The sequence below is a fragment of the Xenorhabdus indica genome, from assembly GCF_014467235.1.
GTDB lineage: Bacteria > Pseudomonadota > Gammaproteobacteria > Enterobacterales > Enterobacteriaceae > Xenorhabdus > Xenorhabdus indica.
This window is the reverse complement of the sequence record NZ_NKHP01000003.1, coordinates 1-57,671: the sequence shown is the minus strand read 5'-3', so window position 1 is coordinate 57,671 and position 57,671 is coordinate 1. Positions and strand designations below refer to the sequence as shown.

Here is a 57,671-nt window from a genome sequence, read left to right as displayed (position 1 = left end):
CGCCAAAGCGGCGGCAAGTTTGGCAGGTAAACACCCTGATACCAGTGTTGTTGTCCAGCTTGATGCAAATGGTGAGTATCGTGTGGTTTACGGTGATCCTGCTAAATTGTCTGGCAAATTACGCTGGCAGATTGTTGGACACGGGCGTGATGAATCAACTCAGCATCTGACTCGCATGGCGGGATACAGCGCTGACGAATTAGCACTGAAACTGAAACAATTCAGTACAAACTTCAAACAGGCAGGTATACCGGAACATATCAGCCTTGTGGGCTGTTCATTGATCCGTGATGATAAACGTGACGGTTTCGCACGACGCTTTATTTCAGCACTTGATGGGCAAGGGCTCCGCACTACCGTGTCAGCACGCAGCAGTGAAGTTGCGGTAGACAGCATTGGCCGTAAACATACCCGTGATGTTCAGGAGCAATGGGTTCATAAGCTGGTAGATAATAAAATTGTGTTGGGCTGGAATGGGAAAGGGGAAGTGGAAACTCATTCTGAACGGATCCGTCGCGGCATCTCTGAAAATGATATTATTCTGTCCCGTGTGGGGCACGGCAATGCAGAGGCCAAACCGCAAGGGGCGATTGCAGAAAACAGCGAAACATTCCATGCGCCGAAGCAGTATGAGAATGACAAGGCACTGCAAAATAATAATGCACCGAATGCAGCATCTTCTGACCAGCATCTGAGCTACTCCGGCAATATTCAGGTACAAGTAGGGGATGGAGAATTTACTGCTATCAACTGGGGAACCACGAATGTCGGGATCAAAGTGGGAACAGGTGGCTTTAAATCTCTGGCTTTCGGTGATAACAATGTGATGGTTCACATTGGTCATGGTGACAGTAAGCACAGTATAGATATTGCTGGTTATCAGGCATTTGAAGGTGCACAACTGTTTGTGGGTAACCGTAACGTCAGTTTCAACCTGGGACGTAGCAATGATTTGATTGTGATGTTGGAAAAATCCATTCCGACACCGCCATTGGTCAACCCATTTGATGGTGCGGCACGTATTTCCGGCGTATTGCAAGATATTGCCAGCTCACAAGGTTCATCGGATTGGCTGGCAAAGCAGGATCAACAATGGAGTCTGGAAGGTGCGAAGAAATATGTCAGCGATCTGTCGGGCCTCGATCTGACCAGCAGTGTCAAATATGAAACCCTGACTGAACTCAACACAGAGAATGAGCGTAGCAGTCGTGGTCTGAAAAGCGATCTCGAAAGTACCCTGAACAAAAAATACAACCAATGGTTGGGAGGAGCGGGTAATAAACCTGAACCGGGAAGCCTCAGTCGGGCAGATAAGTTCCGGCAGGCAAATGAGAAACTGGCTTTCAACTTTGCTGTTGGTGGGCAAGGCGCTGATATTCAGGTGACAACCGGCAACTGGAACTTCATGTTTGGTGACAATATTCAATCAATACTGGATACCAATCTGGGTTCACTGTTTGGTTTGATGACTCAGCAATACACCTCAACAGGTATGGCAAAAACCACCTTTACATTCAGTCCGACGGATCTGCCACGTCAGATCAAGAACAAGCTATTGGGAAATCTTGCTGGCGTCAAAGCTGATACTACATTGGCAGATATTTTTGGGGTCGATTACACACCAGATGGACGCATTGTTTCCCGTTCCGGTCAACCCGTGGATGGTGTTGCTATTCTGCGGGAAATGCTGGAGATCATCGGAGAATTCAGTGGTGATCAACTGAAAGCATTCACTGATCCGGACAAATTACTTGATGGCTTAAAAGCGGGGTTAAATACGGGTACTGATGGTATTAAATCTTTCGCAGAAAGCCACGGATTGAAAGCGAAAGCGCCTGTTGACGCAGAGGAAGGCAAAATATCCCTGAGTGAAGGTAATAAGCCGGCTGAGCAAACCGAAGCTGAACGACCAGAACGTGCATTTGGGTTTAATGCTCTGAACCTGCCAAATCTGTTTGCGACTTTGTTCAATCAGGATAAACAAGCGGAGATGAAATCTCTGGTCACTAACCTGAAAGAGAACCTGACAGCCGATTTGTTGAACATGAAGGACAAAACGTTTGACTTCCTGCGCAACAGCGGTCACCTGCAAGGTGACGGTGATATTCACATCTCCCTCGGTAACTACAATTTTAACTGGAGTGGTGATGGTAAAGATCTTGGTGCGTATCTGGGAGATAACAACAACGTCTGGGGCGGCCGTGGCGATGATGTCTTCTACTCTGTAGGAACCTCCAATATTTTCACTGGGGGTGAAGGTAATGACGTGGGCGTTCTGATGGGGCGCGAAAATATGATGTTTGGTGGTGCAGGCAATGACGTTGCTGTACTGGCCGGACGCATTAACTACGCCTACATGGGAGAGGGTAATGATCAGGTCTTTGCTTTCGGTGAAGGCGGTGTGATTCAAGGCGACAAAGGACGCGATTATATCGTGGCGTCAGGTAACTTCAACCGTATTGATGCCGGTCAAGATCAGGATTATGTCGTCACTATTGGTAATAACAATCAGGTGGATTTGGGAGAGGGTGACGACTTTGCGACCGTATTTGGTAACTATAACCAAATTGATGGCAACAGCGGCAGTAACTCTATCAAACTGATGGGATATCATGCGGTAATCAATGGTGGTACGGATAATGATCATCTGATCGCCGATGTGGTTTCCAAGTTCAGCCAATTTAGCGGTGGTGACGGCGATGATCTGCTGGTACTGGGTGGATATCAGAACCGCTTTAAGGGAGGAACAGGTGTCAATAGTTTTGTGGTCAGCGGGAATGTCATTGATAATGTGGTTGAAGATATCAAACAAAGTGACAAGATCGTTTTCAACGATATCAACTGGCAAAACTTGTGGTTCCAACGTAGTGGCTACGATTTGGTTCTGTTGACCAACCGCAATGTCCGGGATAGTTCGGTACAGGGGCAGTTTGAAACGGTAGGCTCTGTGACCTTCAATAATTACTTTAATGGTAATCGTGCGAATATTGTTACCTTGATGGGCGATAAAGATGCACAAGGTGAACGCGAATATAAAGCCCTGTCTGACAATGCTGTGGATACGTTGGTGCAGGCGATGAGCGGATTCTCCCCGAATATCGGTGCCAGCAGTTTTATTGACTCGTTTGATAGCCAGACGAAGTCAACCATCATCACTGCCTGGACTGATACGACAAACGGGAAGTCTAAACTGGCCTGATGGCGGGCTGGATTTGATTTTTCAGATTTTCTCATTAATAAAAATGGCTCACAGTAGTGGGCCATTTTAGTTTACTGAAAAAACCATGATTCAAAATTAAATGTAATATAAATTCATAATATTTATAAAATATACTGTATTTGTTGTTTTTTTATGGAATTTTATTCTGATAAATGTCTTTTTATAAATTTGAGCTGTCCTTTGGATAATATCAGTAAATTTATATATAATTGGCATCTAAATGTTCATAACTTTTAAGCAGTGGCTATATGGCACAGACTAAACATGAAATATTTTATCCTGGCAGTCATGGTGAAGTTCCAATACGAACTATAGAGCAAGATGGTAGAATATTGTTTTGCTTTCTTGACGTTATTAGAGTTTTAGTGAAGGATAACGTAAACCTTGATAAATATAATAAATCTTCCAGAACAAAAAGAAAGGGGTTTAGTGGTCTATTAAGCAAGTTATTTTCTGTTTTGAAAGAAAAAGATAGAGTTATAATAACATTAGATAAAAGAAATGAATTCGAAGCAAATTTCGACTTTTATGTCACTGAAGCAGGTCTGTACCGAATCGTTACAATTGATGAAAGTGAAGCTGCTTTACGATTTCAAGACTGGGTATTTGAAGATGTTTTGCCTTCAATCAGAAAATATGGTGTTTATCCTCCACCAAAGGAAGGTGCATCTGAACTAAGCACTTTGGTGTCTTTACTTCAACAAAATGTAAATTTACTGGCGAGCTGTATTTGAAATTAAAGAACTACCATCATAATGAGAGGGAATTTGCTTTGAATACCGTGGAAAAAGGAAACAAATTTGAAAATGAAGTTTTCTTGTTGATTCAAGAATATGTGAACAGTGGGAATACTTGGTTAAATCCTGATTTATGCACATTCCATCAGAAGAAGCCTTATTCTTCTAAAGAACGAGAAAGTAATATAATTGTAGATATTTCGATTGAATGCTTTATAAAAGGTAAAGAAAAATATTCGCAATTAGTTATCATTGAATGTAAAAATTATTCTGGCTCAATACCTGTTGACGATATAGAAGAGTTCAATTCAAAAATGAGACAAATTGCGGGCTCTAATGTTAAAGGAATGTTTTTCAGTAATTCACAATATCAGAAAAGTGCCTTTACTGTAGCAAAAAATACAGGTATTGCACTTGCACGTATCCTACCAGGTTCAAAAATAGAATGGATTTTAGAACGTAAACCGATTTCTGTAAACAAAATCGTACGTGAAAAAGAAGATTCTTCTATATCTATAGAAGCTCTGCTCAATCCAAATTTTATAGCTAATTCACAAAATATCTTTAGTTATTATGATGGTCTTTTTACATCTTCCTTTATAGATTTATTTAATAAATTTATTTTTAATGGAACAAGAATTGAAAAATATATTAACCATGGAAAAGTAAAGATTGCAAAAAACAAAACACACAATAATTTAATTTATCTCGGTTATAATGAATTAGATAAAATCACTTCATCTTTATTGAATAAATCATCTTGTCATAATTCTGTGTCTCCCATAGATCTTACGAAATTGATGTCTTACATGAAAGAAATATATAGTGTAAACTTTATCTTTACAGAAGATTTAGGTAAGCATGACATTAAAGGACTAGTGCTAGGTTGCATGGATTTGAAGAACAGACTCCATTTCGTTAACTTCGCAGATAAGACGAATTTCCATGTTATCCAAAGGGGAAGTTGTTACACATCGTAGGCAGAGTTTTTAAAGTGCGAACAACAGAATTAATGTTGATATGTAATGTATCCCGAATACCTGTATTATTCATGGTGAGACCAATGACCTGTTCTTTAATTCCGGCCTGGCAGGCACGATAGGAATGGTCAAGTTAATACATACCCACAATTGGGAATGCCAAACTGGTCTGACGGTTTTATTAACTAAATATGATTAACGAAAATGGCTCACATCAGTGAGCCGTCATTCTTTTACCCTCAATTTAAAAATAACACCGTCATTATTATCTGATGATTGATTAGAGATGAGCGATGTATTTTTTATAAGTAATATAATTAAAAATATTATCAGATGTTTTTATGTCATTTGAGTGGGAGTATTGGGACTAAGTATGGTGGTTAAACAGACTTTGTAATTTAACTATATTGATTTTAAAAGTAAAAATGGGGTACTTTCCAATGAATGATTTCTGTCTGCTGGCTAGCTTATTTTTATGTATCAATCTAATAAATTGACCAGATTAAGTATCATAGATTTCAATTTATTCTTGAAACATTCATTTTTAAAATCTATTTAAATACTGAAGCCCGGTTGCGTTTTGTAACTGGGTTTTTTTATCTTCAATTTTTGCATTTATTCCGGGATTTATTTATGGGAAAACCATTTTGGAGAAGTGTTGAATACTTTTTTACAGGAAATTATTCCGCAGATGATGGTGATAATAATATTGTTGCCATCGGATTTGGGGGCCAAATACATGCTTATGGCGGTAATGATCATATTACATTAGGCTCTATTGGTGCTTCGGTTTATACCGGTTCAGGTAATGATACCGTCGTTGGCGGCTCTGCCTATCTGAAAGTTAGTGATACTACTGGCAATCTGAACGTCAAAGGTGCGGCGGGATATGCGGAAATCAATAAAGAAGGGGAAGGAACAATTACTTTCTCTGGTGGGGCTGGCGGGGTAGTTATTCAACATGATGGGCATTCTGGTAATGTGCACTATTCAGGGATAGCAGCCTATAACAATTTATATCGTCGGGGAAACAGCGGGGATATTAAATTTGCAGGGGGTGGCGGTTATAACCATCTCTACTCAGATGTCACTTTCGGCAATATTCATTTTATCGGAGGGGGAGCTTATAACCAAATTACCCGTAAGGGACAGGCTGATTGTTTGAGCGGTGAAGGCATTGCTTACGCAAAAGCAGAAGAAATTGTACTCACCACCGCCACGATGGGAGGAAGCTGGATTGAAGAATCACAGAAAGTCATTGGCATTAAATCCACGCGAGACATAAATACCTACCTGTTTGCATTTGCTGATGAGGAATATACAAAAGTTAATAAAATTCATCTGCATAATGATCCTAAAACCGGCAGGCTGAAATATTACACCACGTCTTGGTATAAAAAGGGAAATTATCTCAAAAATCTGGCATCTCAAGATGTTTCTGACTACGGTGGTTATCAAGTGGTCGATATTGATGGTGCCTATACTTTGTCAAATCTGATGGTTGAACAACACCAGTCATTTACGGTACATGCGCTGGAAAGTGAGCTACCGGAAAATGAGTGGGTAACGTATGCCGGTGGTGTCCAGATCGCAGCAGAAAATATTACTTTGTCGGATGCTCAAATGGGCGGTTATGCGGTTTCAACGGATGGTTCAACCGTTGCTGTCAAGCCGGTGAAATCCAACCTGATGAAAAATACCTATCTGTACGCCAAGGTCTTGGAAGGATACACCAAAGTTGTGGTCGTGCAACTCACTAACGATCCTAAAACCGGTGAGCTGAAATACATTGCCACACCTTGGTACAAAGCTGGTGATCAAACAGCAGATATAGCAAATCAATTTGTTGATATTCGTTCTGGCTACAAAGTCCTCGGTAAAGGCAGTTATACACTCAGCCAAGTCCATTACAGTGTAAATACTGTCCGCGTGACTTCTGAGCGGATTGCCAATATACATGAATTCAGTGAACAGGAATTGTTATCCCAAAAACAGGATGACAGTCACGGTGATGTCCGGTTTGAAGGTGCAGGCGGTGGCAATGTTATTAAATCCAACGTAGCCCGTGGCAATGTTTACTTTAAGGGCGCAGGGTTGGCCAATGTTATTCTGCATAATTCAGAAATCGGTGACACTGAATTTGATGGCGCTGGGGCTGCCAATGTTATTTTCAAGAAAGGCAGAAAGGGGCAACTGCGTTTCAATGGGGGCGGTTTTGCTAATGTTATCACCCATATCAACCTATCTCCTGCAGTTTCATTACAGGCACCTCATGACAGCCAGACTAAAGTTGTCGCTCTGGGTGGGGCCAATATTCTGACCCGAAAAGGGGAGGGTAAGGTTTTTGCCGTTATGGGCGGTGGGGCCAACGTATTGACCCATATCGGGCAAGGAGAAACCACTGGTGTGATGATAGGCGGGGCCAATATCCTGACCAAAGTGGGGGACGGAGAGACTACTGGCGTGATGTTCGGTGTCGGCAATGTGCTGACTCATGTCGGTAACGGCAGAACACTGGGGGCGATGGGGGCAGCAGGCAACGTCTTTACTAAAGTAGGGGATGGTGAAACTATTGCTGCCATGCTGGCCGTCGGCAATATCTTTACCCATGTCGGCCAGGGGGATGCATACGTCATGATGGCCGGCGGGGGCAATATCTTTACCAAAGTGGGGAACGGTCAGGCTCTGGCATTGATGGTGGCATTGGGTAATGTCTTTACCCATGTGGGGGATGGCCTGAGTGTCGCGCTGATGGTGGCCAAAGGCAATATAGCAACGAAAGTGGGGAACGGTGAAACCCTTGCTGCCATGATAGGAACGGGTAATAGCATGACCCACATTGGTGATGGTAGTACCTTTGCTGCGATGTTGGGTGAGGCGAATATTTTGACCAAAGTCGGTCATGATCTGACGGCGGCGCTGATGATAGGCCAGCTCAATATTTATACCCATGTGGGTAACGGCACCAGTATTGGTCTGTTTGCCGGTAAGGCCAATATCATGACAAAAGTCGGAGATGGCACAACGCTGGCGGCGATGTTTGGTCAGGCCAATATCATGACCCATGCCGGTCAGGGCATGACGGGGGTATTGGCCCTGGGTGAAGCCAATGTGGTGACGAAAGTCGGGCATGATTTTCTCGGTGTGGTGGCGGCAGCCAAAGCCAACGTAATAACCCATGTCGGGCAGGGCATGACAGCCGGTTTATTATTAGGCAAAGGCAATATTCTGACGAAAGTGGGCGCGGGGACGACAGCCGGCCTGCTGGTTTCTCAATTTGGCAATATCATGACCCATGTGGGTGACGGCAATACGGTGGGATTTGCCAAAGGTCATCTGAATATCCTGACCAAAGTGGGAGAGGGGCTGGCTGTCAATGCCGCGTGGGGGGATGCCAATAGCATGACCCACGTGGGGAGAGGCGATCACTATAACTTTGCTAAAGGGAAAGCCAATATCGTCACCAAAATCGGTGATGGGCAGACGGTTAGTATTATGCAGGGTACAGCCAATATCCTCACCCATGTAGGCAAGGGGAATGATTATACTGGTACCTGGGGTAAAGCGAATGTTATTACGAAAGTCGGCCAGGGGCGTCAGGTTACGCTGGCGAAAGGTGATGCCAATATCGTGACACAGGTGGGGCAGGGTGACAGCTTCAGCGCCTTGTGGAGTCAAAGTAATATCGTCACCAAAGTCGGCGATGGGATGCAAGTTATCGCTGCGAAAGGTAAAAGTAATATCACTACCAGCGTGGGTAATGGCTTAAGTGTTGTGGCAACCCACGGTGATTTGAATGTGAATACCAAAATCGGTGACGGTGTTTCCGTGAGTGTGGCGTGGGGTAAATACAATATCAACACCAAAGTGGGTGACGGTTTGACTGTTTCGGTGATGAAAGGGACAGGTAATGCCAATATCCACGTGGGCGACGGGATGAACATCCATGCCTCCTATGCCCGCAATAACGTTGCTGTTCAAATCGGTAATGGTGATTTCTACAACCTTGCGCTGGCTTCCGGTCACACCGAGAAACATAAATTGGCCACGATGTTCAGTGAATTAAAACAAACATTATTGGGGGTGATGGGCAGTCAGGGCATTAATTTTCTGGTGTATGGTGATGAGGCAAACTCATCCGGCAGCTACCGGGGGCGTGGTGCCATTAATCTGCCGGAAGTCAATGCGCTGAACGGTTTCAAACTGACTGAAATGGCGGAAGTCAGATCAGACTTAGCCACGGATTTGCACGCTTCGGTGAATCAGCTCGATACGCCGGATGTCAGCAAACTGAAAAACATCATGAATGCCGATGAACAGCCGCTAAAAACACAAAAGCCAAATCTGATTGTCAATGGTGATTTTGAAGCGAGAGAGTCAGGTTGGGCATCTACCGAGGGCATGGAAGCTCAGTATTCCGCCGATGCTTATGGCTTGAGTAACTATGGACACGGTAAATATGTCACTGAGCTGGATGCGAATACGAATACCACTATTTATCAGCAGCTCCGGCAGCTTGAAGCAGGTGAAATCATCACCCTTGATTTTGATTTTGCCAGGCGTGTAGCCAGTAGCATTGATAATGGCCTGGAAGTCCTCTGGAATGAGCAGGTGGTTTTCTCATCGTCCAATGATGAAATCACCTGGCAACACAAGCAATTGATGCTGGTTGCGCGGGCAGGCAGCAACCGACTGGCGTTCAAAGGCATCGGTAACAGTGACGGCAGCGGTTATATTCTGGACAATGTCATTGCAACCTCAAATCGTTCTGACAGTACACAAGTGAAACGTCCGTCACAAATGTTGGTGGCGGGTGATGTGCTGCATGATAAGGCAAACGCAGAAGCAGACCGTCAACATCTGATGCAGGAAAAAGAGAAGCAACTGGCGGCGATTGCAGAGACACAATCTCAGTTGGAGACGACTGATCTTTATGCCTTGAACACTAACGGACTATCACAGCTTAGTGCTATCAAGGTTGAAGAGCAGGCTGTGACGGATGAATTGTTGGCAAAAACCATAGCACTTGACAGTCTGAATAACCAAACATACGCAAGCCATCAAGGAAAATCAGGGGCACAGTGGCGTCAGGATTTTGCCGGCGGATTTTTGGACAACCTCCAGACACGACTGGATAGTGTAAAAGAAACGGCAGGCCAGCAATTGGGTAATGCACTTTCCACTATTTCAAAACAACAAGATCAGATAGAAATCGCGCTGGATAAGTCGGAAGTCAATGTTGCTAAATCTAAACAGGATCAACTGAATGCCCAGAAAGATGTTGCGGATGCTCAGGCTAAGGCAGAATACCGGAAAGAAGAGGCACTGACACAACAGAAACAAGCTGAAAAAGCCGCACAGAATAGTTATCAGACTCTTCAGGAGATTGAAGCTGAGGTAGAAGCTACAGCGAAGGACAATGCGCATAAACCGAATTTTACCAATGCTGGCAGTGGCCGGTCAGGTAAAGCCTATGAAGCAGAAGGTGCCGGTAATACAGCCAGCCATATTGGCTCTGGTTCCTTAATGCAGGGAATTGGTACTTTCAGCCAGAAGTTGCAAGAGTCAGATAAGGATTTGTCTGCACTTGCAGATGCTAAACAAGCTGTCGAACGTCTACAGATCAATGCAGGTCTTCGTGCCGGACATGCGAACACCATACATGTGCCACGGTCATTACACACATCGCAGTCGTCAGATCAATCAAATTCAGATCAATCAAATAATAGTTATGCTTCGTCTGTTGGCGCACTTGAATCGATAACAAATGTATCAGGATCGGAAAACCGAAAAGAACAACCTGTTTCCGGCCTGGATTTGAGTGGGCTGAAAGCGTTGGGAAGGACAGATCCCCGTTCAGACAACACTTCTCAAGTTCCACAACCACAAAGCAGTCAGAGTTCCCTGCAAAATGGAGCGACATATCCTTTTATTGCTGCAAGGGCTGCAAAAGTCGCGGATATCTACCGTTGGTTGAGCAAAAATAATGACCGGAGCGGAGGGCTTTCACAAGATAACTATATCCCTGTACCGGGTGGTGAACGTGTTGATATTGAGATAAATGACAACATCAGGTATGAGCTGACTCACTTTATTGAAAATTTTTTTAGTGTCATCCGACATACCATCCCTAAAGACCAAATTGCACCGCTGGCGAAGTTATTTGTCGATTCCACCATTGATTTTGACTGGGATAAGCGCGTTCAATTTATGACTAAATTGGAACGTTTTGGTTATAGCTTTAAACCCCCTCATGGTGAGAAAAGTATTGTTTCATTCTGGTCAGGCCGGGAGTTCAGTGCCTACCGTCATGTACTGGATGCAGCGCAGAAAGATGGCAAAAAAGTCGTTTATGATATTGATGTGAAAGGGAATGTACTTGCCCTTGAACTCAATAAGAAATTGATGGATTGGAACAACATGTCCCTTGATCCCGATGATATTAAGCAAGAAAACCTACATTCAGCCATCGGCGAAGCGGTGCGAAGTAATATCGGATTCTGGAGTTCCGTTTATGCAACCGGTGCGCGTGATGATGTTTATGTTATTGCACCGGAAGGTCTGCGTTTAGGGAATTTCTTCTGGAACGTTGAGTTGCCAGTATTGCGTCAATTGCAACGTGAAGGTCTGGTCAATGAAATTCGCTTGCTGGATAAACCAGTATATCACTACCGCGACAAGCCATTAGAATCCATTGGTCACAGACTGACCGATGCCGGCGTCAGAGTAAAAATACGTTTTGATTCACTGAGCACGGCTGAGCAGAAAAGTTATCTTGAACAAGATCCTGACGGTTACCACGCCAATTCACTGATAGATCTGGATATCAAGTTGAGTGCTATTGATAGCATGTTAAATCAAGCGATTCCATTCTATCGTTTACGGACTGAACGTAATATTTTGATACGTGAAGGCTTACATAACAGCTTTGAAGTTCTTCCCTGGGCTGAACCCCGATCTGCTCTGTTTAAAACCATAAAAGTTGATAATCCGAAAGATCCGGCACAGATAAAAACAATCGAACATTTCATTTTTGCTAATTACCAAAACTATGAACAACTCCCTGCTGAGTTGCGGCTGGTGGAAAATCATATTATTTCCCTTGAAGGGGGGCGTACCCGTATTCTCGCGGAAAGAGCGGATGGTGTCTGGCGTTATTTGCTGGATATCAAATTGATGTCAGGTGATGAGTTACAGAAAAAGGCTTATGTTAAAGGTAAGCCACTGGGGGAAAGTTACCGCAAGGTGATTGAGGCGCTGCGTGCTTATGAACAAGTCCTGCTGGAAAAGCCGGATTACTCACTGGATGCGATTGAAAAATTAACTGATTTACACCAACAGGTGGAAGGTTATCTGCTTGGGCACTCTGAATCTGGGCGGGCACCAGCGATGAAACTGCTGCTTTCCCAAATTAACATACGCCTGACGGAATCATTAGTATTGGCAGAGCCGACATTGAGAAGCTCAGGCCAAGGTCATTTCAGCGAATTATACACCAAACTGGATAACGCCAATCTCAAGGATAGCAAACATCTCTATCTGGATGCACAGGGCGATTTTGTGACACGTGGTCAGTTCAGTTTGCACATCTCCAGAAATACCGCCGATGCCGGACTGCAACAGGTTATGGCAGCCGTGACCAAAGAGTATGGTCAAGATGTCACAAATGCAGTTTTTTCCAAACTTTCGGCCCGTGATCTGGCGAAAGATGGCCGGGGCATTGATATAGCCGGATTGAAAAAAGTCCATCTGGCGATTGAACAGCACTTATCCCCTGTCAGTGCAACATTGTATGTCTGGCGGCCAAGTGAGTACAGCACTCTTGGTCATGTAGCATTGCAAATTGGTCAGGGACGTGTTCTGGTCAATGCAGATGATGCCAAGCATTTGAATGAAATAAATTATGTCAGTTGGTGGCCGGCAGGGAGTAAAACTGTCGATATACGCGAGATGTTTGATATCTCAACACAAGATCAACCGGATCTGCGGCTTCGTTGGTATGATCTTAGCCAACCTGCTTTTCAGGCCCCAACGTTAGCATTTGATGTTGAAGCAGAAGAGGATGATGATTTCGGGTTGGTTGATGGTTCTGCTGAACTGAGAGAGTTTATTGAAAAACTGAGAATAGCCAAAGGGGTGGATGCCAAATTCAAGGATGTCAGTGAAGGTTTTGCGATGGTGGCCCTCGCTAATCCTGAACTGCTTAAGTCCGCTGAAATACCGGAATATATTTACCGGCCATTTCTTGCACAATGGGCTGATCCCGGCATAGATATGCACGAAATCGGCCGGAATTTTGCCGAAACCTTACGTATGGCAGCGCAAAGGCAGACATCTAAACGTATGGAAAGTGCAATTGCCGACGTCATGCATCAATTTGCTGAAAGAGAGCTGGCAGAAATTTCCGATTTCAAAAACAGTAAAACGGAACCTGCTCGGGTATACCGCATCAATCTGGAAGGGCTTGATGTGGCAGCAATGCAGGCTGAATGGAGTAAAATCAGCAGCGATCCGAATGCCCGTTATCAGTTACTGTCTAAAAATTGTTCCAGTGTCGTTGCTCGTATTCTCAGGGCGGGAGGCGCGGAGAAAGTGCTCGGCAAGGTCTGGCGACCAACCTTTGGTATCTGGACACCAAATGATCTGTTTGACTTCGGTCGGTCATTGCAGCAAGCAGTTCATATTGAACGGGTTAAACAAAAACATCTCCGTCTCAATGGAGAGCCATTTGAAGCAATTCTGAATAATGAAACCAATGAATATGAACTGGAGAGAGTTGCTATCTCAAACGATGGATCATTGCCACGTGAGAGAGAACCGCGTAATCCATTGACTCGCCTCATGAATAATGAACTGTATGGTGCAAAAGAAGAACGTCGCCGGATCAGTCAGGAGGTACAAAACAAGCTCAATTTGGCAGTAAACCAGGGTGTTGCACAAAAAATTACCTTACAGGGTGAAATCGGGCGCTTAGAAGGTTATTACTATCAGGCGCAAAACAATCAGGCACAAAGCTCGTTACATACAAACATGACAAATAAAGTCGTGTTGTTTATCCATGGCTCTGGTGCGTCTGTTGAAGAGCAAGCGAGTAAAATTCAGCCGCATTATCAACAACAGGGTATTGATATGCTCTCGGTCAATATGCGGGGTTACGGCACCAGCGATGGCTATCCGGGGGAATCAGGGATGTATCAGGATGTACGTACTATGTTCCGTTATCTGGTTAATGATCGTGGTATTAAGCCGGAAAACATCATTATCCACGGTTATTCAATGGGTGCGCCAATTGCGGCAGATCTTGCTCGTTACGCTGACAGACAAGGCATGGCTGTTTCCGGCTTACTGTTAGACAGGCCGATGCCAAGCATGACCAAGGCGATCACTGCTCATGAAATACCGAACCCATCCGGTCTTACTGGTGTATTGGCAAAAGCCGTTAATGGTAAATTCTCGGTAGAACAGAATCTACGGGGGATCTCGAAGCAGACGCCAATTATGTTGCTGACCGACAATGAAGGTTTAGGTAATGAAGGTGAAAAACTCCGTACCAGATTAATGACAGCCGGTTATAACATTTCCGGGGAACGAACTTATCATGGTCATGAATCCAGTTATCAATTGATGAATCAGTATGCTGATAAAATTGTTTCTTACCTGTCTGGCACCAACCAGCAAGTACAAGAAAATACGGCTCTTAAAGGCATCAAGAGTGATTTGAGACGCTATATGCAGGCACTGAAACCTCAGATTGATGAAGTAGGTATAGAGCGCGATCTGCGTGCGACAAAGGCTTTCCTGTCAGGTTACAAACATAACCATGCTGAGCGTATTGTGGATGGCTTCCATTCGGATATGGACATCAAACAACTGGTGGATCTGTTGGTCAAAGGGAACTGGACGGCGGAACAAAAAGGGGCATTGGCATGGGAAATTGAAAACCGGGCACTGAAAATTACTCTTCGGCCAAAAACGGAGAAATATAGCCGACTGTTCCGTGATATTACTTCTACTGGCGCAGTAGATCCTAAGGCAAGTGAACATTTAGCGCCACAATTGCTATTGCTGAATTTATCTAATGATGGGTTTGGCGGGCGCTGTGTACCGTTATCGAAATTGGTTCTGCTGGCAAAACAGCTTGAAAATGACGGCCAGGAAAATGTTGGTCATGACTTGTTGAATAAACTTTACTCCGCCGCTTCGGTACTCAGCAATCCAGAGTTATATTCCGAAGTTGAACAAGCCAACGCCAGTAAGTTATTGGGTACATTGTCTGCACTCTATGCCAGAGATCCGATGTTAGACGGTACTTCCAAGGTATGGAAAGAGAAACTGAACGGTGAGAAAGCACTAACCGTAAAAGGTATGATTGAAAGAATCACTGCTACCAACGTGGATGGTCAACCGATTCTGCTGGAGCTGGATACATTGGGTCATGCCATGGCGGCATGGTCAAAAGGCAGTGGAGAGAACCGGATGTATGGGTTCTATGATCCTAATATTGGGATTGTGGAGTTTTCATCTGTGGAGAAATTCAGTAAATACGTTACACGTTTCTTTAGTCGTTCAGACCTGAACATGGCAGAAAGCTATAAAATGTCCAAAAATGGTCAGCGGGAAAGAATTTTCGAGCGTGTGATTGTACTGGATGGTCAAGTACTGGCATCTTATCGTCCGGTAATTGGTGACAAAACAACCATGAAAGATATTCTGGCAATGGAAATTTTTGATGGCTCACCAATGAGAAATACGCTGGAGAGACTCCGTCCGTTGAATAACCAGGATGTCAATACGTGGGAAGTTATTGATGTCTTTCCGAGATTAGAACGCAAAAAAATGCGTTTTGATGGCCAGGTCATTATTCAGCTTGAAGATGATCCTATTGTGGCCGACTCTGTCTCTTATCTGACCGGTAAGCACCCAAACGAGAGTGTCCTTGTCCAGCTTGATACCAATGGCCAGTATAAGGTGGTATACGGTGATCCAAGCTTATTGAACGGTAAAATACGCTGGCAGGTTGTTGGGCACGGTGGTGATGATATTGATGGATTTAATCACACGACGCTAAGTGATTACACTGCATCTGAGCTGGCGATGCGCTTAAAACAGTTTAAAAATAGCTTCCAATATGGAGGGGCGCTTGACCATATCAGTCTGGTAGGATGTTCTCTGCTCAGTGATGATAAGCGGGATGGCTTTGCTTATCGTTTGATTTCAGCTCTTGATGAAAATGGGATCCGTACCACGGTATCTGCCCGTCGCACTGAAGTTGCAATCGGTAAATCAGGGCGTAAGTATACGAAATCAGAACATAATACGCTGGAAAATAAGATCTTCGACAATAAAATCGTGTTGAACTGGAATGAGAATGGAGAATTGGAAGGTCATTCAGAACGTATACGCAATAATGTCTCTGAAAACGATGTTTCGCTTGCTCGTGTAGGTAGTCTGCGTACCGATAGCAGAAAAAACCGGGCACGCGGGATTATTACAGACAATACCGAAATATTCCATGCACCGAAACAATATCAGTATGAGGATTACCCTGCCGAAATGACGTCCAATAACCCGGTGAGTTATTCCGGTAATGTACAGGTACAGGCAGGAGACGGCGAATTTACAACCATTAACTGGGGAACCACCAACGTTGGTATTAAAGTCGGTACGGGTGGTTTCAAATCGCTGGCCTTTGGTGACAACAATGTCATGGTCCATCTGGGGAATGGTGACAGCAAGCACAGCGTTGATATTGCAGGTTATCAGGCATTGGAAGGTGCGCAACTGTTTATCGGAAACCGGAATATCAGTTTCAATCAAGGCCGCAGTAATGATCTGTTGGTCATGATGGATAAATCCATCCCGACACCGCCGATGCTTAATCCATTTGATAGCGTTTCCCGCATATCAGGGGTCCTGCAAAATATTGCCGGATCATTCTCTGCCCCTGACTGGTTGTCTGAGCAGGAAGCACAGTGGACGGTAGAAAGTGTGAAGAAATATCTACAGGATATGTCAGGGCTGGATATGACCAGTAACGTGGATTATATGTCGCTGACTAAGCTTGACTCCCAATATAAACGTAGTGGCCGTGGCCTGAAGAGTGATATCGAAAGCACACTGAATAAAAAATACAACCAATGGTTGAGTGGTGCGGGTAATAAACCAAAGCTGGGTAATCTCAGCCGGGCAGATAAGCTCCGGCAGGCAAATGAGAAATTATCCTTTAATTTCGCCGTTGGCGGACAAGGTGCTGATATTCAAGTAACAACCGGTAACTGGAACTTTATGTTCGGTGACAATATCCAGTCAATTCTGGATATCAACCTTGGTTCACTGTTTGGTTTGATGACACAGCAATACACCTCAACAGGAATGGCAAAAACCACCTTTACTTTTAGTCCGACGGATCTGCCTCGTCAGCTTAAAAACAAGTTGTTGAGAAACCTTGCCAGCGTGAATGCAGATACGACATTAGCCGATATCTTTAATGTGGATTACACATCGGATGGCGCTATTGTTTCCCGCTCAAATCAACCGGTGGATGGTGTCGCTATTCTGCGGGAAATGCTGGAAGTTATCGGTGAATTCAGTGGCAGCCAGTTGGAGGCATTTATTGATACGGAAACATTACGTAATGGTTTGAAGACAAATCTGTCGGCAGGAGCAGATGGATTAAATTCTTTCCTTGAAAATCACGGAATCAAAGAAAAAGCGCCAACTGAGCAGACGGAGTCAACTGAAAATGTTGGTGCTGCACCGATAGCAGAAGATGCAAACTCAGAGCGCCCATTCGGGTTTAATTTCCTGAACCTGCCAAATTTGTTTGCAACTCTGTTCAGCCAGGATAAACAGCAAGAAATGAAAGAGTTAGCTTCCAACCTGAAACAGAATCTGACTGATGATCTGCTGCATATGCAGGAAAAAACTTTCGATTTCCTGCGCAACAGTGGTCATCTGCAAGGTGATGGCGATATCCATGTCTCTCTTGGTAACTACAATTTTAACTGGGGTGGAGACGGAAAAGATCTGGGCGCTTATCTGGGAGATAATAATAACTTCTGGGGTGGTCGCGGTGACGATGTCTATTACGCTTTAGGAACCTCCAATATCTTCACCGGTGGTGAAGGTAATGATATGGGAGCTTTGATGGGGCGTGAAAACATCATGTTTGGTGGCAAGGGTAATGATGTTGCCGTAGTTGCGGGACGTATCAACTATGCCTACATGGGAGATGGAGATGATCAGGTCTTTGCCTTTGGTGAAGGTGGTGTGATCGAGACGGGCAGAGGACGTGACTATATCGTCGCCTCCGGTAACTTCAATCGCATTGAGAGCGGGGAAGAGCAGGATTACGTGATTACTATCGGTAACAACAATCAGGTTGATTTGGGTAATAATCATGATTTTTCTACAGTTTTCGGTAACTATAATCAGATTGATGCTGGAGCGGGCAATGATACTATCAAGCTGATGGGTTATCATGCTCTGATCAATGGCGGGGCGGGTGATGATCACCTGATCGCGGATGTGATTGCCAAATTCAGTCAATTTGACGGCGGCGATGGTGACGATCTGTTGGTATTGGGCGGATATCAGAACAACTTCAAAGGTGGCACAGGGGTTAACAGCTATGTAGTCAGTGGAGATGTGATTGATAATGTGGTTGAAGATATCAAACACAGTGACAAGATCATTTTCAACAACCTTAACTGGCAAGACTTGTGGTTCCAGCGTAGTGGCTACGATCTGGTTATGTTGACCAACCGTAATATTGAGGATACTTCTGAGCAAGGACAGTTTGAAGCAATCGGCTCGGTGACGTTTACTGACTACTTCAATGGCAATCGTGCGGACATTATCACGCAAATGGGCAGTAAAGACACTCGTGGCGAGCGTGAATATACCGCACTCTCTGCCAATGCACTAGATTCATTGGTTCAGGCAATGAGCGGTTTTGCGCCAGCGATTGGCGATAGTGGTTTTATTGATTCACTGGATAAACAAACTCAATCTTCCATTATGATGGCCTGGTCGGATACCAAAACCGGGAAATTCAAACTGGCTTGATGGTTTTCTTAGCTGAACTTGATTAATCGAAATGGCTCACCAATGTGAGTCATTTTTTATTTAACTTCAAATGGTTAATTTAATATGCTTATGTTTTTTTAACGGGACATTATGATGGCTTTAACAATAGAATTGCTTCGTCGGGATGAGATTAATTAAACCTTGAGGAGTTATAAACAGATGTTAGAGATTGCCCTTGAAGCGGTAAATACAATCAGAAAACGAACTCAAGATGCTTTTGACGGTGCGGGACAATTTGATTACAAGTCTGATCATTCTGTTGTCACCCAGACAGATTTAATGCTGGAAACCGAAATTCGCAACATATTAGAAAAACGTAGTCCCGGAGTCCCCATTTTGGGCGAAGAATTTGGGCTAAATGGTGTCGAGAAATTTGAATCCGGCTGGGTTATTGATCCTATAGATGGGACAAGAGCATTTTTGTATGGCGTACCGTTGTTCAGTACGTTGCTGGCTTTTGTTGAGAATGGTGAATCGTTAGTTGGTGTGATTAGTTTTCCGGCCATCTCAACCATTGTTTATGCTTCTCAGGGAGAAGGGTGTTGGATGAGTGTGGAAGGCAAGCCATTACGCCAACTCAAAATTGTTGGGAATTCACCAGAATTTATTGAAAATGCAGTGATTGCTGCTTCTGGAATACACAGTTCCAGCTATAACCTTGTAGACGGTTCGGTTCCTTATAATTTAGATACGTTAGTGAACACTTCCCGTGATTTTATTTTTGTCAATGATTGTTATCAACATGCTATGGTTGCTGCCGGAAGGTTACATTGTGCTATTGATACAATAATGAAACCGTGGGATAGCGCTGCAATTTTGCCCTGTATTAAAGAAGCGGGTGGTGATTTTTGTACACTGAATGGTCGCCGGGAAAAGGTGATGTTTGGTGGTAGCCTGGTATCGGCATGTAATTCAGAATTACTTAATCGGGTAGTGGAGAGAATGAATTCTTCTGTTACTGGTTAAGTAATTCAGAATTTTCTTATTAATTAAATAGCCTATATTCTTAGGCTATTTATTTTTTCCAATTTAATATCCTCTTCATCTTTCAAATTATTATTTTATTGGTTCATTTTGAAAGATGAAGAGATAAATTATTTGATGGTGTTAAAACTGACAAACAAATGCTATATCGTGACAGTTATTTTGGAAATCATCCCAAAAACCTGGTGGGTAACTATCAATATCGCTTTGTAACAGTGTGGGTTTATGCCATGTTAATTGTGTCAATCCTGCTTTATTGCACACTTCTTTATGTTGTTCACGACTCCATTGATACATGGTAAAAGGACTGGGTGGGGTGGTAAGAAATTCTGCCTTGACGAGAGCGCCTTCTTTCCAGGGTTCTTGACTAAGAATATTGACGCGATAATTTATACAGTTTCCTTTTGCTAACCGATAGTCAGGATCAATGGTATAAGCAATCAGTTTACCATTAGGTGCCAGATTCTTTGCGACTGAACGAAACATCATTTCAAGGTCTTCAAGCGATAGCGCATTACAGAATAGCCAAGCTGCAACTATCAGATCAAATTTTCCGAATGATTCCATATTGCAGGCATCTCTTACATGAAATTCGATATTATCACCGTATTGTTGCGATTTGCTTTTGGCAATCTCAATCATGTTATGTGATATATCGACCCCCACAACTCTTGAAGCACCGTGATTTCTGAACAATCGGCTAAAAAGACCATATCCACAGGCTAAATCTAACACGGATTTTCCTTGTATATCCCCTGCCAGATTGAGGATAGTCCGAATTTCGATGTTTATTTGGGCGGCAGAGTCTGAAAAACTCTCATATAGATCTGCGATAGGATTATATACGTTTTTAGGATCCATGGTTTTTATCCTTTAATTAATATCAATTGAAGGGGATATTTTTTACTTGGTAAGAATGAAATTTATTATTGGTGTAGTTTTTCCTGATATTTATTTCGTCACAGAACATTAGTGTATAAATAATAATTTAGATATAATTATTTTTGTATTAGTTATATAGTTTAATAAGTATGGAAATAAGGATTTAATAACTAGAATATTAAAAAATAACTTATTAGCGATAGTGTTGAATATATCTCTTGTTGCTACTAACAGGCGTTCAACCCACGTTTACAGGTGGGTTGATATGATGATTATTCTGTTTCTAAAAATCGATGAATTGCCCTGAGTACGGCTTCGGGTTTTTCTGCATGGACCCAGTGTCCGGCACCGGCTATTACCCATGCGTTAGCTTTTGGGAATTGTCTGATAATATCCTGTCGATATTCCTCGGTAATGTAATCTGAATTTCCACCACGGATGAACAGGGCTGGTTTATGCCATGCCGGGATCGTTTCCCAACCGATGATCTTTTCATATTCTTTTTGCAATACAGGCAGGTTGAACTTCCACTCTCCCTGGCGGAAGGATTTTAATAAAAACGGGATCACACCATCTTCCTGAATATTCTGTCGCATGATATCTGTTGCCGCCTGTCGGGTTTGTACCCCTGCTTCGGTAACTTTGTTCAGTGCTGCGAAAATGCCATCATGTTGCCGAACCTGATAAGCCACGGGGGCTATGTCAATAACTACAATTTTTTCAATTCGGTCCGGGGCAATTGCTGTCATGCTCATCGCAATTTTGCCACCCATAGAATGTCCTATGATGATAGCCTTCGGCACATTTAGTTCATCAAGTAGTTCATCAAGAAGTGCTAAAACGTCCTGAGCCATATCGCGATAATCCATATTTTCCGATTGCGGAGAAATACCGTGATTGCGCACGTCAATTTGAATAACCGGATAATATTGTTGTAAATCTCGGCCTAATATTCCCAAATTGCTCAAATCACCAAAAAGCCCATGAATAAGAATAATTGGTGTGGAGGACAGCGGGTTTTCCGGTTTGTGTAAATGATAATTTAATTGATTGTTTGACTTCATAATTTGCCTGAGTTTAATGCCATTCATACAATGTTTAATATTGTAGAGTTTAATATCATGACACATTAGCATGGACAAATGAAATGGGACAAAATGGCTGTAACTGATTGATTTATTTTAGAGGAAAAGCGACTTTTTTTTCAATTCTCAATTGCGGAAAGAATCACTTTAAGTTATTGAAAGTTTAATTGTTTTGTTTTGTTGCATTATATCTTATAATCCGGGGATAATTTTTTCATTAAGAACAGTACTGGATAGAAATGAAAACGATAGAAGTTGATGAAGACCTTTACCGCTTTATTGCAAGCCAAACCCTGCATATCGGTGAAAGTGCATCTGATATTTTACGGCGCATATTGAAATTGGACGCCGGGCAGCCAGTACAAACTACACAGCCTGCCAGCGAGTCTGTCCCTGTCGATAAAGTATCAAATGTGCGTTCCCGTGATACTGTTCGTGTTATGCGCGAATTATTGCTTTCCGATGAATATGCTGAAAAGAAAAAATCCGTTGAGCGTTTCATGTTAGTGTTGTCTACACTGTATAATTTGGACAGTGAAAATTTCTCCAAAGCAACAGAAGAGATGCACGGCCGTACCCGCACTTATTTTGCAGGCGATGAACATACGTTGCTGGCCAGTGGTAAGCAGACCAAACCTCGTCATATCCCCGGCACCCCTTTTTGGGTGATCACCAATACCAATACTGACCGCAAACGCAGCATGATTGAACATATTATGCAGGGGATGAGTTTTCCAGCAAATTTGATTGAAAAGGTGTGTAGCACTATCTAGTTTAGCTACCTGATTTAGCTAGTTAGTTAGCTCTTTAAACTACTCAGCTTATCTGTTCTATACTGCACTGGAGGGGAATCCAGTGCAGCCTTTCAGGAGAAATTAAAGTGGCAATTCATCCAAGGGCAGGGCAACTGGCCCAGCAGCATGATTTAATTAATGTTGCACTTCTCACTTCACAGTATTACACCATACAACCCCATCCAGAAAACCCGGCACATAACGTTAAGTTCGGTACTTCCGGTCATCGTGGCAGCGCTGGACGCAATAGTTTCAATGAAGCACATATTCTGGCAATTTCTCAGGCTATTGTGGAAGTTCGTCAGCAGCACGATATCACAGGACCATGCTATGTAGGGAAAGACACGCATGCACTTTCTGAAGCTGCATTTATTTCAGTGCTGGAAGTGCTGACAGCAAATGGTGTCGATGTCGTTGTACAGGAAAATAATGGTTTTACACCAACACCTGCCATTTCTCATGCAATTCTGTCTTATAATCGCCAGCGGAAAAATTTAGCAGATGGGATTGTGATCACGCCATCCCATAATCCACCAGAAGATGGTGGGATTAAATACAATCCACCGAATGGTGGCCCCGCGGATACGGATCTGACTTCCGTTATCGAGAATCGTGCTAATGAATTGTTGGCAAATAACCTGAACGGGGTTAAACGCCAGTCTTATGAGCAGGCATTGAAAAGTGAATATCTGCATCCACAAGATTTGGTTGAACCTTATGTGACTGCATTAGGTGAAGTTGTGGATATGGCTGCCATTCAAAAGGCAGGGTTGAAAATTGGTATTGACCCGCTAGGTGGTTCAGGTATTGCTTACTGGCAGCGCATTGGGGAGTACTATGACCTCGATCTGACATTGGTGAATGACAATATTGACCAGACATTCCGTTTTATGACGCTGGATCGTGATGGTGTGATCAGAATGGATTGCTCATCACGTTGGGCGATGGCGGGTTTACTGGAACTACGTGATAAGTTTGATTTAGCTTTTGCCAATGATCCCGATTATGACCGTCACGGGATTATTACGCCAGCAGGTTTGATGAACCCTAATCATTATCTGGCGACAGCAGTGGATTATCTATTCCGCCATCGTCCACAATGGTCTGAAAAAGTTGCAGTGGGTAAGACACTGGTTTCCAGTGCCATGATTGATCGTGTTGTGACTGATCTGGGGCGTGAATTGGTGGAAGTTCCTGTTGGCTTTAAATGGTTTGTTGATGGACTATATAAAGGCGAATTGGGCTTTGGTGGAGAAGAAAGTGCAGGCGCATCTTTCCTGCGTTTTGACGGTACACCATGGTCAACAGATAAGGATGGTATTATTCTTTGTCTGCTTGCAGCAGAAATGATGGCGACTACCGGTGAAAATCCACAGCAACGCTATGATAAATTAGCTGCGCGTTTTGGTACTCCGAGTTATAGCCGCCTTCAGGCACCGGCAAGCCATCAACAGAAAGCACAATTGTCCAAATTGTCACCGGAAATGGTTAAAGCTGATACATTGGCGGGTGACCCTATTACGGCTCGTTTGACAACCGCTTCAGGCAATGGTGCTTCCATTGGTGGGTTGAAAGTGATGAGCGACAATGGCTGGTTTGCTGCTCGCCCTTCTGGCACAGAAGAAGCTTATAAAATCTATTGTGAAAGTTTCCTTGGTGCTGAACACCGTGAAAAAATTGAGCAAGAAGCTCAGGAAATTGTCAATCAAGTACTCGCTGCGAGTTAATTGACGCTTAACAATGATAAAAGGAAAGCCGTAGCTGTGACTGCGGCTTTTCCGTGGAGATTACTCCGCAATAGAACAAAGCGGTAAGGAAAAATGGAAGCTGGCTCCACCTTTTTCATTATTCGTTGCCCATATTTTCCCATTATGGATTTCAATGATGTTATAACAGATCGTCAACCCTAATCCGGCATTAGGTACAGTCGATTTTCGGTGATTATGTGAGAATTTATCAAAGATAGATTGTTCTTGCCCTACTGGAATACCTGAACCTGTATCCCAAACTTCAATATTAACTTGTTTTTTTTCAACAATGGCTTTGATGCCTAATGCTGAGTCTTGATTAGTATGCTTAATAGCATTTTCCAGTAGATTGATAAATACACGCTCTAATAAGGAAGCGTCACACTGTAGCGTTAAATTGGAGGGCAGGGAAAGTTCTACAGGATAATGGCTGAGTGCATAGCTTAATGAATGCAGGGCATTATCAACAATTTTTTCCAACGAATAACAGCCAAAATTGGGCTGAAGGCTGCCTGATTGAATACGTACTATATCCAGAACGTTATTCACCAGATGAGAGGTATTGAGGATTTGTTGGTGAATTTGCTGAAATTGCTTAGCATGATGAGAATTTTCAATGGATAAATCTAATCTCAATGCTTCTGTCTGTTCAGTGAGGATTGTTAGTGGAGTAAGTAAATCGTGGGACAGTGCAGTCAGAAATGCGTTGCGTAATTGTTTCCATTTGTTATCTAATTTGGCTGTTTCTGCACCACGGGCCAAATGTAACCGTTCTAAGGCGTTAGCAATAATTCCAGTAAAAATATGCAGTAACCGCTGTTGTTCCGGTACTAGTAATTGACGAAGGTTAGGTGATTCAATCGCAAGAACAGCAAATACTTGCGACGGAGTTGTTATGGGAATTAACTGATAAGGTACGCCCGGTAGGGTATCCGTACCGGCTCCGGCAGGTTGTTTTTTCTCAAAACACCATTTGGCAATGGCTTCATCAACCAACATTTGCCCACCATTGTAGGATTTCACCTGATATAGGCGGTTATTATTATCCGGCAGTAACAGTCCTGTTTTGGCCTGAAAGCTATTAGATAAAAAGTGGTAGCTGATCCGGGCAACATCTTCTTCATTCAAGGCCCGGCTGAGTTCACGGGTAATTTCATATAAGTGCCGTGTCCGCTGTTCACGATGGCGGGCAACTCTGGCTTGATAACGTATACCCGCGGTCAGGTTTCCCACGACAACTCCTACGATCAACATGACGATAAAGGCGAGCAGGTACTGCATATCTTTAACTGCCAGTGACCAATGTGGCTGAACGAAAAAGAGATCGAAACTGACCACATTGATAAAAGCGGCAAAGACTGAAGGCCAACGTCCATAAAACAGGGAGATGACAACAACGCCGAGTAGGTAGAGTGTTACCAGATTAGCTTTATCAAGAGGCAGTAAAACAGCACGGGAAAATATGGTGATTAAGGCGCACAGTATAATCGCCATCACGAAGCCTTGGATCTGAATGAGCCACTTTTCATTAAATGAGCGGTGATCGGTATGTTCTTTATTATGCGTATGCCAATGTCTTTTGTCTTCCAGAGCAATAATAATGATATCCAGATCGGGGCCAAGTTTGCCTAAACGTTCAACGAAATCAGAGCGCCATCTGCGGTTAAAAATTTTTGAATACAAACTATGGTAACGCCCTACAATGATTTTACCGAGGTTATGTTCTCTTGCGTAACGAAGAATAGCCCTTTCTTTATGAGGCTCAGAAAGTGTAGCGGTTTCTGCTCCCAACTCTTGTGCCAGCCTTAATGCTTTTAAAATAGTACGCCGTTTGACTTCTGGTAGTCGGTGCAGTTTAGGGGTTTCAACGTAAACAGCATGCCAGATACAATCGAGTTTTGCGGCAAGCCGGGCAGCTTTGCGGATCAGTTTTTCATTTCCTTCATTATCACCTATACACAATAGTAAGTTATCCCGTGTATGCCACACTGGCTCTTTTCCCCGTGTATCGCGGAAAGCTCGCATCTGATCATCCACACGATCTGCTGTGCGACGTAAGGCAAGTTCACGTAAGGCGATCAGGTTTCCTTTGCGGAAAAAATGTTCGATAGCTCGTTCCGCTTGACCCGATATATAGACCTTACCTTCGTGGAGTCGCTGGCGCAGATCGTCAGGTGGAAGATCGACTAAAACAACATCGTCCGCACTATCAAATATGTGATCGGGAATGGTTTCCCGCACCCGGATGCCGGTAATGCCACCGACAACATCATTCAGGCTTTCAAGATGTTGTACGTTAATGGTGGTCAGGACATCAATGCCTGCTTCCAGAAGCTCTTCCACGTCCTGCCAACGTTTAGGATGACGGCAGCCTTGAGGATTACTGAATGCTAATTCGTCCATCAAAATAATGGCCGGGCGGCGGGCGATAGCAGCATCAATATCGAATACTGCTATTCTGCGTTTAGCATAGTGGATATGTTTTGGTGGCAGTTGAGGCAAACCTTTCAATAGTGCTGCGGTTTCCTGCCGCCCATGTGTTTCAACGACACCGACAATGACATCCAAACCCTGAGCCAGTAGACGTTGGGCTTCCTGTAACATGGCATAGGTTTTACCTACTCCGGCACAAGCACCAAAAAATATTTTCAGCTTGCCACGTGGTTTCTCATTCGCCAATGTTAGCAGATTGTCTGGGTCCGGGCGTTGTGGTTCGGTCTGATCCATAAGTTATCGGCCTTGTGGTTGCAAGTTATCTAATGCCAGATTAAGTTTCAGAACATTGACTACAGGTTGACCAATATAGTTCGGCAGTGGAGAAGTTGTGTTTTCCTGAATCAGTTTATTAATTACATTTATTGGTATATGGCGGATCGTGGCGATGCGCTGTGCCTGGAATTCGGCTGCTTCAGGTGAAATATGTGGGTCAAGTCCACTACCGGATGCTGTCACTAACTCGACAGGAATTGGTTGGTTTTCCGGGTAGTTAAATAAACGGATTTTAATAATCTGTTGTTGTATTTTATGAAATAAAATCGGGTTAGTCGGTGACAGATTGCTTCCCCCGGATGATAGCGCATTATAGGGCTGTCGGGCGGTCATGGAAGGGCGCCCATGAAAATAGGTGGCTTTGGTGAATTCCTGCCCGATTAATTCAGAACCGATCAATTTTCCATTCTGTTCAATCAATGAACCGATAGCTTTATGGTGAAACAAGGCTGCTGAGATCCCGGTGATCAGCAGCGGATAAGCAATACCGGTGATCAGGGTAAGAAATATCAACAAAACAATGGAAGAACGTAACCAAATCATTTTTGTCACCTTATTACTTGATAGTCAAATTCTAGAATCTAATGATTTGAAAGCTGCATTATCTGAAATTGTTTTATTCAAAATTTGTGTTACTTAAAACCGAGTGCTGTAAGTAGCATGTCAATAAGTTTGATGCCCACAAAAGGCATAAGCAAACCACCAAGACCATATATCCATAAATTGCGCCGCAGAAGCGACAGTGCATTCATCGGACGATAACTGACACCTTTCAGAGCCAATGGCAGTAAAAAGATAATGACAATCGCATTGAAAATAACCGCCGACAGTACTGCCGATTGTGGTGAATGGAGGTGCATGATATTCAGGGTATTAAGCTGCGGATAAGTAACGGAAAATGCGGCAGGAATAATGGCAAAATATTTGGCAATGTCATTAGCAATACTAAATGTGGTCAAAGAACCTCTGGTCATCAGCATCTGTTTACCAATACGTACCACTTCAATTAATTTGGTGGGATTAGAATCCAAGTCCACCATATTGCCAGCCTCTTTGGCCGCTTGAGTACCTGAATTCATAGCAACGGCAACATCAGCCTGAGCCAGAGCGGGAGCATCGTTTGTACCATCACCGGTCATTGCAACCAGGCGCCCTTCAGATTGATATTGGCGGATCAAAGTCAGTTTTGCTTCGGGTGTCGCTTCTGCGAGAAAATCATCAACCCCTGCTTCTGCAGCGATGGCCGCAGCGGTCAGATGATTATCGCCGGTGATCATGACAGTCTTGATCCCCATCCTACGCATTTCATTGAAACGCTCCTTAATACCACCTTTAATGATATCTTTTAGGGCAACGACTCCCAGAACCCGCTGATTTTCGGCAACAACCAGTGGCGTCCCCCCTTTGCTTGCTACTTGCTGTACCAGTAGGTTAATAGCTTCAGGAAATTGACTACGGTTGGCTTCAATATGGCGGCGGATAGCATCAACTGCACCCTTGCGGATCATACGGTCGTTAATGTTGACTCCACTCATGCGGGTCATGGCAGAAAAAGGAACAAACGTAGCGTTTAAGGCACGCAGGTCACGTTCACGCATATTAAAACGTTGTTTTGCCAGGATCACGATGCTACGTCCTTCAGGTGTTTCATCGGCAAGTGAGGAAAGTTGTGCAGCATCAGCCAGTTGTTGTTCCGTCACTCCGGGAGCAGGCAAAAACTGAGATGCCTGACGGTTGCCTAATGTGATCGTGCCGGTTTTATCCAGCAACAGAACATCTACATCACCTGCGGCTTCAATGGCACGCCCACTGGTGGCAATGACATTGGCTTCCAACATGCGACTCATACCTGCAACACCGATAGCAGAAAGCAAACCACCAATGGTGGTGGGAATTAAACAAACTAACAGTGCGATCACCACTGTGACCGTAATGGGAGCACCGGTATGGTTGACTTCAACACTGAATAAGGAAAAAGGGAATAAGCTGGCGCAGGTTAGCAGGAAAATGATGGTGAGAGCGGTAAGCAGAATCGAGAGGGCAATTTCGTTCGGTGTTTTTCGCCGTTTAGCACCTTCAACCATCGAGATCATTCTGTCGAGGAAAGTTTCTCCCGGATTGACAGAACATTCTACGATTAGCCAATCTGATAACACTTGAGTCCCTCCCGTTACGGAGGCAAAATCTCCTCCTGACTCCCGGATCACCGGGGCTGATTCCCCTGTAATAGCACTTTCATTAACCGAAGCACCGCCTTCAATGACTTCCCCATCACAAGGGATAATTTCACCCGCTTCTATGAGTACAATATCGCCTTTGCGTAAACTATCTGACGTGACTTTCTCTTTTGTAGCATCGTGACTGGGCGCGGAAAGTCTGGTGGCCCAGGTTGTTTGTTTTACCCCTTTCAGGCTGGAAGCCTGAGCCTGACTACGTCCTTCTGCCAGCGCTTCCGCAAAATTAGCAAACAGTACAGTGAACCATAACCATAAAGCAATTGACCCGGTAAAGAGTGCTTCACCCTCTGCCTGACCGATTAATATACCGAGCCATAACAAGGTAGTCAGGCAGCTACCAAGATAAACGACAAACATGACCGGATTGTGCCACTGAATGGCCGGATGACATTTTTTTATTGAATCGATAATCGCCTGGCGAATGAGATCGGATTCAAATAATGCCTGTTTTTTATTTCTCATTACTTATCTCACAATGTATCTCACAACTTCACCTAACGTGATAGTTGCCAAAGTTGTAAATGTTCAGCAATAGGGCCAAGAGCTAATGCGGGGATGAAAGTGAGGGCTCCAATCAATAAGATGACCAAAATGAGTAATCCAATGAATAAGGCACTATGCGTTGGTAGCGTACCATTACTGATCGGCTGGCGTTTCTTACTGCTCATGGAACCAGCGATGGACAATACAGGCAGAATGACACCAAAGCGCCCAAGAAACATCACTACTCCTAAGAGCAGATTGTAAAATAGGTTGTTGGCTTCCAGGCCAGCGAAAGCACTACCGTTATTATTTGCCGCAGATGTGACAGCATAAAGTATTTCTGTGAAACCGTGCGCTCCGGGATTGGTTACGGCAGCTCGTCCCACATTAAACGAAACTGACAGTGCCGTTCCTAGCAAGATAAGAGAGGGAGTAAATAGAATTGCAAGAGCGACCATTTTCATTTCATGAACATCAATTTTCTTGCCCAAATATTCAGGAGCACGACCTATCATCAAACCCGCAATAAAGACGGCTAACAGAACAAATAGCAACATGCCATAGAGCCCGGCGCCTACGCCACCAAATACGACTTCGCCAATTTGCATTAACCAGAGTGGTATCATGCCCCCTAATGCCGTGAAAGAATCATGCATTGCATTGACTGCTCCACAAGAGGCTGCTGTCGTGATTATGCTGTAAAGAGAGGAAACAAGAATACCAAAGCGGCTTTCCTTTCCTTCCATATTGATATTGCTGTTGACTCCTAATTGCATGAAATGGGGATTACCGGCAGTTTCGGCGTACATCACAACAGATACAGAAACAAGGAAGATGATACTCATTGCCCAGAGTAAGGCATAGCCCTGGCGATTATCTCCGACAACCAGACCAAATGCGAAACACAAGGCGCTAGGGATCAGGAAAATTGCAAGCATTTGTACAAAGTTACTGATGGCATTTGGGTTTTCAAAAGGATGTGCTGAATTTGCTCCAAATATGCCCCCGCCATTTGTTCCCAATAATTTGATAGCTTCCTGAGAAGCAACCGGTCCCATAGGGAGCAGTTGCTGCTGTCCTTCAAGGGTATGGATTGCAACATAGGGAGAGAAATTTTGAATCACGCCCTGGCTGGCAAAGATAAGAGCAAAAATGATCGCCAGAGGTAACAGTAGATATAACGTGATACGAGTGATATCAACCCACGCGTTCCCCAGAGTTTTTACACCCTGACGGGAAAATGCTCGTATTAAGGTAAACGCAATAGCAATACCTGTAGCGGCTGACAGGAAGTTTTGCACTGTTAATCCTGCCATTTGGCTCAGATAACTGAGGGTGTTTTCGCCACTGTAGGCTTGCCAGTTAGTATTAGTTATAAAGCTAATTGCTGTATTGAGTGCCAAATCCCATTTCATACCTGCAAAATGTTGTGGATTGAGTGGCAGATATTTTTGACTTATCAGCAGGATAAATAATAACAACAAGCCTGCAACATTGAATATAATAATGGCAAATGTATATTGCCACCAGTTCATTTCTTTGAAGTTATTGCCAGGTTTTTGTAACCCACAACAACGCCATAGGATTATTTCTGTATTTGTAATCCAGCGAGGTAATTCTCCTTCGATTAGGTTAGCGATAAAATTTCCAAGAGGTTTACTTAATATAAATAGAAATAATAAGAAAGTGGCTATCAGCAGAAAAGAAGAGGCTTCCATTTAGAAATCCTCCGCATTTAATAGCGCATAAATCAAATAGAACAGTAATAGCACTACCAGGATCGCGCCAACAATAATGAGTAATTTATTCACCACTTATCTCCTTGTTTACTTCTTAATAGCTGTTTACTTCTTAATAAAAACAGACGGTTGAAAATAAAAGTGACTATATAAAGAAGATTAAAAAGAGAGCCTGCAAACGTAAAATATAAATGAATTTGATTGATTCAATGTCATAAAAAATAAGTTTAGCAAATCCCAGTAGGTTAATTTTATGTTTTTAAAATGTTTGTTTTGTTTCTGTTTAAGTGTTTTTTTGTAGTTAAATTACGTGCCGACAAAAAAAGAGTGATTTTAGGCACTAAAAAAGTGGTCTGATCAGTAGTAAAATTTCATTTCATTGAGTAAAATTTAGTATGTCTTACAGGTATTGCCCATTATGGAGGGTCTTTATGTCTACATATCGTGAATATTCTCGGCATCAGGTTCTCTTACGGCGTGTTGGCGCTGTTGCAGTAGGTGTCATTGCGCTCCCTGTTATGTTATTCAGCCGAAACCGTGCCCGTTTTTACAGCTACTTGCATAAAGTATGGGTAAAAACAAGTGATAAACCCGTATGGTTAGAACGTGCAGAAATTGCCTCTGACACGTTAATTCCCTGAATCTTCTACTCTGTGACTGGCTGTTCTTCGTTTGTTTCTGCATAATGTTTTCTGACTGATATAGCCTACTGAATATAGAATTTAATGTAGTATTCTGACACCTTGCCAGCTTAAGCTGGCAAGGTGTTTTGCTCTTATTGCTTATGACTACTGATGTTGTTACTTAATACATATATATCACTTTGGCTAAGCGAAGAATAGGTACGTCTTCTATGGTGAAAAAGCTAAATAATAAGGGGTGTGTAATGAATAATGTTGAATTAGAGCATGTACTCAATACGGAACTGAATGTTCGTGAGTTTCAGGATTATGCCCCTAATGGATTGCAGGTGGAAGGACGCCGTCATATTCAACGGGTTATAACGGGCGTGACAGCATGTCAGGCTCTGCTGGATGAAGCTGTTCGTTTGGAAGCTGATGCTGTCATTGTACATCATGGGTATTTTTGGAAGAATGAATCGCCTGTTATCCGGGGTATGAAACGCCGTCGTCTACAAACTTTACTCTGCAATGACATTAACCTGTATGGCTACCATCTCCCGTTGGATGCTCATCCTACGTTGGGCAATAATGTCCAGTTAGCACGTCAGATGGGTGTGAAAATCATAGGAACGATTGATCCATTACTTCCTCATGGTGCATTTGATCAACCGATTACTCCGGCAGAATTGTCTGAGCGCCTTGAAAAAAGACTGGAGCGCAAGGTACTGCATTGTGGCGATAACGCCAGGGAAGAGATCCGCACTATCGCATGGTGTACAGGTGGCGGACAAAGTTTTATTGAGCAAGCTGCTGAATTTGGTGTTGATGCTTTTGTTACTGGTGAAGTATCCGAAAAGACCATTCATGTTGCCCGTGAAATGGGGTTACATTTTTATTCGGCAGGGCACCATGCCACTGAGCGCTATGGCATCAAAACGCTTGGTGAATGGCTGACGAATCATCATGGGTTGGATGTCACTTTTATTGATATTCCTAATCCAGCTTGATGTGTATCACAGATTTTTCAATGAAAGAGGCTATTTAATCAATAGCCTCAGTTTCTTATTTATCAGGGTATTACTTATTACGTGATAAAAAGATAATTATGACTCCACTGTAGATCAATATCGTACCTAACGTTTGGCTCCAACCAGCAAGCGCTAAGCCAGCCCCTAACAGCAAATAGTAAAACAACCCTAACAACGCGCCTGCTGTGCCTAATCTATCTGTATAGCGATTTAATGCAGATGCCAAAATATTGGGGATTGCAAGGCCATAAGCAATCACAATACCCAACATAGGGAAAATAAACAGCCAACTATTTTCAAGCAGATAAACACCAATCCCGCTTAATAAGACGAGCCATGCCGCAAGGGATATGATTTTTTTAGTTGGCCATTTCTTTGTTAAAAATTGCTTATTAGATACTGAACCCACCCCAACACCGAGGGTGAAGAGTAGCCCTGTATAACCGAAAAGCTTTGGTGATAATCCGAATTGTGCAAAGCGGAAAGGAGCCAGTTGATAGTAGCTGAATAGGCAAACATTGAATAAAGCGATGAGAAACATACTTCGCCAAATGGCAATATCTTTTAACATCATGCTGGCGGTATCAGATAGCGCAACTGTTGTTACAGTTACTGGGCGTGTTTCTGGTAGGCGAATAACAGACCAACTGGTCAAAATAACAGCTAGAATAGTCAATCCTGCGAATACGGCCTGATAACCGCCAAAATGATTCAGTGCAGAACCGCTGATCATACCAACGGCAGGACTAGCAGCCAATGCAATGCCCATAATGGAGAAAACACGTGCCAGTTCTTCTCCCTGATAACTATCGCGCATGAGAGTTTGTGTCCCGATTGAGCTGGCTGCCGCTCCGAAAGCGGATAATATTCTGGCAACCAATAGCAGCCAGAAGTGCTCTGTTAATAGCGCCATAACACAAGCCAGACCATAGAGTAATAATCCGGCAATAATAGCAGGGCGTCTGCCAATAACATCACACATGCGACCCCATACGACGACACCAAAAGCAAAGGCAATAAAGTAAAGTGACAAGGTTTGCGAGGCGTGTTCTGCACTGACGGCAAAACTATTGGCAATATTGGTTAGGGCAGGGCTATAGATGGTTTCCACAATTTGGGGAAACATCATTAAAGCAATAGCGAGCCAAAGTGATGGTTTAACTTGCATGGTATTTTTTCGTCAATGATTGATGACCGGAAGGTTAGCATTCTGATGACTGTCTAATTATGATAAAAAAGACAATAAATTTATATAATCGGACATTAATTTAACGGAAGCTAACATGGCATGGTTGAGGCAAAATGATCATTTTGATCCTGACAGTTTGAATGTCCCTGTAGCAGGCATTGCAGCAGAGTTGGGACAGCACGATTCTGGTTTTCATCAACATAATATGGGGCAGCTACTGTTTACTCAGCGGGGTTGTATCAAGATCACTTTAGCTAATCAGATTTCTGTTTTACCTCCGACCAGAGTGGCATGGATCCCGCCAAAGACATTACATCGGGCGGAAATGCGAGGTTCTGTCGGGTATCGTTCTATCTATATTGATGTTTCTGAAATGGATTGGATACCTGACAGGAGTGAAGTATTGGAAGCTACACCATTGCTACAGGCAGTTTTGGAACGTATTGCAATATCGCCTTTTGATACTGACTGGAGTCAGGGAAAAGATGCACACTTATTGGCAGTGTTTTTTGATGAAATTTGTGAGGCGCGTCGAGAGCCAACTTTATTGCCTTTACCTCTGGATCGCCGTTTGGCCCGTTTGTCGTTTGAACAATTACCGCCACCACTACAGGAAATAGCTACTTATATCGGTGCCAGTGAAAAAACCATTACCCGCATATTTCAGCGTGAAACGGGAATGGGTTACCAACAATGGCGGCAACAATGGCGATTGATTAAGGCAATTGAATTATTGGCACAGGGTAAGACGATATCTTATGTGGCTCAGGAGTTAGGGTTTACCAATGACAGTACTTTTGTCACTTTCTTTCGCAAAATCATGGGAAAGCCGCCACGTGAATATATGGCAGGCTAAGGACTAAGGAGTAAAACCAGTTGCAGGAGACGAAGAGGAGAAAAAACAGATAGTTTCACCAGTAGAAAGCATCATAATCGTTGAAATAATAACGGGTATCATTACATAGCGGATACTGCACCCCACTGTCAGATGGCAAGCCAATTGTGGTGGATTGGCAGGTAAGGTGCAGTATATACACGCTTCAGAATATGAAGTGTGTCAGTCAGTTTGTCAGATTATTTTTGAATCTGACTCGTGAAGTCGCGCTTAGCATGGCCAGTGTAAAGCTGGCGAGGACGAGCGATCTTCAAGCCATCGTCATGCATTTCATTCCAGTGTGCAATCCAACCAATTGTACGGGCAATGGCAAAGATCACGGTAAACATGGAGGATGGAATCCCCATTGCTTTCAGAATAATACCGGAATAGAAATCGACATTCGGATACAGTTTTTTCTCAATAAAGTACGGATCGTTCAGGGCGATACGTTCCAGCTCCATGGCAACTTCCAACAAACTGTCATTCAGACCAAGTTCATCCAGTACTTCATGACAGGTTTCACGCATCACGGTTGCGCGTGGGTCATAGTTTTTATAGACGCGATGACCAAAGCCCATCAGGCGGAAGGAGTCATTTTTATCCTTGGCGCGGGCGACAAATTCAGGAATGTGATCGACAGTCTGGATCTCTTCCAGCATACGCAGACAAGCTTCATTTGCGCCACCATGTGCAGGCCCCCACAATGATGCAATCCCCGCAGCGATGCAGACGAATGGGTTCGCACCAGAAGAACCCGCGGTACGTACTGTTGAAGTTGAAGCATTCTGTTCATGATCCGCATGTAGAATAAAAATGCGATCCATTGCTTTTTCTAATACCGGATTGACCTTATATTCCTCACAAGGCGTTGAAAACATCATATACAGGAAGTTACCGGCATAAGAAAGATCATTACGAGGATAAACAAAAGGTTGACCAATGGAGTATTTGTAACACATTGCTGCCACAGTTGGCATTTTGGATAGCAGACGATATGCAGTAATTTCACGGTGTTGAGGATTATGAACATCCACTGCATCGTGGTAAAAGGCAGCAAGAGCGCCAGTCACGCCACAAAGTACAGCCATAGGGTGAGAATCACGACGGAAACCGTGGAACAGACGGGTAATCTGTTCGTGGATCATCGTATGACGTGTCACAGTTTTTTTGAATTTTTCATATTCTTCGGGTGTTGGTGGCTCCCCATACAGCAGAATATAACAAACTTCCAGATAGTTTGATTTCGTTGCGAGCTGATCGATGGGAAAACCACGGTGCAGCAAAATGCCTTCGTTGCCATCAATATAGGTGATTTTCGACTCGCAGGAGGCAGTGGAAGTGAAACCGGGATCGTAGGTATAGAAGCCTTTTGAGCCGAGGGTACGAACGTCAATCACTTCAGAACCTAGGGTTGGCGTTAGTACGTCTAGTTCGATAGCAGCTGAACCATTTATGGTCAACGTAGCCTTTTTATCAGCCATTTACATCTCCTTAGCGCTTATTTTTTATAACCCCTAACAACCTTCAGATAGGCGCAATTTTTCACTGTGCCGACGGCATTGTGCTACCGGAGAGAATTAAAAATCAGGCTGTATACATTTAGTGCTGAAATCTCATTTACGGACGACAATCGTTTTCAGGTTGTTAAAAAGTTTCTGGATGTCATATCTAAAGTATTTTTAACATAAAATGTTACTATTTTGTGTCATAACGATACTTTTATAAAGCTCGCGTTTTTCGTGAAGTTTACTTTTTCATCGGAAAACGACGGTGGATAATATGCACCGCCATATATGTAAGATAAATGTTTAATCTTTGTCAAACAAGATAGTGGTTTTTATGATAAATGTTTGAAGCGTGATCTTACTCACTGTTCAAGCTAAATGTTAATAATCATATTGTGTGGGAATTGTAATAACAATGTGAAGTACTTATACTGCGTTAAGGTCTCCGGATACCTGATGTAGGAGCACCCAGCGTAATCAAATCACAACGTTTGATGTACAGTAAGGATTGTTAAATTAATGATGTTGTGTCTTTGTATCCTCTTAACGCTGTCTGATTCCCACCCAGGGCCGGAGGATGGAAAATAAAAAAAAGCTGTGTGGGCAAAATTGTGAAAAAACAAAGACCTGTCAACCTCGATTTGCGGACGATAAATCAACCCGTCTCCGCGATAGCTTCGATCTTGCACCGTATCTCAGGCGTCATCACCTTTATAGCAGTCGGCATTTTGCTGTGGTTGCTCGGTATGTCACTGTCTTCGCAAGAGGGCTTCCAGCATGCATCTGAAATTATGACTGGCTTTTTCGCCAAATTTATCCTGTGGGGGATATTAACGGCATTGGGTTACCACATTTGTGGTGGGATCCGCCATGTTTTGATGGATTTTGGCTTCTTGGAAGAGAGCCTTGCTACGGGTAAAACTTCTGCCAAAGTGGCAATCGTGATCGCAGTTATTCTGTCTATTCTGGCTGGGGTATTAATATGGTAAGCAACGCATCCGCATTGGGGCGCACGGGTATTCAGGACTGGCTGTTGTTACGTGCATCTGCAATCGTTATTGTTTTATATGTTTTTTATCTCGTTGGTTTTGTAGCAACAACGTCAGACATCACCTATGAAGTCTGGAGTGGTTTTTTTTCTTCATCTCTCACTAAAGTGTTCACCATATTGGCACTGATTTCTATTCTGGTTCACGCATGGATCGGAATGTGGCAGGTGCTGACAGATTATGTGAAGCCACTGGCACTGCGTCTTGTGTTGCAACTGGTGATTATTGTTGCGCTGCTGGCTTATTTGATTTACGGAACAATTGTTGTGTGGGGTGCATAAATGAAACTACCGGTAAGAGAGTTTGACGCTGTTGTTATTGGTGCTGGCGGTGCAGGTATGCGTGCTGCACTACAAATTTCACAAATGGGCTTGTCTTGTGCCCTGATTTCTAAGGTTTTTCCGACTCGATCCCATACAGTTTCAGCACAGGGTGGCATTACCGTTGCTCTGGGTAACTCTCATGATGATAACTGGGAATGGCATATGTATGACACGGTAAAAGGCTCCGACTATATCGGTGACCAGGATGCCATCGAATACATGTGTAAAACTGGTCCTGAAGCGATTTTGGAACTGGAACACATGGGGTTGCCATTTTCACGCTTGGATGATGGACGTATCTATCAGCGTCCATTTGGTGGGCAATCCAGAAATTTTGGCGGTGAGCAAGCTGCCCGCACAGCTGCTGCTGCTGACCGTACTGGTCACGCATTACTTCATACCCTTTATCAGCAAAACCTGAAAAACCATACGACCATTTTTTCTGAATGGTATTCTCTGGATCTGGTCAAAAACCAAGATGGTGCTATCGTTGGCTGTACAGCCATCTGTATTGAAACAGGTGAAGTTATCTATTTCAAAGCCAAGGCAACAATTCTCGCAACAGGCGGTGCAGGCCGTATTTTCCAATCTACGACTAATGCTCACATCAATACTGGTGATGGTGTTGGTATGGCATTGCGTGCTGGTGTTCCTGTCCAGGATATGGAAATGTGGCAATTCCATCCGACAGGAATTGCGGGTGCTGGTGTATTGGTGACAGAAGGTTGCCGTGGTGAAGGTGGTTATCTGCTGAATAAAGATGGTGAACGCTTTATGGAGCGTTATGCACCCAATGCTAAAGATCTGGCTGGTCGTGATGTGGTTGCACGCTCTATGATGATCGAAATCCGTGAAGGTCGCGGTTGTGAAGGCCCATGGGGACCTCACGTGAAATTGAAGCTGGATCATTTGGGTAAAGAGGTTCTGGAATCGCGTCTGCCGGGTATTCTTGAACTGTCCCGTACTTTTGCCCATGTAGATCCTGTAAAAGAACCGATTCCGGTGATCCCAACCTGTCATTACATGATGGGGGGAATTCCAACTAAGATTACGGGTCAGGCACTGACTATTAATGAGAAAGGCGAAGATGTTATCATTCCGGGCTTATTTGCTGTGGGTGAAATCGCTTGCGTATCTGTTCATGGTGCGAACCGTTTAGGGGGTAATTCATTGCTGGATTTGGTGGTTTTTGGTCGTTCTGCTGGTTTGCACTTGAAAGAGTGCCTGATGGAACAGGGAACCAGCCGTGATGCCAGCGAGTCTGATGTTGAAGCAGCACTGCAACGTCTGAACCGTTGGAACAATACCCGTTCAGGCGAAGATCCAGTTGAAATCCGTAAAGCATTGCAGGCTTGTATGCAGCACAACTTCTCTGTATTCCGTGAAGGTGATGCGATGGCGAGAGGATTAGATGAATTGAAAGTCATCCGTGAGCGCCTGCAAAATGCCCGTTTAGATGATACATCATCAGAATTCAATACCCAGCGCATCGAATGTCTGGAATTGGATAACCTGATGGAAACCGCTTATTCGACTGCTGTAGCCGCAAATTTCCGTACAGAAAGTCGTGGAGCACATAGCCGTTTCGATTATCCAGAGCGTGATGATGCAAATTGGCTGTGCCATAGCTTGTATTTACCGCAGACTGAGAGCATGACCCGTCGTGAAGTGAACATGCAGCCAAAATTGCGTGAAGCCTTCCCGCCAAAAGTGCGTTCTTACTAATTGCGTTGTTGATGTTCCAGTTGCGGAGAAATAGATTATGAAACTTGAATTCTCAATTTATCGTTATAATCCGGATGTAGACAACGTACCCCGTATGCAGGATTACACGCTGGAAGCTGAAGAAGGGCGTGACATGATGCTGCTGGATGCACTTATCCAGTTGAAGGAACAAGATCCAACGTTGTCATTCCGCCGTTCGTGCCGTGAAGGTGTATGTGGTTCTGACGGTCTGAATATGAATGGAAAAAACGGGCTGGCTTGTATTACTCCTGTCTCAGCACTACACCGTGGTAACAAGAAGATGGTTATTCGTCCGCTGCCTGGTTTGCCAGTTATTCGTGACCTGGTTGTTGATATGGGGCAGTTTTACGCGCAATATGAAAAAATCCGTCCTTATTTGCTCAATGACGGTAAAAATCCACCTGCACGTGAACATCTGCAATCACCAGAACAGCGTGCAAAATTGGATGGTCTTTATGAATGTATCTTGTGTGCCTGCTGTTCGACGTCATGCCCGTCATTTTGGTGGAATCCGGATAAATTTATTGGGCCTGCAGGTCTTTTAGCTGCATATCGTTTTCTGATTGATAGTCGTGATACTGAAACCTCATCCCGATTGGATGGGCTGAATGATGCTTTCAGTGTCTTCCGCTGTCATGGGATCATGAACTGCGTTAATGTGTGTCCTAAAGGCCTTAACCCAACAAAAGCGATTGGGCATATTAAGTCGATGTTGTTAAGACATAGTGCTTAATTAAAATATGACTTAATTAAATATACTGACAATGTATAGATAGTGCATAAATAACACATAAACTGTGTGTAAATAATGCATATAAGGTTGCCCTCCACAATTTTGAAATAAATATCAAACCAGTGGAGGGCATAAAGAATGAAAAATGATAAATTGCCTGCTGCTAATGACGGCGCATGTTATTGGAATAAGGAACCTTTAAAAACTGCCTCTCAGTTTTTAAAGGTTCCTTGAAGGGTAGGATAACCCAAATAAAGAACATGCATTAAGCACGTCCAAATGAACCTTTTATCAACACCGCTTATTAATAAAGCGGTATTTGTTAACCACGGCGAAAACTAAAGCTTTTAAAGCTTAAGGGATCACAATGCAGAACGGTGCAATGAAGGACTGGCTGGACTCAAGCTTTCTGGCTGGTGCAAACCAGTCTTACATAGAGCAAATCTATGAAGACTATATAACCGATCCTAATTCTGTTGATGCAGGTTGGAGAGAAATTTTCCAACAATTACCGGATGCAGGACTTCACGGGGAACAACTTCACTCACAGACACGTGATTACTTCCGTCGTCTGGCAAAGGATGCCACTCGTTACCACACTTCAGTCAGCGATCCAGCAATGGATGCAAAACAAGTTAAGGTTTTGCAGCTTATCAACGCATTCCGCTTCCGCGGTCATCAACATGCGAATCTTGATCCATTGGGATTATGGAAACAGGAACCTGTATCGGATCTCGATCCTGCTTTCCATAATTTAACAAAAGCTGATTTTGAAGAAACGTTTAATGTAGGCTCATTTGCTAGCGGCAAAGAGACAATGAAATTGGCGGATTTGTATGACGCACTGAAACGCATTTACTGCGGCTCTATTGGTGCGGAATATATGCATATCACCAATACAGAAGAAAAACGCTGGATCCAGCAGCGCCTGGAATCTGTCTCTGTCAGCTCACAATTCAGCGCAGATGAAAAACGTCGCTTTCTGGCGGAGTTAACTGCGGCGGAAGGTCTGGAACGTTATCTGGGGGCTAAGTTTCCAGGAGCGAAACGTTTTTCTCTGGAGGGCGGTGATGCACTAGTTCCAATGCTGAAGGATTTGATCCGTCATGCAGGCAAGCAAGATACACGCGAAGTTGTACTTGGCATGGCTCACCGTGGTCGCCTCAATGTTCTTATTAATATCTTAGGTAAAAAACCTGCTGATCTGTTTGATGAATTTGCCGGAAAACATAAAGAACATCTCGGAACAGGTGATGTGAAGTATCATCAGGGTTTTTCCTCTGATTTCGAAACTGAAGGCGGTTTAGTACACTTAGCGTTAGCATTCAACCCATCTCACCTTGAAATTGTCAGCCCTGTAGTTATTGGGTCAGTACGTGCTCGCCGTGACCGTCTTGATGAAGGCCAGAGCAACATGGTGTTGCCGGTAACCATTCATGGTGATGCAGCGGTAACAGGGCAGGGGATTGTTCAGGAAACACTGAACATGTCTCAGGCTCGCGGCTATGAGGTTGGTGGTACTGTTCGCATTGTGGTTAACAACCAGATTGGTTTTACTACTTCTAACCCGAAAGATGCCCGTTCAACACAATATTGTACTGATGTTGTGAAAATGGTTCAGGCCCCGATTTTCCACGTAAATGCTGATGACCCGGAAGCTGTCGCTTTTGTTACCCGCCTGGCCTTGGATTTCCGTAATACCTTTAAACGTGACGTGATGATTGATTTGGTTTGTTACCGTCGTCACGGTCATAACGAAGCTGATGAGCCAAGTGCAACTCAGCCACTAATGTATCAGAAAATCAAGAAACATCCGACTCCACGTAAAATCTATGCGGACAAACTCATCGCAGAAGGTCTGCTGTCACCTAATGATGTGACTGAAATGGTCAACTTATATCGTGATGCATTGGATCATGGTGAATGTGTTGTAGATGAATGGCGTCCAATGGGGTTGCATTCGTTTACATGGGAACCTTACCTGAATCACGAATGGGATGAAGATTATCCACATAAAATGGATATGAAGCGTCTGCAAGATCTTGGCAAACGCATTAGTACCATTCCTACCGAAGTGGAAATGCACTCTCGTGTTGCGAAAATCTATGCTGACCGTGCAGAAATGGCCAACGGCAACAAGCTGTTTGACTGGGGGGGAGCGGAAACGCTGGCTTATGCAACCTTGGTTGATGAAGGTATTCCAGTTCGTCTGTCTGGTGAAGATGCTGGCCGTGGTACATTCTTCCACCGCCATGCGGTTATCCATAATCAGGCTAATGCTTCTGTTTATGTCCCTCTGGCAAATGTTCACAACAGTCAGGGGGGATTTAACGTATGGGATTCTGTCCTGTCAGAAGAAGCTGTACTGGCATTTGAATATGGTTATGCAACGACAGAGCCTCGTGCATTGACTATCTGGGAAGCCCAGTTTGGTGATTTTGCTAACGTAGCACAGGTTGTGATTGACCAGTTCATCAGTTCTGGTGAACAAAAATGGGGTCGTATGTGTGGTCTGGTCATGCTGTTGCCGCATGGCTACGAAGGACAAGGTCCTGAGCACTCATCAGCACGTCTGGAACGTTACCTGCAATTGTGTGCAGAACAGAACATGCAGGTTTGTGTGCCATCAACTCCGGCTCAAGTTTATCACATGCTGCGTCGTCAGGCACTGCGTGGTATGCGTCGTCCTCTGATAGTCATGTCACCTAAGTCGTTGCTGCGTCATCCATTGGCAGTATCCAGCCTGGATGAATTGGCTAACGGTAAATTTGAGACAGTCATTGGTGAAGTTGATGCGTTGGAGCCAAAAGGTGTGAAACGTGTTGTACTTTGCTCCGGTAAAGTTTATTACGATCTGCTGGAACAACGTCGTAAGAACGAGCAGACCGACGTCGCCATTGTGCGTATTGAACAACTGTATCCATTCCCGCGTCAGGACATGCAGACTTTACTTGAGCAGTATGCTCATGTGCATGATTTTGTCTGGTGTCAGGAAGAGCCATTGAACCAAGGGGCTTGGTATTGCAGTCAACATAATTTCCGTGAAGCGATCCCATTTGGGGCTTCTTTACGTTATGCAGGGCGTCCGGCTTCTGCTTCCCCGGCTGTGGGCTATACGTCTGTTCACCAGCAGCAACAGCAAGCTCTGGTTAATGACGCACTGAACGTTGAATAAATAAGGATAGAAAATGAGTAGCGTAGAAATTCTGGTTCCAGACCTTCCTGAATCTGTTGCGGATGCCACTGTTGCGACATGGCATAAAAAACCAGGTGATACCGTAGAGCGTGATGACATTCTGGTTGAAATCGAAACAGACAAAGTGATTTTAGAAGTACCAGCAAGTGAAGCGGGTGTTCTGGAATCTATTCTGGAAGAAGAAGGTGCCACTGTACTGTCTAAGCAATTGATTGGCCGTATTAGCCTGAGTGACAGTACGGGTATGCCGGCTGTAGTGAAAGAACAAACAGAAGCAACACCAGCCCAACGCCAGACAGCGTCTTTGGAAGAAGAAAGCAATGATGCATTGAGTCCGGCAGTTCGTCGTTTGATTGCTGAGCATGATTTAAATCCTGCTGCGATTAGAGGCAGTGGTGTAGGTGGCCGTATTGTGCGTGAAGACGTAGAAAAATATATTGCTGCGAACAAAAAAGAGAGTACTAAATCCGCTGAATCTGCTCCAGCGGCTCAACCATCTCAGTTGCCACACCGCAGTGAAAAACGTGTCCCAATGACGCGTTTACGTAAGCGTATTGCAGAACGCCTGCTCGAAGCGAAAAACAACACTGCAATGCTGACGACTTTTAACGAAGTCAATATGAAGCCAATTCAGGAATTGCGTAAACAATACGGTGATGAGTTTGAAAAACGTCATGGTGTTCGTCTGGGTTTCATGTCTTTCTATGTGAAAGCTGTTGTCGAAGCGCTGAAACGTTATCCAGAAGTTAATGCTTCTATTGATGGCACTGATGTGGTTTACCACAACTATTTTGATATTAGCATCGCAGTATCTACACCTCGTGGTCTGGTGACGCCAGTACTGCGTGATGCAGATGCATTGGGCATGGCTGATATTGAGAAAAATATCAAAGAGTTGGCTATTAAAGGCCGTGACGGCAAATTGACCGTTGAAGAACTCACTGGTGGTAATTTCACCATTACCAATGGTGGTGTTTTTGGCTCCTTGATGTCTACTCCGATCATTAACCCACCACAAAGTGCGATTCTTGGTATGCACGCTATTAAAGATCGCCCAATGGCAGTAAATGGTCAAGTTGAGATCCTTCCAATGATGTATCTGGCTCTGTCTTATGACCATCGTCTGATTGACGGGCGTGAGTCTGTGGGCTTCCTGGTGACTATCAAAGAAATGCTGGAAGATCCAACACGTTTGTTGCTGGATGTATAGCATCACCATCAGGGCGGAGGGTGTTAAATTCTGTCCAGTCTGAAATAAAACGATGTTGATGTAAAAAGTGCTGATGTAACAAATTATGCGGCCAGCCTTCGGGCTGGTCATATCCAGAGCAACAAAATAGAAGGTAATTTACCTTTCTTAGATTAAATTATGGATAGAACATCATGAATTTACACGAGTATCAGGCAAAACAACTTTTTGCACGGTATGGCTTACCAGCACCTGCTGGTTATGCCTGCACGACACCGCGCGAAGCAGAAGAAGCAGCATCCAAGATTGGTGCAGGCCCTTGGGTCGTTAAATGTCAGGTTCATGCAGGCGGTCGCGGTAAAGCCGGGGGCGTGAAAGTCGTCAATAGCAAGGAGGATATCCGTGCTTTTGCTGAACAGTGGCTGGGTAAACGACTGGTAACTTACCAGACAGATGTACAGGGGCAACCTGTCCATCAGATCCTGGTAGAAGGGGCTACCGATATTGCTATGGAGCTGTATCTCGGTGCCGTTGTTGACCGTGGTACACGTCGTGTAGTGTTCATGGCCTCTACCGAAGGTGGTGTCGAAATAGAAAAAGTGGCGGAAGAAACGCCCGAACTGATTCATAAAGCAATCATCGATCCACTGGCTGGCCCTATGCCCTACCAAGGCCGTGAACTGGCGTTCAAGCTGGGTCTGACTGGTAAACAAGTCAACCAATTCACTAAAATTTTCCTGGGATTGGCAAACCTTTTCCTTGAACGTGACCTGGCTCTGGTCGAAATTAACCCGTTGGTTATTACAACTCAAGGTGATCTTGTCTGTCTGGATGGGAAGTTGGGTGCGGACGGTAATGCTATGTTCCGTCAGGCTGAACTGCGTGAAATGCACGACCCTTCGCAGGAAGATCCACGTGAAGCTCAGGCTGCACAATGGGAACTAAATTATGTTGCGTTGGATGGCAACATTGGTTGTATGGTAAATGGTGCTGGTTTGGCGATGGGAACGATGGACATTGTCAAGCTGCACGGTGGTGCTCCGGCTAACTTCCTTGATGTAGGCGGTGGTGCGACAAAAGAGCGTGTTACTGAAGCCTTCAAAATTATCCTGTCGGATGAAAATGTGAAAGCTGTCTTGGTAAATATCTTTGGTGGGATCGTCCGTTGTGACCTGATTGCTGACGGTATTATTGGTGCGGTGGAAGAAGTAGGTGTTCACGTACCTGTAGTCGTTCGTTTGGAAGGGAATAATGCTGAACTGGGTGCGAAGAAACTGGCTGATAGTGGATTGAATATCATTGCAGCAACCAGTTTGACAGACGCAGCTAAACAGGTAGTCGCAGCAGCGGGGAACAAATAATGTCTATTTTAATTGATAAAAACACCAAAGTGATTTGTCAGGGTTTCACTGGCAGTCAGGGTACTTTCCATTCAGAACAGGCGATCGCTTACGGTACTCAAATGGTTGGCGGCGTAACGCCAGGTAAAGGTGGTACGCAACATCTTGGTCTGCCCGTCTTTAATACCGTCCGCGAAGCAGTTGAAGCAACAGGTGCGACAGCTTCTGTGATTTACGTACCAGCACCATTCTGTAAAGACTCTATTCTGGAGGCTATTGATGCAGGTATTAAACTGATCATTACCATTACTGAAGGTATCCCAACGCTGGATATGCTGACAGTTAAGGTAAAACTGGATCAGGCTGGTGTTCGTATGATCGGCCCTAACTGTCCGGGTGTTATTACTCCGGATGAATGTAAGATCGGTATCATGCCTGGTCATATTCATAAGGCAGGTAAAGTAGGTATTGTGTCCCGTTCAGGGACTTTGACTTATGAGGCCGTGAAGCAAACAACTGACGCAGGATTAGGCCAATCCACTTGTGTTGGTATCGGCGGTGACCCAATCCCAGGTTCAAACTTTATTGATATTCTGAAACTGTTCCAGGAAGATCCACAGACTGAAGCTATCGTCATGATTGGTGAAATTGGTGGTACAGCAGAAGAAGAAGCTGCTGCGTATATCAAAGAGCATGTTACTAAACCAGTTGTAGCTTACATCGCGGGTGTAACAGCACCTAAAGGCAAGCGAATGGGACATGCAGGAGCGATTATTGCAGGTGGTAAAGGTACGGCGGATGAAAAATTCGCAGCATTGGAATCTGCGGGAGTGAAGACTGTCCGCAGCCTTGCTGACATAGGCGATGCAGTTAAGGGTTTATTGACCAGTAAATAGTCACAAAATAAGCCATTTTTATAGAAAAAGGCTGCTGCTTTAAAGCAGCCTTTTTATTTTCATTTATAAGATAAACAGTAAGTTAGTCTTTTTATATGGAGAGATATTTTCAAATTTAATTGAACTTATTTTAGAAAATTCTATTTAATCGATTAATTTAATTATAAATGTTAAAAAAATATATTTTTCTCATAATGAAAATGAAAAGTTAATTTTATAATGCTTTTTACAGCAAAAAATAAATTAATCGGCATTGTGAGAAACAAATTATTAACACTAAATCAACCGTAATGAAATAATAGCTGTAATGATTAACAAGGAACAAAAAAATTGACTAAAATCAATTTATTACTGTGGAATGTGTTAGCTAAACTTGATTTAATTGTTCTAAAATAAATGGTATTACCTCATAAATTAGCGGCAATATTGGCCTATATTGAGAATTCCAACTTTAGTCATGTAAAAGCTATTTATTGTGTGCGAATATAGGCGTAATATTATTGGGGTATCTACTGAATTTTGATTTAATTAATAATTTATTGTTGTGTTTGAGGCATTTATTGCTGGTAGTTACGAGACTTTCATTTTACGAAAGTCGGGTTGCCGCAAGTCGGTGTCTTCCTGCTAGGAGCAAGGAGTCAAAATGTTTGATATTGTCGAACTGTCACGATTACAGTTTGCCTTAACTGCTATGTACCATTTCTTATTCGTACCATTAACACTCGGTATGGCGTTTTTGCTTGCGATTATGGAAACGGTATATGTTCTGTCTGGTAAACAAATCTACAAAGATATGACAAAATTCTGGGGAAAGTTATTTGGTATTAACTTTGCCTTGGGGGTTGCAACAGGTTTGACTATGGAGTTCCAGTTCGGAACAAACTGGTCATATTTCTCACATTACGTTGGTGATATTTTTGGTGCACCACTGGCCATTGAAGGTTTAATGGCTTTCTTCCTTGAATCCACATTTGTTGGTTTGTTCTTTTTCGGTTGGGATCGCCTGAGCAAGAAACAGCATCTGGTTGTAACTTGGTTGGTTGCATTAGGTTCTAACTTCTCTGCTTTATGGATTCTAATTGCGAATGGCTGGATGCAAAACCCGATTGCCTCTGATTTCAATTTTGAAACCATGCGCATGGAGATGGTGAGCTTTAGCGATCTGGTTCTGAATCCTGTTGCTCAAGTGAAATTTGTTCATACTGTAGCTGCTGGTTATGTGACAGGTGCGATTTTCGTCTTGGGGATCAGCGCTTATTACTTGCTTAAAGGGCGGGATATTCCATTTGCTAAACGTTCATTTGCCATTGCATCAAGTTTCGGTATTGCAGCAGTCCTGTCCGTCATTGTACTGGGGGATGAATCTGGATATGAAATGGGGGATGTGCAGAAAACTAAACTGGCTGCCATTGAAGCAGAGTGGGATACTCAAACTCCTCCGGCTGCATTCACGCTGATTGGTATTCCTGATCAGGATAAGATGGAAAACAAATATTCCATTCAAATTCCTTATATATTAGGTCTTATCGCTACACGTTCTACTGATACTCCGGTTGTTGGCTTGCGTGACTTGATTAGTCAGCATGAACAACGTATCCGTAACGGCCTTAAGGCATATGAATTGCTGGAAGAGCTGCGTGCAGGTAACACTGATCCGACAGTACGTAAGGCATTCAATGAAAACAAAAAAGACCTTGGTTACGGCATGCTCGTAAAACGTTACACTCCAGAGGTGGCAAACGCGACAGAAGAGCAAATTAAAGCCGCTGCGAAAGATTCTATTCCACGTGTGGCACCGCTTTATTTTGCATTTCGTATCATGGTTGCTTGTGGCTTCATCATGTTACTGGTTATCGGCTTGGCATTCTTCAGTGTTATCCGTAATCGCATTGGTCAACAAAAGTGGTTGTTACGTGCGGCGTTATTTAGTATTCCCTTACCGTGGATTGCGGTTGAAGCGGGTTGGTTTGTTGCAGAGTATGGCCGTCAGCCTTGGGCTATTGGTGAGGTATTGCCAACCGCAGTGGCAGCTTCGACACGCAGTGCTGGTGATCTCATTTTCTCAATGGCACTGATTTGTGGTCTGTATACCTTGTTCCTGATCGCCGAAATGTTTCTGATGTTCAAATTTGCTCGCCTTGGTCCAAGTAGTCTCAAGACCGGGCGTTACCATTTTGAACAGAAATTCATTTCTTCAACCAATAATTCTTCAGCGAATAATATTGAGTAAGCAGGAGTCCACTTATGCTTGATTATGACGTGTTACGATTTATATGGTGGCTGCTGATTGGTGTATTGCTAATCGGGTTTGCAGTGACCGATGGTTTTGACATGGGTGTTGGTGTCCTGCTGCGGATTATCGGCAAAAATGACACTGAACGCCGTGTCATGATTAACTCAATTGCACCTCACTGGGACGGTAACCAGGTATGGTTAATCACAGCGGGTGGTGCACTGTTTGCTGCCTGGCCAGCAGTATATGCTGCCGCTTTCTCCGGTTTCTATGTAGCGATGATTTTGGTGTTGGCTGCCTTGTTCTTCCGGCCCGTAGGGTTTGACTATCGTTCAAAACTGGAAAACAGAAAATGGCGTAACATGTGGGACTGGGGGTTGTTTGTTGGCAGTTTTGTACCTCCATTGGTCATTGGAGTTGCATTCGGTAATCTGCTGCAAGGCGTACCACTGATGATAGATGTAGATCAGAGGGTTTCCTATGAAGGATCATTCTTTGGGTTGCTGAACCCTTATGGGCTGCTGGCAGGTATCATCAGCTTGATGATGATTACGACACAAGGGGCAACTTACCTGCAAATGCGTACTACGGGTGAGTTGCATTTGCGTTCCCGTACTGCGACACACATTTGTGCATTGATAACTGCGGTAGCTTTCTTACTAGCGGGAGTGTGGCTGATTTATGGCATTGATGGTTATGTTGTGACCGGTGGCCTGGATGTGAATGGAGTATCTAATCCATTACATAAACAAGTTACTCAACAGGTTGGGGCGTGGCTGATCAATTTCAATAATCAGCCTATATTGTGGGCAATACCTGTATTGGGTGTCATTCTTCCTTTGTTGACTATGCTGGCAACTCGATTGGATAAAGGGGCCTGGGCGTTTCTATTTTCATCACTGACAGTTGCTTGCATTATTCTGACCGCAGGAATATCCATGTTCCCGTTTGTGATGCCATCAAGCCTTAATCCGAATGTCAGTTTGACTATGTGGGATGCAACATCCAGTCAGTGGACGTTGCAAATTATGTTCGTTGTTGCGCTTATCTTCGTTCCTATTATTCTGTCATACACCATTTGGTGTTACTACAAAACCTTTGGGCGTTTGGATAAGAGCTACATTGAAAACAACAAACACTCACTGTACTAGAGGAGCATAGAACATGTGGTATTTTGCTTGGATTCTGGGAACGCTCTTAGCTTGTAGTTTTGCTGTTATTGCAGCTTTGGCACTTGAGCATAGTGAATCAGAAGAAGTAACTGAGAGTGACAAAAGATAATGTTGGTTGACAAATTTTACCAACTGATGAGTAAGGGCCTGCTAAGGGCCCTTATCCTTATTATGGCTCTGGCACTTGCTGGATGTGTATTGTGGGATCCAACACGTTTTGCTGCGGGCACAAGTTTATTAGCTGTATGGCAAGGTATTTTACTGATCTGGGCGGTATGTTCCGGGGTGATTTTTGGTATTGGATTTAACCCTAAGCATTTTATCTGGCGTCTTTTTTTTCATCCATTACCTGCATTTTTGATTCTGATTTTTGGCTTATATCATTTCTTTAAGTAAACTATTTATGATTTTATAGGACGCTGGCCTATAAATTTTTTTGATTTCTTTAATAACAAGTCATTCCAAAGCGCTATTGTCTTGAGTATAGTGACAGCGTTAATTCGCCTAATTAGGATTATATGTGAGTAATATGTTGTTCCGTTGGCCTATCCGTGTTTACTACGAAGACACAGATGCTAGTGGTATAGTCTATCACGCTCAATATTTGGCTTTTTATGAAAGAGCACGTACAGAGATGCTGCGTGATAAGGGCTTCCACCAAAAGTATATGTTGGATGAACAAGTTGGTTTTGCTGTCAGCCGTATGACCGTTGACTACCGGAAACCAGCGAGGCTGGATGACCAGTTAGTTGTGGAAAGCGAGATCACGAACATCCGTGGTGCTTCACTGACATTTATTCAACGAATTATTGATTGTAATGATGTAGTTATCAGTAACGCAGAATGCCTGATCGTCTGCGTAAATTCATCTCAAATGAAGCCTATTGCGCTTCCAAAGTCTATTGTCGCGGAGTTTAAGCAGTGACTGACATGAACATCCTGGATTTATTTCTGAAGGCAGGCTTTTTAGTGCAGCTGATCATGTTAATCCTGATTGGCTTCTCTGTAGTTTCTTGGGCAATTATTATTCAAAGAACAAGAGTTCTGAATGCTGCTACTCGGGAAACAGAAGCATTTGAAGATAAATTTTGGTCTGGGGTTGAATTATCCCGTCTTTATAAAGAAAGCCAGTCACGCCGAGATTCTTTAAGTGGCACTGAACAGATTTTCTATTCTGGTTTTAAAGAATTCGCTCGCTTACATCAGGCAAATAACCATGCACCAGAGGCTGTCATTACGGGAGCTTCTCGCGCTATGCGAATTTCAATGAATCGTGAATTAGAAACATTGGAAAATCATATCCCATTTCTGGGTACTGTCGGTTCTATTAGTCCCTATATCGGCCTGTTTGGCACAGTCTGGGGGATCATGCATGCTTTTATTGCTCTGGGAGCAGTAAAACAGGCAACATTGCAAATGGTCGCTCCTGGTATTGCGGAAGCGTTGATTGCAACAGCAATTGGTTTGTTTGCTGCGATTCCGGCGGTGATGGCTTATAACCGTCTGAACCAGCGTGTCAATAAACTGGAACAAAGTTACGACAATTTTATGGAAGAATTTCTGGCGATTTTGCATCGGCAGGCTTTTGTTTCTAATTCCAATAAGTCGTAATTCATCGTAAGGGGAAAAAGCGAATGGCGCGCACTCGTAGTCGCAGACGTGAGCTAAAATCCGAGATCAATATCGTCCCCTTGCTGGACGTGTTGCTGGTTTTGCTGCTGATTTTTATGGCAACTGCCCCGATTATCACACAAAGTGTAGAAGTTGATTTACCTGATTCGGTAGATTCCAAAACCGTCTCCAGTTCTGATAATCCACCGGTTATTGTAGAAGTTTCCGGGGTAGGGCGCTACAACATGGTTGTTAATCAGGAGCGTTTAGAATTACTACCTGAACAGCAAATTATTGCTGAAGCTCAAACCTTGATGAAAGCTAACCCAAAAACAATTTTCTTGATTGGGGGTTCAAAGGAAGTTCCTTATGATGAAATCATCAAGGCACTTAATATGCTTCGTCAAGCGGGTGTGAAATCGGTTGGTTTAATGACTCAGCCTATTGGTGCCTGATGGCGGCTTTTACTTAAAGTTTCTGGATGTCGAGCGTGGGAAAGACAAACAAGCAAAACAGCGGGCTAAATCGTGCCGTTATCATTTCAATTATTTTGCACATTATCCTGTTCGGATTTTTGATTTGGGGATCTTTGAAGCAAAAAACGGAAATGGGAGGCGGTGGAAATAGTGGTACGGTGATTGATGCCGTTATGGTCGATCCGAATGCGGTAGTTCAGCAATATAATCAGCAGCAGCAACAGCAAGCTAATGCAAAGCTGGCTGAGCAGCAACGGAAGAAAAAAGCTGAACAACAGGCAGCCGAATTGCGTGCTAAACAGGCAGAAGAGCAGGAACGGCTGAAAGCCGCAGAAGAAGAGCGGATAAAAGCACAACAAGCCGCGGAAGAACAGAAAAAGCTGGCTGATGCTGCGGCAGCTAAGGCCCGTGAAGAGCAAAAGATTGCCGAAGAGGCCGCTGCTAAAGCGAAAGCGGAGCAAGAAAGAATTCTGAAAGAGCAGGCAGAAGCTCAGAGAAAAGCAGAAGCCCAAGCTAAGAAAGAAGCAGAAGAAACTGCGAAACGAAAAGCAGAAGCTGAAGCGAAGGCAAAAGCAGAAGCGGAAGCAAGGGTTAAAGCTGAAGCCGCAGCTAAAGCAAAAGTCAGAGCTAAGGCTGAAGCCCAAAAAGAGGCGCAGGCAGTTGATGATCTGCTTGGGGGATTAACTTCTAATGCACCTAAACAGCAAGGTGGAGCATCCGCTGTGGGTAAAGGTGGTAGTAAGAAAAGCGGTTTTTCTGAATCGGATATTAATAATTATAAAGGGCAAATTCGGGCTGCTATCCAGAATCATTTCCGTGACCCGAGTTTATACTTAGGGCGCACCTGTGACTTGAGCATAAAACTGGCATCAGATGGTATGTTGATTAGTGTTCAGGCTAATGGAGGCGACCCCGCATTATGTAGGGCAGCAATTGCCGCAGCGAATCAAACCAAAATGCCACGTCCACCAAGTAAAGAGGTTTATGAACATTTCAAGAGTTTTTCACTAGACTTTAAACCACAGTAGGGTAAATATTTGGTGGGAACGTGTTATTTATTAGGTGAAATTTCGGATAATTTACTTGTGTAAATAAAATTATTAGATTTTATTTAGGTATCTGGTTTTGTTTGTTGGCGTTTGTTAGAATCCGGCGGATTATTGCGGGCATATCGATCGCGATAAGGGAGAGATGATGAAGCAAACTTTTAAACTGACGTTTAAAGCATTATTGGGTTTTCTGATGCTATGGGCAACGTTTGCTCATGCAGAAGTTCGCATTGAAATTACAGAAGGTGTTGATTCTGCCCGTCCTATTGGTGTTGTTCCATTTAAATGGACTGGTGCAGCTAATCCGCCAGAAGAAGTTGGTTCAATTGTTGCTGCCGATTTGAGGAACAGTGGGAAATTCAATCCCATTACTCCGGATCGCATGCCACAACAGCCTGCTACAGCCTCTGAAGTAACACCTGCGGTATGGTCTGCTCTTGGAATAGATTCTGTAGTCGTAGGGCAAATTCAGCCTGCTGCTGATGGTAAATTTTTGGTTTCCTATCAGTTGGTTGATGTAGCTGGAACACCGGGTTCAGTATTAGCGCAGAATCAATTTTCAGTTGAGAAAAAATGGCTACGCTATGCTGCGCATACAGCCAGCAATGAAGTATTTGAAAAGCTGACCGGCATTAAAGGCGCATTCACCACGCGTATCGCTTATGTGGTTAAGAAGGCTGCGGCGAATAAGTATTCGTATGAACTGCGTGTTGCTGATTATGACGGTTATAATGAAACTCCGGTACGTAGTTCAGCAGAACCTTTAATGTCACCAGCATGGTCACCAGACAATTCTCAACTGGCATATGTGACATTTGAAGGCGGTCGTTCTTCTCTGGTGATCCAAACATTGGCAACAGGAACGATTCGTCATGTAGCTTCATTCCCTCGTCACAATGGAGCGCCGGCATTTTCCCCTGATGGAACTAAGCTCGCTTTTGCTCTATCTAAAACAGGTAGTCTGAACTTATATGTGATGGATTTGGCCTCAGGGCAAATTCGCCAAATAACAGATGGCCGCAGTAATAATACCGAGCCAAGCTGGATGCCGGATAGCCAGACACTGGTCTATACCTCTGATCAGGGTGGTCGTCCACAATTGTATAAAATCGATATTAATGGCGGTGCTCCACAACGACTGACTTGGGAAGGTTCACAAAACCAAGACGCTGATGTGAGTCCAGATGGTACTTTTATCGTTATGGTTAGCACAGCGAGTGGCAGTCAGCACATCGCCAAACAGGATCTGGTAACGGGATCTGTCCAGGTTTTGACAGATACGTTTCTAGATGAAACGCCGAGTATCGCACCTAACGGCACTATGGTTATTTATAGCTCCACCCAAGGGTTGGGGACTGTATTGCAGCTAGTTTCGACTGACGGGCGTTTCAAAGCGCGTCTTCCGGCTACCGATGGACAGGTTAAATTTCCTGCCTGGTCGCCGTATCTGTGATGCATAATAAGTATGTATGGCAAACTATAAAAGGATCAAAGAGATGCAACTGAACAAAGTGCTAAAAGGGCTGATGTTAGCTTTACCAATCATGGCCGTAGCAGCGTGTACCACTAATAAAAATGGCAACAATGATCAGTCTGGTGTAAGCACTGTTGATAATTCTTCTAAAGCAGGTCTGTCTGCTGAAGAATTAGCACGTCAGCAGATGCAAGAGCTGCAAAACAACAATATCGTATACTTCGGTTTCGATAAATACGACATTAACAGCGAATTTGCTCAGATGCTGGATGCGCATGCTGCATTCCTGCGTAGCAATCCATCTGTTAAAGTAACTATTGAAGGTCATGCAGATGAGCGCGGTACTCCTGAGTACAATATCGCTCTGGGTGAGCGTCGTGCAAATGCAGTTAAAATGTATCTGCAAGGCAAGGGTGTTTCAGCTGACCAGCTTGCTATCGTTTCTTATGGTAAAGAAAAACCCGCTGTACTTGGTCATGACGAAGCAGCATACGCTAAAAACCGTCGCGCTGTAATCGTATACTAAGAGTAAGGCATGAACAGTAACTTCAGACGTTTTGTATTGGGTCTGTCGTTATTGGTTGGCGTAGCGGCTCCGTGGGCCGCTACTGCCCGAGCGCCAATCAGTAATGTCGGCTCAGGCTCCACAGATGAGCGCCTTTCCCAATTAGAGCGTATTTCCGACGCTCATAGTCAGTTATTAACTCAACTCCAGCAACAGCTTGCTGATTCTCAGCGTGATATTGATACACTCCGTGGCCAGATTCAGGAAAATCAATATCAATTGAATCAGATCATTGAGCGCCAGAAAGATATTTATCAGCAGTTGGATAAAATCACTAACCCTTCAGGTGCAGAAAATGATAATACAGCGACCCCAGCGGAAAAGGGGGCTGATAATCAGCCCGCAACTGCCACCAGCACAGGAAGTGAAAAGGGAGATTATGATGCCGCTGTTGCTTTAGCTATCAACACTAAGGAATACGATAAAGCTATCGTAGCATTCCAGAATTTTGCTAAAGCTTATCCCAAGTCGAAATATTTACCGAATGTCAACTATTGGTTAGGTCAGTTGAATTACAACAAAGGTAAGAAAGATGATGCGGCTTATTATTTCGCGACTGTAGTGAAAAATTATCCTAAATCACAAAAAAGCAGCGATTCTCTGTATAAAGTTGGTTTGATTATGCAGGAAAAAGGGCAAAAGGATAAGGCGAAGGCAGTTTATCAACAGGTGGTTAAGCAATACCCCGGCACTAGTGCGGCTAAAATGGCCGAAAAAAAGATTGCAGGAATGTAATAATTATCCCCAAGAGGTTATTTATCGGTCTTTTTGGGGATGATTGGTTGATTAATAGGCGCTTGAACGGGGTTTTATAAAATAAATATTGCGCCCAACAAGGAAATCAGTATTATATGCCGCCGTTGGTAAGCAATTAAGAAAGCAATGCCAGACAAGATTTAGATGGGTCGTTAGCTCAGTCGGTAGAGCAGTTGACTTTTAATCAATTGGTCGCAGGTTCGAATCCTGCACGACCCACCATCTCAATTTTCAATCAATCATTTCCCAGATGGGTCGTTAGCTCAGTCGGTAGAGCAGTTGACTTTTAATCAATTGGTCGCAGGTTCGAATCCTGCACGACCCACCATCTAAAATTCTCATTCCACACATTTCCTAGGTGAACCGTTAAATTAGTCAGTAGAACTGTTGGCTCTTAATCAATCGATCACAGGTTCAGGTCGAAAATTTATTCCTCTTATAATACGTTAAGATCTCTAAAATACTTAAAGACTTTTGTTTAATAATTCGCTATCTTGTTTAGCATTTAAAACAATTAAGAGCAAAATAATCGATTTTCATCTTAATTCTACGTTTTTTGTATTAATATAACCCGAATTCTGGATAAGAAATTGACGAGAAGCCTGTTCCAGGAGCAAAGTTCTGGTGCATACCAAAAACAGCTCCGAGGGGAACAGGCTATGGACAAGTTAGTTGAAATTTTCTGTGATGTCGATGGTGCGCTGGGAAAAGCTGCACTGTTTCTTGCGGGTGAAAGTCCCGTCGTAGAAGATTAGCCAGATCACTACGTAGCGAGTCTTGCATCTCCGGCGGTAACAAAGGAGATGAAGCGTAGACAGCGAAACATTCGAGCCGAAACCCATAGGTGAACGTGATAACTCCGAAATTCGCTGATTGTGTTGTGCCGATGGTATCG

At 43.7% G+C, this 57,671-nt stretch carries 38 protein-coding genes, 2 tRNA genes and 2 pseudogenes (1 of these 42 running past the window's edge); 32 read left to right on the top strand and 10 right to left on the bottom strand.

Annotated features, from left to right (window positions below):
* The 3 genes and pseudogenes from rtxA (Xind_RS03305) to Xind_RS20830 all read left to right on the top strand — a co-directional run.
* Positions 1 to 3,199 carry the 3' portion of an MARTX multifunctional-autoprocessing repeats-in-toxin holotoxin RtxA gene (rtxA, locus tag Xind_RS03305; RefSeq protein WP_187649483.1) on the top strand. It extends 10,700 nt beyond the left edge of the window, so only the last 3,199 of its 13,899 coding nucleotides appear in the window; its start codon lies beyond the left edge, outside the window; its stop codon occupies positions 3,197 to 3,199.
* A gap of 269 nt (positions 3,200 to 3,468) precedes the next feature.
* Positions 3,469 to 3,954, top strand: coding sequence for a BRO-N domain-containing protein (locus tag Xind_RS03300; RefSeq protein WP_187649482.1), 486 nt, complete (start codon positions 3,469 to 3,471; stop codon positions 3,952 to 3,954).
* A gap of 47 nt (positions 3,955 to 4,001) precedes the next feature.
* A pseudogene (locus Xind_RS20830) lies at positions 4,002 to 4,361 on the top strand (restriction endonuclease); the annotation flags it as partial.
* Positions 4,362 to 4,862: 501 nt separating this feature from the next.
* Here Xind_RS20830 and Xind_RS03290 read toward each other — a convergent pair.
* A pseudogene (locus Xind_RS03290) lies at positions 4,863 to 5,070 on the bottom strand (IS1-like element transposase); the annotation flags it as partial.
* Between the two features lie 500 nt (positions 5,071 to 5,570).
* Between Xind_RS03290 and rtxA (Xind_RS03285) the strand changes: the two are divergent.
* Both rtxA (Xind_RS03285) and Xind_RS03280 read left to right on the top strand, forming a co-directional pair.
* Positions 5,571 to 19,004 (top strand): MARTX multifunctional-autoprocessing repeats-in-toxin holotoxin RtxA, encoded by a 13,434-nt coding sequence (rtxA, locus tag Xind_RS03285; protein WP_187649480.1) that lies wholly within the window; start codon positions 5,571 to 5,573, stop codon positions 19,002 to 19,004.
* A 180-nt stretch (positions 19,005 to 19,184) separates the two neighbouring features.
* Positions 19,185 to 19,991: an inositol monophosphatase family protein gene (locus Xind_RS03280; protein WP_187649479.1), complete on the top strand. Its 807-nt coding sequence runs from the start codon at positions 19,185 to 19,187 to the stop codon at positions 19,989 to 19,991.
* Positions 19,992 to 20,132: 141 nt separating this feature from the next.
* Here Xind_RS03280 and Xind_RS03275 read toward each other — a convergent pair whose 3' ends face one another.
* Complete coding sequence (locus Xind_RS03275; RefSeq protein WP_047682452.1) at positions 20,133 to 20,870, bottom strand: class I SAM-dependent DNA methyltransferase; 738 nt, start codon at positions 20,868 to 20,870, stop codon at positions 20,133 to 20,135.
* Between the two features lie 293 nt (positions 20,871 to 21,163).
* Positions 21,164 to 21,955 carry an esterase gene (ybfF, locus tag Xind_RS03270; protein WP_187649478.1) on the bottom strand — a complete coding sequence of 264 codons (792 nt, stop codon included), beginning with the start codon at positions 21,953 to 21,955 and terminating at the stop codon, positions 21,164 to 21,166.
* Positions 21,956 to 22,215: 260 nt separating this feature from the next.
* On the opposite strand from ybfF, the gene seqA reads away from it, so the two are divergent.
* Together seqA and pgm are read left to right on the top strand one after the other, a co-directional pair.
* Complete coding sequence (gene seqA, locus Xind_RS03265) at positions 22,216 to 22,749, top strand: replication initiation negative regulator SeqA (protein WP_047682448.1); 534 nt, start codon at positions 22,216 to 22,218, stop codon at positions 22,747 to 22,749.
* A 107-nt stretch (positions 22,750 to 22,856) separates the two neighbouring features.
* Complete coding sequence (gene pgm, locus Xind_RS03260; protein ID WP_047682447.1) at positions 22,857 to 24,497, top strand: phosphoglucomutase (alpha-D-glucose-1,6-bisphosphate-dependent); 1,641 nt, start codon at positions 22,857 to 22,859, stop codon at positions 24,495 to 24,497.
* A 60-nt stretch (positions 24,498 to 24,557) separates the two neighbouring features.
* Here the strand turns inward: pgm and kdpD are convergent, their stop codons facing one another.
* From kdpD to kdpF, 5 genes are all read right to left on the bottom strand, one after another.
* Positions 24,558 to 27,245 (bottom strand): two-component system sensor histidine kinase KdpD, encoded by a 2,688-nt coding sequence (gene kdpD / locus Xind_RS03255; RefSeq protein WP_187649477.1) that lies wholly within the window; start codon positions 27,243 to 27,245, stop codon positions 24,558 to 24,560.
* A 3-nt stretch (positions 27,246 to 27,248) separates the two neighbouring features.
* Entirely contained in the window at positions 27,249 to 27,830 is a 582-nt protein-coding gene (gene kdpC / locus Xind_RS03250; RefSeq protein WP_187649476.1) for a potassium-transporting ATPase subunit KdpC, read from the bottom strand.
* Between the two features lie 89 nt (positions 27,831 to 27,919).
* Positions 27,920 to 29,986: a potassium-transporting ATPase subunit KdpB gene (gene kdpB, locus Xind_RS03245; protein ID WP_187649475.1), complete on the bottom strand. Its 2,067-nt coding sequence runs from the start codon at positions 29,984 to 29,986 to the stop codon at positions 27,920 to 27,922.
* 32 nt (positions 29,987 to 30,018) lie between these two features.
* Positions 30,019 to 31,725, bottom strand: coding sequence for a potassium-transporting ATPase subunit KdpA (gene kdpA, locus Xind_RS03240; protein ID WP_187649474.1), 1,707 nt, complete (start codon positions 31,723 to 31,725; stop codon positions 30,019 to 30,021).
* Positions 31,726 to 31,818 carry a K(+)-transporting ATPase subunit F gene (gene kdpF / locus Xind_RS20825; protein ID WP_069202319.1) on the bottom strand — a complete coding sequence of 31 codons (93 nt, stop codon included), beginning with the start codon at positions 31,816 to 31,818 and terminating at the stop codon, positions 31,726 to 31,728.
* Positions 31,819 to 32,177: 359 nt separating this feature from the next.
* Between kdpF and Xind_RS03230 the strand changes: the two genes are divergently transcribed.
* Together Xind_RS03230 and Xind_RS03225 are read left to right on the top strand one after the other, a co-directional pair.
* Entirely contained in the window at positions 32,178 to 32,387 is a 210-nt protein-coding gene (locus tag Xind_RS03230) for a YbfA family protein (RefSeq protein ID WP_047682437.1), read from the top strand.
* 245 nt (positions 32,388 to 32,632) lie between these two features.
* Positions 32,633 to 33,376: a type 2 GTP cyclohydrolase I gene (locus Xind_RS03225; protein WP_187649473.1), complete on the top strand. Its 744-nt coding sequence runs from the start codon at positions 32,633 to 32,635 to the stop codon at positions 33,374 to 33,376.
* Positions 33,377 to 33,446: 70 nt separating this feature from the next.
* Here the strand turns inward: Xind_RS03225 and Xind_RS03220 are convergent, their stop codons facing one another.
* Positions 33,447 to 34,565 (bottom strand): multidrug effflux MFS transporter, encoded by a 1,119-nt coding sequence (locus Xind_RS03220; protein ID WP_187649472.1) that lies wholly within the window; start codon positions 34,563 to 34,565, stop codon positions 33,447 to 33,449.
* Positions 34,566 to 34,680: 115 nt separating this feature from the next.
* On the opposite strand from Xind_RS03220, the gene Xind_RS03215 reads away from it, so the two are divergent.
* The gene (locus Xind_RS03215) at positions 34,681 to 35,442 is read left to right on the top strand and encodes an AraC family transcriptional regulator (protein ID WP_187649471.1); all 762 of its coding nucleotides are present in this window, start codon (positions 34,681 to 34,683) and stop codon (positions 35,440 to 35,442) included.
* A 218-nt stretch (positions 35,443 to 35,660) separates the two neighbouring features.
* On the opposite strand, the gene Xind_RS03210 is transcribed toward Xind_RS03215, so the two are convergent.
* Complete coding sequence (locus tag Xind_RS03210) at positions 35,661 to 36,944, bottom strand: citrate synthase (protein ID WP_047682429.1); 1,284 nt, start codon at positions 36,942 to 36,944, stop codon at positions 35,661 to 35,663.
* Between the two features lie 623 nt (positions 36,945 to 37,567).
* Here Xind_RS03210 and sdhC point away from each other — a divergent pair.
* From sdhC to Xind_RS20820, 22 genes are all read left to right on the top strand, one after another.
* Complete coding sequence (gene sdhC, locus Xind_RS03205; protein ID WP_047682427.1) at positions 37,568 to 37,957, top strand: succinate dehydrogenase cytochrome b556 subunit; 390 nt, start codon at positions 37,568 to 37,570, stop codon at positions 37,955 to 37,957.
* Positions 37,951 to 38,298: a succinate dehydrogenase membrane anchor subunit gene (gene sdhD / locus Xind_RS03200; protein ID WP_047682425.1), complete on the top strand. Its 348-nt coding sequence runs from the start codon at positions 37,951 to 37,953 to the stop codon at positions 38,296 to 38,298. Before sdhC ends, sdhD begins: the two co-directional genes overlap by 7 nt.
* Complete coding sequence (gene sdhA / locus Xind_RS03195; protein ID WP_187649470.1) at positions 38,299 to 40,065, top strand: succinate dehydrogenase flavoprotein subunit; 1,767 nt, start codon at positions 38,299 to 38,301, stop codon at positions 40,063 to 40,065.
* Positions 40,066 to 40,102: 37 nt separating this feature from the next.
* Complete coding sequence (locus Xind_RS03190) at positions 40,103 to 40,819, top strand: succinate dehydrogenase iron-sulfur subunit (protein WP_047682421.1); 717 nt, start codon at positions 40,103 to 40,105, stop codon at positions 40,817 to 40,819.
* Between the two features lie 367 nt (positions 40,820 to 41,186).
* A complete protein-coding gene (gene sucA, locus Xind_RS03185; RefSeq protein WP_047682419.1) occupies positions 41,187 to 43,994 on the top strand; it encodes a 2-oxoglutarate dehydrogenase E1 component in 2,808 nt (935 codons plus the stop codon).
* Positions 43,995 to 44,007: 13 nt separating this feature from the next.
* On the top strand, positions 44,008 to 45,225 hold the full coding sequence (odhB, locus tag Xind_RS03180) for a 2-oxoglutarate dehydrogenase complex dihydrolipoyllysine-residue succinyltransferase (protein ID WP_187649469.1): 1,218 nt from the start codon (positions 44,008 to 44,010) through the stop codon (positions 45,223 to 45,225).
* A 173-nt stretch (positions 45,226 to 45,398) separates the two neighbouring features.
* Complete coding sequence (sucC, locus tag Xind_RS03175; RefSeq protein ID WP_187649468.1) at positions 45,399 to 46,565, top strand: ADP-forming succinate--CoA ligase subunit beta; 1,167 nt, start codon at positions 45,399 to 45,401, stop codon at positions 46,563 to 46,565.
* On the top strand, positions 46,565 to 47,440 hold the full coding sequence (gene sucD / locus Xind_RS03170; RefSeq protein ID WP_047682412.1) for a succinate--CoA ligase subunit alpha: 876 nt from the start codon (positions 46,565 to 46,567) through the stop codon (positions 47,438 to 47,440). The genes sucC and sucD overlap by 1 nt, the downstream gene beginning before the upstream one ends.
* 643 nt (positions 47,441 to 48,083) lie before the next feature.
* Positions 48,084 to 49,670, top strand: coding sequence for a cytochrome ubiquinol oxidase subunit I (gene cydA, locus Xind_RS03165; RefSeq protein WP_187649467.1), 1,587 nt, complete (start codon positions 48,084 to 48,086; stop codon positions 49,668 to 49,670).
* Positions 49,671 to 49,684: 14 nt separating this feature from the next.
* Entirely contained in the window at positions 49,685 to 50,824 is a 1,140-nt protein-coding gene (cydB, locus tag Xind_RS03160) for a cytochrome d ubiquinol oxidase subunit II (protein WP_187649466.1), read from the top strand.
* Between the two features lie 13 nt (positions 50,825 to 50,837).
* The gene (gene cydX / locus Xind_RS03155; protein WP_072032519.1) at positions 50,838 to 50,954 is read left to right on the top strand and encodes a cytochrome bd-I oxidase subunit CydX; all 117 of its coding nucleotides are present in this window, start codon (positions 50,838 to 50,840) and stop codon (positions 50,952 to 50,954) included.
* Positions 50,954 to 51,241: a cyd operon protein YbgE gene (ybgE, locus tag Xind_RS03150; protein WP_047682406.1), complete on the top strand. Its 288-nt coding sequence runs from the start codon at positions 50,954 to 50,956 to the stop codon at positions 51,239 to 51,241. The genes cydX and ybgE overlap by 1 nt, the downstream gene beginning before the upstream one ends.
* 124 nt (positions 51,242 to 51,365) lie before the next feature.
* Positions 51,366 to 51,770 (top strand): tol-pal system-associated acyl-CoA thioesterase, encoded by a 405-nt coding sequence (ybgC, locus tag Xind_RS03145; protein WP_047682404.1) that lies wholly within the window; start codon positions 51,366 to 51,368, stop codon positions 51,768 to 51,770.
* Complete coding sequence (tolQ, locus tag Xind_RS03140) at positions 51,767 to 52,456, top strand: Tol-Pal system protein TolQ (protein ID WP_047682402.1); 690 nt, start codon at positions 51,767 to 51,769, stop codon at positions 52,454 to 52,456. Before ybgC ends, tolQ begins: the two co-directional genes overlap by 4 nt.
* A 23-nt stretch (positions 52,457 to 52,479) precedes the next feature.
* Entirely contained in the window at positions 52,480 to 52,911 is a 432-nt protein-coding gene (gene tolR / locus Xind_RS03135) for a colicin uptake protein TolR (protein ID WP_047682400.1), read from the top strand.
* 35 nt (positions 52,912 to 52,946) lie between these two features.
* Positions 52,947 to 53,960 carry a cell envelope integrity protein TolA gene (gene tolA, locus Xind_RS03130; RefSeq protein ID WP_187649465.1) on the top strand — a complete coding sequence of 338 codons (1,014 nt, stop codon included), beginning with the start codon at positions 52,947 to 52,949 and terminating at the stop codon, positions 53,958 to 53,960.
* Positions 53,961 to 54,126: 166 nt separating this feature from the next.
* Positions 54,127 to 55,434 carry a Tol-Pal system beta propeller repeat protein TolB gene (tolB, locus tag Xind_RS03125; RefSeq protein ID WP_187649542.1) on the top strand — a complete coding sequence of 436 codons (1,308 nt, stop codon included), beginning with the start codon at positions 54,127 to 54,129 and terminating at the stop codon, positions 55,432 to 55,434.
* Between the two features lie 43 nt (positions 55,435 to 55,477).
* On the top strand, positions 55,478 to 55,981 hold the full coding sequence (gene pal / locus Xind_RS03120) for a peptidoglycan-associated lipoprotein Pal (RefSeq protein ID WP_047682394.1): 504 nt from the start codon (positions 55,478 to 55,480) through the stop codon (positions 55,979 to 55,981).
* A gap of 9 nt (positions 55,982 to 55,990) precedes the next feature.
* On the top strand, positions 55,991 to 56,755 hold the full coding sequence (cpoB, locus tag Xind_RS03115) for a cell division protein CpoB (RefSeq protein ID WP_047682392.1): 765 nt from the start codon (positions 55,991 to 55,993) through the stop codon (positions 56,753 to 56,755).
* Between the two features lie 167 nt (positions 56,756 to 56,922).
* A tRNA-Lys gene (locus tag Xind_RS03110) sits at positions 56,923 to 56,998 on the top strand.
* A gap of 30 nt (positions 56,999 to 57,028) precedes the next feature.
* Positions 57,029 to 57,104: transfer RNA gene (locus Xind_RS03105), tRNA-Lys, on the top strand.
* A 262-nt stretch (positions 57,105 to 57,366) separates the two neighbouring features.
* Entirely contained in the window at positions 57,367 to 57,531 is a 165-nt protein-coding gene (locus Xind_RS20820; protein ID WP_246432454.1) for a hypothetical protein, read from the top strand.
* Positions 57,532 to 57,671: the final 140 nt, after the last annotated feature.

Excerpts from the sequence above, each read along its gene's own strand:
- seqA (WP_047682448.1), top strand. The coding sequence starts at position 22,216 with ATGAAAACGATAGAAGTTGATGAAGACCTTTACCGCTTTATTGCAAGC.
- kdpC (WP_187649476.1), bottom strand. The coding sequence starts at position 27,830 with ATGATTTGGTTACGTTCTTCCATTGTTTTGTTGATATTTCTTACCCTG.
- ybgE (WP_047682406.1), top strand. The coding sequence starts at position 50,954 with ATGTTGGTTGACAAATTTTACCAACTGATGAGTAAGGGCCTGCTAAGG.
- ybfF (WP_187649478.1), bottom strand. The coding sequence starts at position 21,955 with ATGAAGTCAAACAATCAATTAAATTATCATTTACACAAACCGGAAAAC.
- Xind_RS03300 (WP_187649482.1), top strand. The coding sequence starts at position 3,469 with ATGGCACAGACTAAACATGAAATATTTTATCCTGGCAGTCATGGTGAA.
- odhB (WP_187649469.1), top strand. The coding sequence starts at position 44,008 with ATGAGTAGCGTAGAAATTCTGGTTCCAGACCTTCCTGAATCTGTTGCG.
- sucA (WP_047682419.1), top strand. The coding sequence starts at position 41,187 with ATGCAGAACGGTGCAATGAAGGACTGGCTGGACTCAAGCTTTCTGGCT.
- kdpD (WP_187649477.1), bottom strand. The coding sequence starts at position 27,245 with ATGGATCAGACCGAACCACAACGCCCGGACCCAGACAATCTGCTAACA.
- tolB (WP_187649542.1), top strand. The coding sequence starts at position 54,127 with ATGAAGCAAACTTTTAAACTGACGTTTAAAGCATTATTGGGTTTTCTG.
- Xind_RS03210 (WP_047682429.1), bottom strand. The coding sequence starts at position 36,944 with ATGGCTGATAAAAAGGCTACGTTGACCATAAATGGTTCAGCTGCTATC.
- pal (WP_047682394.1), top strand. The coding sequence starts at position 55,478 with ATGCAACTGAACAAAGTGCTAAAAGGGCTGATGTTAGCTTTACCAATC.
- sdhA (WP_187649470.1), top strand. The coding sequence starts at position 38,299 with ATGAAACTACCGGTAAGAGAGTTTGACGCTGTTGTTATTGGTGCTGGC.
- rtxA (WP_187649480.1), top strand. The coding sequence starts at position 5,571 with ATGGGAAAACCATTTTGGAGAAGTGTTGAATACTTTTTTACAGGAAAT.
- Xind_RS03230 (WP_047682437.1), top strand. The coding sequence starts at position 32,178 with ATGTCTACATATCGTGAATATTCTCGGCATCAGGTTCTCTTACGGCGT.
- kdpB (WP_187649475.1), bottom strand. The coding sequence starts at position 29,986 with ATGAGAAATAAAAAACAGGCATTATTTGAATCCGATCTCATTCGCCAG.
- sucC (WP_187649468.1), top strand. The coding sequence starts at position 45,399 with ATGAATTTACACGAGTATCAGGCAAAACAACTTTTTGCACGGTATGGC.
- Xind_RS03280 (WP_187649479.1), top strand. The coding sequence starts at position 19,185 with ATGTTAGAGATTGCCCTTGAAGCGGTAAATACAATCAGAAAACGAACT.
- Xind_RS03225 (WP_187649473.1), top strand. The coding sequence starts at position 32,633 with ATGAATAATGTTGAATTAGAGCATGTACTCAATACGGAACTGAATGTT.
- sdhD (WP_047682425.1), top strand. The coding sequence starts at position 37,951 with ATGGTAAGCAACGCATCCGCATTGGGGCGCACGGGTATTCAGGACTGG.
- cpoB (WP_047682392.1), top strand. The coding sequence starts at position 55,991 with ATGAACAGTAACTTCAGACGTTTTGTATTGGGTCTGTCGTTATTGGTT.
- cydX (WP_072032519.1), top strand. The coding sequence starts at position 50,838 with ATGTGGTATTTTGCTTGGATTCTGGGAACGCTCTTAGCTTGTAGTTTT.
- sucD (WP_047682412.1), top strand. The coding sequence starts at position 46,565 with ATGTCTATTTTAATTGATAAAAACACCAAAGTGATTTGTCAGGGTTTC.
- cydB (WP_187649466.1), top strand. The coding sequence starts at position 49,685 with ATGCTTGATTATGACGTGTTACGATTTATATGGTGGCTGCTGATTGGT.
- Xind_RS03215 (WP_187649471.1), top strand. The coding sequence starts at position 34,681 with ATGGCATGGTTGAGGCAAAATGATCATTTTGATCCTGACAGTTTGAAT.
- tolR (WP_047682400.1), top strand. The coding sequence starts at position 52,480 with ATGGCGCGCACTCGTAGTCGCAGACGTGAGCTAAAATCCGAGATCAAT.
- Xind_RS03275 (WP_047682452.1), bottom strand. The coding sequence starts at position 20,870 with ATGGATCCTAAAAACGTATATAATCCTATCGCAGATCTATATGAGAGT.
- cydA (WP_187649467.1), top strand. The coding sequence starts at position 48,084 with ATGTTTGATATTGTCGAACTGTCACGATTACAGTTTGCCTTAACTGCT.
- kdpA (WP_187649474.1), bottom strand. The coding sequence starts at position 31,725 with ATGGAAGCCTCTTCTTTTCTGCTGATAGCCACTTTCTTATTATTTCTA.
- Xind_RS03220 (WP_187649472.1), bottom strand. The coding sequence starts at position 34,565 with ATGCAAGTTAAACCATCACTTTGGCTCGCTATTGCTTTAATGATGTTT.
- Xind_RS03190 (WP_047682421.1), top strand. The coding sequence starts at position 40,103 with ATGAAACTTGAATTCTCAATTTATCGTTATAATCCGGATGTAGACAAC.